Origin of the sequence: Pseudomonas sp. UMAB-40, assembly GCF_900095275.1 — a bacterium.
Taxonomy (GTDB): Bacteria; Pseudomonadota; Gammaproteobacteria; order Pseudomonadales; family Pseudomonadaceae; genus Aquipseudomonas; species Aquipseudomonas mandelii_B.
The window spans coordinates 81117-135791 of sequence record NZ_LT607560.1 but is presented as its reverse complement, the minus strand read 5'-3'; the positions used below and the strand labels follow the sequence as shown (position 1 = coordinate 135791).

Below are 54675 nucleotides of genomic sequence, written 5' to 3'. Positions count from 1 at the left end.
CTTGAACAAGTGCAGCACCGAATGCGCAGTACCTAACGAAGACGGTAATAAGCATGAATCTTCACGAGTATCAGGGTAAGCAGCTGTTCGCTGAATACGGCCTGCCAGTATCCCAGGGTTTCGCCGTAGACACCCCGGAAGCAGCAGCAGAAGCGTGCGACAAAATCGGCGGGACCGAATGGGTTGTCAAAGCCCAGGTCCACGCTGGTGGTCGCGGTAAAGCGGGCGGCGTAAAGCTGGTTCGCAGCAAAGAAGACGCCAAGGCCTTCGCACAGCAGTGGCTGGGCAAGCGTCTGGTGACTTACCAGACTGACGCCAATGGCCAGCCAGTCACCAAGATCCTGGTTGAATCGTGCACTGATATCGCTAAAGAGCTGTACCTGGGCGCTGTCGTTGACCGTTCGAGCCGTCGCATCGTGTTCATGGCTTCCACCGAAGGTGGCGTGGACATCGAGAAAATCGCTCACGACACCCCTGAGAAAATCCTCAAGGCCACTATCGATCCACTGGTTGGCGCTCAGCCATTCCAGGGTCGCGAGCTGGCATTCCAGCTGGGTCTGGAAGGCAAGCAAGTTGCTCAGTTCGCCAAGATCTTCGTAGGTCTGGCCAAGCTGTTCAAGGATCACGACCTGGCTCTGCTGGAAGTGAACCCGCTGGTGATCAAGGCTGACGGCGATCTGCATTGCCTCGATGCCAAGATCAACATCGACGCTAACGCCATGTATCGTCAGCCTAAGCTGAAGACTTTCCACGATCCGTCGCAAGACGATCCGCGCGAAGCGCACGCTGCCAAGTTCGAACTGAACTACGTAGCACTGGAAGGCAACATCGGTTGCATGGTCAACGGTGCTGGCCTGGCCATGGGTACCATGGACATCGTCAACCTGCATGGCGGCAAACCAGCCAACTTCCTCGACGTGGGCGGCGGTGCTACCAAAGAACGCGTTACCGAAGCGTTCAAGATCATCCTGTCCGACACTAACGTCGCTGCAGTATTGGTCAACATCTTCGGCGGCATCGTTCGTTGTGACATGATTGCCGAAGGCATCATCGGCGCTGTGAAAGAAGTCGGCGTGAAAATCCCGGTTGTTGTTCGCCTTGAAGGCAACAACGCTGAGCTGGGCGCTAAAGTACTGGCAGAAAGCGGTTTGAACATCATCGCTGCTACCAGCCTGACCGACGCTGCTCAACAAGTCGTTAAAGCTGCGGAGGGCAAATAATGAGCGTCCTGATCAATAAAGACACCAAAGTTATCTGCCAGGGTATTACCGGTTCGCAAGGTAGTTTCCACACCCAGCAAGCCATCGAATACGGCACCAAGATGGTTGGCGGCGTAACTCCGGGCAAAGGCGGCACAGAGCACCTGGGTCTGCCAGTGTTCAACACCGTGAAAGACGCTGTAGCTGCCACTGGCGCTACCGCCAGCGTGATCTACGTTCCGGCTCCTTTCTGCAAAGATTCGATCCTGGAAGCTGCTTTCGGCGGCATCAAGCTCATCGTTTGCATCACCGAAGGCATTCCTACCCTGGACATGCTGGACGCTAAAGTTAAGTGCGACGAGCTGGGCGTAGTCCTGATCGGCCCTAACTGCCCAGGCGTGATCACTCCAGGCGAATGCAAGATCGGCATCATGCCAGGTCACATTCACTTGCCAGGCAAGGTCGGTATCGTTTCCCGTTCCGGCACCCTGACCTACGAAGCTGTGAAGCAGACCACTGACGCCGGTTTCGGTCAGTCGACTTGCGTCGGCATCGGCGGTGACCCGATCCCGGGTTCGAACTTCATCGACATCCTGAAGCTGTTCCAGGAAGACCCGAAGACCGAAGCGATCGTCATGATCGGCGAGATCGGCGGTTCGGCTGAAGAAGAAGCGGCTGCCTACATTAAGGCACACGTGACCAAGCCGGTTGTTTCCTACATCGCTGGTGTGACTGCCCCTGCGGGCAAGCGCATGGGCCATGCTGGCGCAATCATCTCTGGCGGCAAGGGCACTGCAGACGAGAAGTTTGCTGCCCTGGAAGACGCAGGTGTTAAAACCGTGCGTTCGCTGGCAGACATCGGCAAGGCTTTGTCCGAGCTGACCGGTTGGGCGATCAAGTAAGCCTCGCGCTTAGCTGACGCTTCACCAAACAAAGGCCACCTTCGGGTGGCCTTTGTCGTTTCCGGGGTTTGAGAAATTCGCAGGCTTCTGTGGTGAGGGAGCAAGCTCCCTCGCCACAGGGTTTAGTTGTGAACATTTTGATATGTAAACGCGACACGGAAATGTCGCGTATCGGATAGATCGCCCCTTAACAGTGCGTTTGTCGGGCAAATTCGTTAGGCTAGCGGCCATTTTTGCGTTTGCGTCCCACAAGGAAGCGTCGCGCTAAACGGGTCAGTCCTATACGGACCGACAGCATTTCCCTCACCCATCAGGGAAATCCCTCTCTAAATTCCGATTCAGTAGTGTGGTATTTCCTTAATGAAAGTTTTGAAAGGTCAGGACATCCTGGCACTTGGTTTTATGACGTTTGCCCTGTTCGTCGGGGCCGGCAACATCATCTTCCCGCCTATCGTCGGTTTGCAGTCCGGGCCTAATGTCTGGATGGCAGCGCTAGGCTTCTTGATCACCGCAGTCGGTTTGCCGGTGATCACCGTGGTTGCGTTGGCCAAGGTCGGTGGTGCGATGGATGCCTTGAGCAGCCCGATCGGCAAAATCGCCGGTGGCCTGCTGGCCGCTGCGTGCTACCTCGCGGTCGGCCCGCTGTTCGCCACGCCGCGCACCGCGACCGTATCGTTCGAAGTGGGTCTGGCGCCGCTGACCGGTGAAAGCCCGCTGGCGCTGTTCCTCTACAGCTCGGTGTACTTCCTGCTGGTGTTCTTCATTTCGCTCTATCCGGGCCGTTTGCTGGATACCGTAGGACGTTTCCTCGCCCCCCTGAAGATCATCGCCCTGGCCGCACTCGGCATCGCCGCATTCGCGCTGCCGGCCGGTGACATCGGCGTGGCGACGCCTGAGTATGTCGCGGCGCCGTTCTCCCAAGGGTTCATCAACGGTTACCTGACCATGGATACCCTTGGCGCGCTGGTGTTCGGCATCGTCATCGTCAACGCGATCCGCTCCCGTGGCGTCGAGTCACCAGCGCTGATCACCCGCTACGCGATCATTGCCGGGCTGATTGCCGGCGTGGGCCTGGCGCTGGTGTACGTCAGCCTGTTCCGTCTTGGTTCGGGCAGCCATGAAGTGGCAGCCGGTGCAGCCAACGGCGCGGCGGTGTTGCACGCCTATGTTCAACACACCTTCGGTTCGTTGGGCAGCGGTTTCCTGGCGGTGCTGATCTCTCTGGCCTGTCTGGTGACAGCAGTCGGCCTGACCTGCGCTTGCGCTGAATACTTCAGCCGTGTGCTGCCACTGTCCTACAAGACGCTGGTCATCATCCTGGCCGTGTTCTCCCTGTTTGTGTCCAACCTGGGCCTCACCAAGCTGATTGCGTTCTCGATCCCGGTGCTGACTGCGATCTACCCGCCGTGCATCGCCCTGGTAGCGCTGAGCTTCTGCAAAGACTTCTGGCATGAACAGGGCCGCATCGTCGGCCCGGTGATGTTGGTCTCGTTCATTTTCGGCATGATCGATGCGCTCAAGGGCGCAGGTCTGGCGGACTGGATGCCAACACAGCTGTCCCACTTGCCGCTGAGCGAGCAGGGCCTGGCCTGGCTGGTGCCGTCGGTGATGACCTTGGTGGTTGCGGTGGTGTGCGACCGTCTGCTGGGCAAGCGCGAAGAAGCACTGGCTTAACCTGCTTCATGGTCCGCCACAAGCGGGCCAATCAAGCAGAAAACAGAAATGCCCCGTATCAATCGATACGGGGCATTTTTTATGCACGAGAGGCGGTGTCTTTTTTTGTCAGCTAACGTCGAAGCACTGCAATTACCCTGTGGGAGCGAGCCTGCTCGCTCCCACAGGGTTTCGGTGTACCGATCTCACATCACAAGGACCTGCATGTCGTTCATCCACGCCAACATCATCCACATCCTCGCCGCCGTCTGGTTTGTCATCTGTTGGGGCGGCTACACCCGCTATGCCTCGTGGAAGGGCCGCGACACCGCGTGCCTGGCCAGTGTGCTGCACTTGTACCGTGAAGACTGGATGCGCCGCATGCTGCTGCGCGATAACCGCATCGCCGACGCCAGCGTGATTGGCAACCTGGAGCGCAACGCCTCGTTCTTCGCTTCCAGCACACTGATTATCCTGGCCGGTATTCTTACGGTGCTCGGCGCGTCCGAGCGGGCCGTGTCGCTGCTGGCGGATATTCCAATGGTGCAACAGGCCTCGCAGGGTATGTCCGAGATCAAGTTACTGTGTCTGGCGCTGGTGTTTGTCTATGCGTTCTTCACCTTCAGCTGGTGCATGCGCCAGTACAACTTTGCCGCCATTTTGATCGGATCGGCGCCAATGATTGGTGAGCGCCACGTGTCCGAACAAGAGCGAAAAGCCTTCGCCGCCCGAGCCGCCCGGGTGATTTCCATGGCGGCCAACCAGTTCAACTTTGGCCTGCGCTCTTACTACTTCGGCATGACCATGCTGGCCTGGTTCGTCAGCCCATGGCTGTTCATGTTGATGAGTGCCGGCGTGGTGCTGGTGCTGTATCGCCGGGAGTTTCATTCCGACGTTCTCGATGTGATGGTCTATACCCCTACAGAGGCGCCATTGCCCGAAGCCAATAAAGAGGCCGCTTGATGAGTATTCCGTTCTGGTGCGTGTTTATCAGCGCCTTGCTGATCTACGTGGCCCGCATGCCCGTGGGCAAGGCCATGAAAGAGCAGGGCGGTTACAACAATCACCTGCCGCGTCAGCAACAAGCGCAACTCACAGGCTTCGGTGCCCGTGCGGTGGCAGCGCATCAAAACTGTTTCGAGGCCTTCATATTATTTGCGGTGGGAGTGTTGATGGCGCACACCACGCAAACGGCGGGATGGCTGATCGATACACTGGCAATCATCTTTGTGATTACCCGAATCATTTATCTACTGTGTTATTGGGCTGATCTTGCCTGGCAGCGCAGCCTGGTATGGATCATCGGACTAGTGTGTTCGTTGCTGCTGATGATTAGTCCGACTTTTAGAACTATTTTGCTCTAACGGGCCGAATGACAGACAAAAGAAAACCCGCACTTGGCGGGTTTTCTTTATCACGCTAAAAACTGTTTTAGTTTTTAGGTGCTTCTTTTGCGGCGGCTTCGTTCGATTCAGCCTGAGCTTTGGCAGCTTCGGCGTTTTCTTTCGCAGCGTCGTTCACTTTATCCTGAGCTTTGTTCATGTCTTGCTGAGCTTGCTCAGCATGTTGGTTAGCATCTTGAGCTTTGTCCTCGGATTTTTTATCGCAAGCAGCGAGACCGAGGGAAGCGGTCAACATCAAGGCAATAGCTAAAGTCTTACGCATGGGGTGTATCTCCTTATGGAAAATATCTACTGGCCTTTCGAGCACAGCCCCTAGGGTTAAGTTCCTCAATTCGTTCAGATATATAAGATTATTCCCACGGGAACTTTTACGAATACGTCGAACACATTCTCCGAATACTAAGAAGAGTATTTCTCACATGACCGAAAACCCCGTTTTTGAGCGCGCGACGCGATTTCTATCGGCGCTCAGGCATTGCCAGGTACTGGGTTTGCGCGTTCACAGCGCCAGCAGCGAAGGGCTGACGGTCATCCTGCCGTACAGCCCTCAAATCGTCGGCAACCCGCAGACCGGAGTGATCCATGGCGGGGCTTTGACCTCGCTGATGGATACCGCATGCGGCATGTCGACCCTCTGCGTCCTGCCCGAATTTGAAGTCTGCCCGACCCTCGATTTGCGCATTGACTACATGCACGCCGCCGAGCCTCACAAGGATGTCTACGGTTTCGCCCAATGCTACCGGGTGACCACCGACGTGATCTTCGCCCGAGGCTTTGCCTACCAGGACGATCCAGAACAGCCCATCGCCCATGTCGTCGGCACATTCATGCGCATGGGAAAAGCAGTCAAAGGCGCCAAGGGTTTTGGTGGTGCGATCGCCGGAGGTGTGAAATGACTGACACCTTCAAAGAACAACTTCAGCAGGCCCATGAGCAGGGAGACTACGCCTCGCTGCTGCACCTGCTGCCTTACGCCAAACTGATCGGCATCGAGTGTTCCCGTGTCGGAGATGAGTTGCTGTTCCGCCTGCCGGCCAACAAGGACAACATTGGTAACCCTTTACTGCCGGCGATACATGGTGGAGTGATCGCCGGGTTCATGGAGCTGTCCGCAGCGCTGCACTTGCTGATTTTCACCGGTTCGCCCGGTGTGCCGAAGATCATCGACTTCTCCCTCGACTACCTGCGAGCCGGGCAATTTCGCGATACGTGGGCCAAATGTCAGGTTTGCCGCCAGGGCCGACGCGTGGCAAACGTGGCGATTACCGCCTGGCAGACCACCGAAGCCGAGCCGATTGCCACGGCCCGCGGTCATTTCAAAATTGAAGAGCCCTTGAAATCCTGAACTCAGCCCCAAACTCTGATGACAACCCGCCGCCGACCCTTTAGGTCGCGGCCACTGCCATCTGATTGGAGTTTGATGACCATGAGTGTGGAAACTCAAAAGGAAACCCTGGGCTTCCAGACCGAGGTGAAGCAACTGCTGCACCTCATGATCCATTCGCTGTATTCCAACAAGGAAATTTTCCTTCGCGAATTGATCTCGAACGCCTCTGACGCTGTCGACAAATTACGTTTCGAAGCCCTGTCCAAGCCTGAACTGCTGGAAGGTGGCGCCGAACTGAAAATCCGTGTGAGCTTCGACAAGGACGCCAAGACCGTCACCCTCGAAGACAACGGCATCGGCATGAGCCGTGAAGACGCGATTACCCACCTGGGTACCATCGCCAAATCCGGCACTGCCGACTTCATGAAGCATCTGTCTGGCGATCAGAAAAAAGACTCGCACCTGATCGGTCAGTTTGGTGTCGGTTTCTACTCGGCCTTCATCGTCGCCGACAAAGTTGACGTATTCAGCCGTCGTGCCGGTGCTGCTGCTTCCGAAGGCGTGCATTGGTCGTCCAAAGGCGAAGGTGACTTCGAAGTTGCCACCGTTGAGAAAGCCGAGCGCGGCACCCGTATCGTCCTGCACCTGAAATCCGGTGAAGACGAATTCGCCGATGGCTGGCGTCTGCGCAACATCATCAAGAAGTATTCCGACCACATCGCTTTGCCGATCGAGTTGCCGAAAGAAGTGGCAGCCGCTGAAGGCGAAGAGCAACCGGCCGTTGAATGGGAAACCGTCAACCGCGCCAGCGCCCTGTGGACCCGTCCTCGCACCGAGATCAAGGACGAGGAATACCAGGAGTTCTACAAACACATTGCTCATGACTTCGAAAATCCGCTGAGCTGGAGCCACAACAAGGTCGAAGGCAAGCTCGAATACAGCTCGCTGCTGTACGTGCCGACCCGTGCTCCGTTCGATCTGTACCAGCGTGAAGCGCCGAAGGGCCTGAAGCTTTACGTACAGCGCGTATTTGTCATGGATCAGGCCGAGTCGTTCCTGCCGCTGTACCTGCGCTTCATCAAAGGTGTGGTCGATTCCAACGACTTGTCGCTGAACGTGTCGCGGGAAATCCTGCAGAAAGACCCGATTATCGATTCCATGAAGTCGGCGCTGACCAAGCGCGTTCTGGACATGCTGGAAAAACTGGCGAAAAACGAGCCTGAGCAGTACAAAGGCTTCTGGAAGAACTTCGGTCAGGTCATGAAAGAAGGCCCGGCAGAAGACTTCGCCAACAAAGAGAAAATCGCTGGGCTGCTGCGTTTCGCATCGACCAACGGTGATGAAGGCGAGCAAGTGGTGGGTCTGGCCGACTACCTGGCTCGCGCCAAGGAAGGTCAGGACAAGATCTACTACCTGACCGGCGAAACCTACGCGCAAGTCAAAAACAGTCCGCACCTGGAAGTCTTCCGCAAGAAAGGCATCGAAGTGCTGCTGCTGACCGACCGCATCGACGAGTGGCTGATGAGCTACCTCAGCGACTTCGACGGCAAGAGCTTCGTCGACGTGGCGCGCGGTGACCTGGACCTGGGCAACCTGGATTCGGAAGAAGACAAGAAAGCGGCGGAAGAAGTCGCCAAGTCCAAAGAGGGCCTGGTTGAGCGTCTGAAAACTGCGCTGGGCGATTCCGTCGCTGAAGTACGGGTTTCCCACCGTCTGACCGATTCCCCGGCGATTCTGGCCATCGGCGAGCAGGACCTGGGCATGCAGATGCGTCAGATCCTCGAGGCCAGCGGTCAGAAGGTTCCGGATTCAAAGCCGATCTTCGAATTCAACCCGGCTCACCCGCTGATCGAGAAACTCGACAACGAGCAGAGCGACGAGCGCTTCGGCGACCTGTCGCACATTCTCTTCGATCAGGCGGCCCTGGCGGCCGGCGACAGCTTGAAAGACCCGGCCGCGTATGTGCGCCGCCTCAACAAGCTGTTGGTTGAACTGTCGGTTTAACTGAAGTTGTACAAAAACCCGCTTCGGCGGGTTTTTTCATTCTGGTGTCTTTTACTGGGAGTTAGTCATGAGCCAAATCACTGTTCGTTCCGTCGCTTATCAGATTGATGGCCAGGCGTATGAAGGCCGTCTGGCGTTCGATGCCGATCACAAAAGCCCGCGTCCCGGTCTGTTGATGGCGCCGAACTGGATGGGTGTCAGTGCCGGTGCCGAAGAGATCGCCAAGTCGGTGGCGGCCAAAGGTTATGTGGTGCTGATCGCCGACCTGTACGGCCAGGCGGTGCGTCCGCAGAACGCCGACGAGGCGGGTGCTGCGATGATGCCGCTGAAGAACGACCGCGGGTTGCTGCGTCAGCGCATGCAAGCGGCGTTCGAACAGTTGCAAGGGCAGGGCGAGGCGGCGGTTGATACCTCGAAACTCGCGACCTTCGGTTTCTGCTTCGGCGGTTGTTGCGCACTGGAACTGGCCCGCACGGGCGCGCCGGTAAAAGCGGCGGTTTCGTTCCATGGCACCTTGGATACGCCGAACGTCAGCGATGCGAAAACCATTAAGGGCTCGGTGCTGGTGCTGCACGGCGCATCCGACCCGTTGGTGCCGAAAGAGCAATTGCCGGCGTTTGAAGAGGAAATGAATGCGGCGGGCGTGGATTGGCAACTGCTGAGCTACGGTGGCGCGGTGCATTCGTTTACTGACCCGCATGCGAACGTGCCGGGCAAGATGATGTATGACGCGAAGACGGCAAGGCGGGCGTTTACATTGATGCACAATCTGCTGGATGAAGTGTTTAGCGGCTGATAGCTGTTTCAGCCTTGGCACCGTCGTTGGCAGGGCTGGCCTCATCGCGGGCAAGCCTGCTCCCACAGTGAATTGTGTCGTATGCAACTTTTGAATACGACTCGGCAAACTGTGGGGGCGGGCTTGCCCGCGATGGCGGAATGACTGACGCAGAAGAACTTAAGGCAGTTCAATCCGCTCAACTTCCCCCGGCACCGTCGGCCAGTCCCCGGCCGCCCAGCGTCGCCGCGCTTCATCGATCGCCGCCGGATCGCTCGCCACGAAATTCCAGTTGATTCGCCGCGGCCCGTCCAGCGGTGCGCCGCCAAACAGCACGGCATGACAATCGCTCTCGGCGAACAATGTCATTTCCTCTCCGGCAGGCAGCACCACCAACGCATGCGGCTCCAGCAGTTCGCCATCAAGCTGTGCTTCGCCACTCAGCACATACAGCGCCCGCTCTTCATGCTCGGTCGGGATCAGCAAGGTGGTTGCGGTTTGCAGGTTCAACTCCGCATACAACGTAGGAGAAAGCACCGGCACCGGCGAATCCAGGCAAAAGCCTGACCCGGCAATCATACGGATCTTCACGCCAAGGTTATCGCTGACCGGCAACGTCGCCGCCGGATGATGGCTGTAGTGGCCAGGCCCCTGTTCCTGTTCCTTGGGAGAGGCGAGCCAAACCTGCAAGCCGTGCATCGTGAAGCCGCTTTCCTTCAAGGCTTCAGGCGTGCGTTCAACGTGAGCAATCGCGCTGCCCGCCGTCATCCAGCTGACATCGCCGGCGTCGACCACCTGATCGGAGCCGAGGCTGTCCTTGTGCTGGATTTTTCCTTCAAACAAATAGGTGAGGGTGGACAGGCCAATGTGCGGGTGCTGACGGATGTTCATGCCTTTTCCCGCTGCATAACGGGTTTCGAGCATGTGGTCAAAAAATACGAAAGGCCCGACGCTGCGGCATTTGGCCGACGGCAGCGGGCGCAAAATCGGTTGGCCCTCCACATCTTCGGCGCGGGGGCGGATCACGAGTGGCGTGTTCATGGTGCATTCCAGGCTGAGCGGGCGACGCGTGGAGCATAACCCGCTTGTGCAGCCCTTGCCGCTATTGGCTGAAGGCACCTTCGGACAGATGGGTTTCGATGCTCACCTCGGTGCTGGTCATCAGCTTGTGGACCGGGCAGCGGTCGGCCACGCGGTGCAACTCGTCGCGCTGGGCGTCGGTGAGCACACCCTTGAGGGTCAGTTTGACGTGCAGGGCATATTTGCCTTTCTGCTCTTCGCTGTTGTCACGTTTGACTTCGACCGTGACGCCGGTCAGCGGGATGTCTTTTTTCTTTGCGTACATCTTCAATGTCAGGGCCTTGCAGGCACCCAGGGCAGCGTCGAAGTAGTCGTGTGGCTCAGGGGCCGTGCCTTCGCCGCCGGACGTGGTCGGTACATCGGCAAAGAGTTCATGGTCATCGATCTGTACGCTGTGGCGAAAACCTTCGGCGGAAACGGTATTGACGGTAACGGTCATGGGGAGCCTCCCAGGCTAAAAAGTCATTCGATCAAAATGGACCTCGAAGTTATAGAGCATTCCTGATGATGCGCGTTCCACTTTCTTACCGGCTGAACCGTCTCGAGTGTGCGGAGGTCTACGTTTCTCCTGCCCCCGGAGAATGCCCGTGCCCTTGTTTCGTTTGAGCCTTGCCTGTTTGTTGGCGCTATCCAGTGCTCACGCCACTGCACGTGAATACGCTTACAGCGACGCGCACCTGCATTACGTGGACTTTTTCCAGGAAACCGCCGGCATGCCGGCATTGCTCAAGGCCATGGACGACAATGCCATTGATCATGTGATGATTTCCGGGATCCCGGTGGCGAAGAAATGGCACGAAGACGAACCGAAGCGCCCGCGCTATTACGCCGGTGATGATGCCGATGCCTATTGGTACAGCGCGACGGATGTGATCGTCGCGGCAGCGGTAAACAAATTGACGCCCGAGCAGCGCCAGCGTTTTCACCCGTTCCTGTCCGGCTTCAACCCCAACGACAAAAACTCCGCAGCGCATATCCAGCGCATGCTCGATCTCAATCCGGGGCTGTGGCAGGGGATCGGCGAAGTGTTTACCCGCCATGACGACCTGACCGCGCTGACCTCCGGCGATACGCCACGGGCCAACAACGAGGCGATGACACGGATCTATCACCTCGCGGCCGAGAACGATTTGCCGGTGATGCTGCACTCCAACATCACCTCCAAGCGTGAGAAGAATCCGTTGTACCTATCGGAAGTCGAGGAGCCGCTGCGTAATCATCCGCATACGCGATTCATTTGGGCCCACGCAGGCACCAGCGCCGAGGTCCATCGGCATCAAACCCAACTGGATTTTCTGTTGCCGACTCTGACCCGAATGCTCGAAGCCTACCCCAATCTGTACATCGACCTGTCCTGGAGCATGCTGACGCCTTACCTGCTGGATGAGCGGGGCACGCCTTCAGAAGCCTGGCTGAAACTGGTGGAGCGCTTCCCGGATCGCTTCATGCTCGGCTCTGATGTGGTGGGACGTTTCAACAAGCTGGGTAAGGAAATGCGCAGCTTCGATCCGTTTCTCGACGCCTTGCCCAAGCAGGTTGCGAGAAAAGTCGCGCGGGATAATTTTCTGTCGATTCTGCCGCGCAACCGTTAAGGCGGCGACGCTACCGGTTGGCTGCGCACGGTTGCGGATAGCGCATTCCCTGCCTATGTTCCTTGCGAGGCATTACTGGTGACTGGCGCGCAATAAAGCCGCAGGTTGCTGTCCATCCAGTGCGGATTCTCGCAGCGAGGTAACGACATGCCAAACGACTCCCGCCCTGCCGTGCTTGAACTGATCGGCAATACGCCACTGGTGCGCGTCAGCCGCTTCGATACCGGCCCGTGTACGCTGTTTCTCAAACTCGAATCACAGAACCCCGGCGGATCGATCAAGGACCGCATCGGTCTGGCAATGATCGACGCCGCCGAACGCGATGGCCGTCTGCAACCCGGCGGCACCATCGTCGAAGCCACCGCCGGCAACACTGGCCTTGGCCTGGCCCTGGTCGGCCGTGCCAAAGGTTATCGAGTGGTGCTGGTGGTGCCAGACAAAATGTCCACTGAGAAGGTCTTGCACCTCAAGGCCATGGGCGCCGAGGTGCACATCACCCGCTCCGACGTCGGCAAGGGCCATCCCGATTACTATCAGGACGTGGCGGCGCGGCTGGCGCAGGAGATTCCCGATGCCTTCTTCGCCGACCAGTTCAACAACCCGGCCAACCCGCTGGCCCACGAGTGCAGCACCGCGCCGGAGATCTGGGCACAGACCCAGCACGATCTGGACGCCATCGTCGTCGGCGTCGGTTCGGCTGGCACGCTGACCGGGCTGACGCGCTTCTTTCAACGTGTGCAACCGAACCTCGAAATGGTGCTCGCCGATCCGGTCGGTTCGGTGATGGCCGAGTACAGCCGCAGCGGCATCCTCGGCAAGGCGGGTTCATGGGCAGTGGAGGGCATCGGTGAGGATTTCATTCCGTCGATTGCCGACCTTTCCAGTGTGCGCCACGCCTATTCGATCAGCGACGAGGAAAGCTTCGATCATGCCCGCCAACTGCTGCGCGCCGAAGGCATTCTCGGCGGTTCCTCGACCGGCACTTTGCTGGCGGCGGCGCTGCGTTACTGTCGCGAGCAGACCGAGCCGAAACGAGTGGTCAGCTTCGTCTGCGACACCGGCACCCGCTACCTGTCGAAGGTCTACAACGACCAGTGGATGAATGATCAGGGCCTGCTGCAATACAAGCGCTACGGCGACCTGCGCGATCTGATCGCGCGGCGGTTCGAGGATGGCCGGGTGATCAGCGTCGGCCCCGACGACACGCTGCTCACTGCCTTCCAGCGCATGCGCCTGGCCGATGTCTCGCAACTGCCGGTGCTGGCGGACGGAAAGCGGCTGGTCGGCGTGATCGACGAGTCCGATATTCTGCTGGGCGTGCACGAAGACGCTTCGCACTTGCGCATGCCCGTGGCCAGCGCCATGACTGACAAGTTGCAAACCCTGCCGGCAAACGCCAGTCTGGCCGAACTGCAGGCGGAGCTCGATCGTGGGCTGGTGGCGATCATCGCCGACGCTTCGGGCTTCCATGGCCTGATTACGCGAGTCGACCTGCTCAATCACTTACGGAGATCGCTTACATGAGTCAGCACGATGAATCCGGCGCGCCCCGCGCCTTCGGCACCCGTGTGATCCATGCCGGACAGACACCGGATCCTTCCACCGGGGCGCTGATGCCGCCGATCTACGCCAACTCCACGTATTTGCAGCAGAGCCCCGGCGTACACAAGGGTTTCGACTATGGGCGCTCGCACAACCCGACGCGCTTTGCGCTGGAGCGTTGCGTGGCGGACCTTGAGGGCGGAACCCGGGCGTTCGCCTTCGCCTCCGGGCTGGCGGCGATTTCCACGGTGCTCGAATTACTCGATGCCAACGCGCACATTGTCTCCGGCAACGACCTGTACGGCGGGACATTCCGGCTGTTCGACAAAGTCCGTCAGCGCAGTGCCGGGCATCGCTTCAGCTACGTCGACCTGACCGACCTGTCCGCCTTCGAAGCGGCGTTGCAGGACGACACGCGGATGGTCTGTGTCGAGACGCCGAGCAATCCTCTGCTGCGCCTTTCTGATCTTGCCGCCATTGCACGCATCTGCCGCGAGCGCGGCATCCTCTGTGTCGCCGACAACACCTTCGCCAGCCCGTGGATTCAACGCCCGCTGGAGCTGGGTTTCGATATCGTGGTGCACTCGACGACCAAGTACCTGAACGGCCACTCCGACGTGATCGGCGGCATCGCGGTGGTCGGGCAGAACGCCGAACTGGCCGAGCGCCTGGGCTTTTTGCAGAACGCGGTGGGCGCCATCGCCGGGCCGTTTGACGCGTTCCTCACCCTGCGCGGCGTGAAGACCCTGGCGCTGCGCATGGAGCGCCATTGCAGTAACGCGCTGGAGCTTGCGCAATGGCTGGAGCGTCAGCCGCAGGTGGCACGCGTTTACTATCCGGGCTTGCCGTCGCACCCGCAGCACGAATTGGCACGACAGCAGATGCGTGGATTCGGCGGGATGATTTCCCTCGACCTGAACAGCGACCTGGCCGGCGCCAGACGCTTCCTCGAGAATGTTCAGATATTTGCCCTGGCCGAGAGCCTGGGCGGGGTGGAAAGTCTGATCGAGCACCCGGCAATCATGACGCATGCCACCATCCCCGCAGACACCCGCGCGCAACTCGGGATCGGCGATGCACTGGTGCGTTTGTCCGTGGGGGTCGAGGACGTCGAGGACCTGCGCGCCGACCTGGCCCAGGCGCTGTCGCGGATTTGACGTTCAGCAGGCATAAAAAATCCGGAATCCTTGTCGGATTCCGGATTTTTGTGTCGAGCGGGATCAGCTGCCTTTGACAGCCTTGCCGTTGACCTTACCGTCGAGGAGCATGATGTTGTACTCCTTGCCGTCGGTTTCGACCTGTTGCAGGCGAACAAGCAGGTAATCCCAGTCCTTGGCGAACCACAGGACGGTGATGCGCTTGCTTTGCGTCGGGTCGCGCACGCGCTCGACCTTGATCGCATCGATCTGACCGGCCTTGGTGTCGACTTTTTCCGAGCCCAGCACGCGGAAGTCATACGTATCGACTTCGCCATCATCGACGACCTGATAGCTCATGCTTTTCTTGCCAGCGGCTACGTCATGCTGCAAGGCCAGTTGATAGGTGGATTTGTCGACCATGCCGCGATTGAGCGGGATCTTGACCGCCTCACCGCGATCGGTGCCGGTGACCATCTTGTTGGTCCAGTCGAAGTCCAGGTCGGCTTTCTTGGCTTTACCCAGACCACCGCGTTCGAAGTGGTAGGACTGGGGCAGTAACGTGTCCTTGTCCAGGGTCAGGGTGCTTTCTTCAGTCAGGCTGGCGATCATCATCGAGGCCTTGAAACTGAGCTTCCAGACGCCGTTGGCACCCTGGGTCAGGCTGCGTTCAGCCGTGCCACTCATGGGCAGCTGCTTCCAGTCGGCGGTGTAGCTGGCGGAGAAAGGTTGAAGTTCTGAAGCCTGCGCAAAAGGCAGGGCAAACAGAGCGCAAGCGAAGAGCAAGGCGCGACGCATAAAATCTCCTAGTTTCGAATCAAGTGGCCGCTGGCCGCGAGTAACTTTCCATCCAGTAAAGCACCTTGTTCACCGAGCGATAAACGGCCTTCGGCAAACCAGCGTACAGCCATCGGGTAGATCAGGTGCTCCTGAGCATGGACCCGCTGCGCCAGACTCTGCGGCGAATCGTGCAACTCTACCGGTATTACTGCCTGTACGACCAGTGGTCCGCCATCAAGTTCCTCGGTGACGAAGTGTACGGAGCAGCCATGTTCCGTGTCGCCGGCTTCCAGCGCGCGCTGATGAGTGTGTAACCCTTTGTATTTGGGTAGCAGCGAGGGGTGGATGTTGAGCAGGCGACCCGCGTAGTGGCGCACGAAGTCAGCGCTGAGGATGCGCATGAAACCGGCCAGTACCACGAGTTTGGGGTTGAAGGCGTCGATCAGTTCGATCAGCGCGGCATCGAAGGCTTCGCGACCTTCGAAAGCTTTGTGATCCAGGGAGCGGGTGTCGATACCCGCGTCCCTGGCGCGTTGCAGGCCGTAAGCGTCGGCGCGGTTGGAAATCACCGCGGCGATGCGGACCGGGCTGTCGCCGGTCCGCGTGCTGTCGATCAAGGCCTGCAAGTTACTGCCGGTGCCGGACAACAGCACCACCACATCACAGGTCTGGGACATCAATGAGCCTTGAGGTTCTTCAGTTCTACCTGGGCCGCGCCTTCGGCAGCGGTGGCGATCTGACCGATAACCCAAGGCTGCTCGCCGGCTTCACGCAGGACGTTCAGCGCCGTCTCGACGTGTTCCTGGGCAACGCAGATGACCATGCCGACGCCGCAGTTCAGCACGCGATGCATTTCGTTTTCGTCGACGTTGCCTTTCTCTTGCAGCCAGTCGAATACGGCAGGACGGGTCCAGCTCGCGACGTCAACCACGGCTTGGGCGCCTTTTGGCAGTACGCGCGGGATGTTGTCGAGCAGGCCGCCACCGGTGATGTGGGCCATGGCTTTGACCGCGCCGGTGTCCTTGATCAGCTTGAGCAGCGGCTTCACGTAGATGCGGGTCGGGGCCATCAGCAGGTCGGTCAGCGGTTTGCCGTCGAGCTGGATGTTTTCGATGTCGGCACCGGACACCTCGATGATCTTGCGGATCAGCGAGTAGCCGTTGGAGTGCGGGCCGGAAGACGGCAGGGCGAGCAGGGCATCGCCGGCAGCGACTTTCGAACCGTCGATGATTTCGGATTTTTCCACGACGCCGACGCAGAAGCCGGCCAGGTCGTAGTCTTCGCCTTCGTACATGCCAGGCATTTCAGCGGTTTCGCCGCCGACCAGGGAGCAGCCGGACAGTTCACAGCCAGCGCCGATGCCCGTCACGACCTGGGTCGCAGTTTCGACGTTCAGCTTGCCGGTGGCGTAGTAATCGAGGAAGAACAGCGGCTCGGCGCCGCAGACCACCAGGTCGTTCACGCACATGGCCACCAGGTCGATGCCGATGCTGTCGTGCTTGTTCAGGTTCAAGGCCAAGCGCAGCTTGGTGCCCACGCCGTCGGTGCCGGAAACCAGCACGGGCTGCTTGTAGCCGGCCGGGATTTCGCAGAGGGCGCCGAAACCGCCCAGGCCGCCCATGACTTCCGGGCGCGCAGTGCGCTTGGCGACGCTCTTGATGCGTTCGACCAATGCTTCACCGGCGTCGATGTCTACACCGGCGTCCTTGTAGCTCAGGGAGGGTTGCTTGCTCATGATCCAGGCCTTTAGGGGGGATTCAGGGGTAACGACCGAGTCCAGTGGGACCGCCGAAATAAACGAAGGCGAGCGCCTTGCACGAATTTCAGGGTGCCCGGCTGTTGCCGGTCTGCGAAGGCGCGCGATTTTATCAGGCTTGAAGGGCAGCGGCCATCCTCACGCCGACGGCAGGGGCATATCGGCTGAAAAAAACCGGTATTGTCCGTGTTGGTCGCCGCCTCGATGGCTGTATAAGGTATCGCGATTAACCGTCTATCGTTAGGACAGTGCGAAAACTTAGTCAGATCGTGGTGAATGTTTTGCGCAGGGATGTGGTCACAGCCTTGCTCGATCATCTTCATGCGGTCTGTTCCAGCCGCTCTCGTCGTCAGGAATCTTCCATGCGTTTTTTTTCCAGATTTTTATTTGCAGGCTGTTTGTCACTGGTCAGCCTGGCGAGTCATGCCGAAACCGTTAAAGGCCTGTATCAAGTGCGCGAGCCTGTTAGCAGTCAATCGACTGAGGAGCGCGATCAGGCGACCCAGCGCGCGCTGGACACCTTGGTGCTGCGCCTGACCGGCGATCCCAAGGCTGTGCAAAGTCCGGGGTTGGCGGCGCTGCGCAAAGATCCGCAACAAATCATCAGTCAATACGGTTTCGACGCTGGCCCGCCGGAAGTGCTGAAAGTCGATTTCGACCCGGCCAGTACCGAACAAGCCTTGCGCCGCGCCGGGTTGTCTTTGTGGGGGGCGAATCGGCCGTCGATCTTGAGTTGGTGGTTGAACGACTCCGCCGAGGGATCGAGCCTGGTGGGCGATGGTCAGGCCAGCGCCGCGCCGTTGCGTCGCGCGGCACAACACCGTGGTCTGCCGTTGCGTCTGCCATTGGCGGACCTGAGTGAGCAACTGGTCGCTACGGCGCCGAACCTTGAAGGCACGGATGCCACGCCGCTGCGCGCAGCATCGGACCGTTACAACGCTGACGCCTTGCTCGCGGTGCATGCCCGTGAAGAGGGCGGCCAGTGGCAGGCCAAGTGGAATTTCTGGTTGGGCGACAAGAAAGAGGCGGGCAGCGTACAAGGGGCGGATCAGGCTGCTGTGGCCGATGCGGTGATGCTGGCTGTCAGTGAGCGTCTGGCACCGCGGTTTGTCGTCAAGCCGGGGGCGTCGGGCGAACAATTGCTGGAAGTGCAGGGCATGAACCTGGAGCGCTACGCCGCCCTTGGGCGCTTGCTGGAGCCTTTTGGTGCGCGCCTGCAAACGGTCGACGGCGAGCGCATTCTTTATCGGGTCAATGGCAGCGCCGAGCAGTTACGCTCGCAACTGTCCCTGGCGAAGTTGCAGGAGGTTCCGGCCGGTGAGGCGCCTGCACCGGCAGCGCCTGCGCAGCCAGCCGAGGGTGCGGCGCCGGTCGTTGCGCCAACACCGGCGCCGGTGCCGCAGCTGAGATTCCGTTGGTAACGTTTTCTTTCTTTATATAGATGCATATGGAGTGGTACATGGCCGATACGCGGCGTTGGTTCTGGTTGGGTGGGGTGGTTCTGCTCTGCGTGTTTGTCTGGTTGTTGCATCCGATCCTGACGCCCTTTCTGGTCGCGTTGCTGCTGGCGTATCTGTTCGATCCGCTGGTGGATCGGCTGGAAAAGGCCGGCTTGTCACGTACCTGGGGCGTGGTGGCGGTGTTTGCGTTGTTCACCTTGATCTTCACCACATTGCTGTTGGTTCTGGTGCCGATGCTCGCCAAGCAGTTGTTTCGCTTGTATGAACTGGCGCCGCAGATGCTCGACTGGCTGCAGCACACCGCACTGCCGTGGGCGCAATCAAAATTCGGACTGTCGGATAACTTCTGGAAGTTCGACAAGCTCAAGGCCGCGATCAGCGAACACATGGGCCAGACCACCGACATCGTCGGGGTGGTGCTGAGTCAGGCGACGGCGTCCGGGCTGGCGCTGATTGGCTGGCTGGCAAATCTGGTGCTGATCCCTGTCGTGAGTTTCTACCTGCTGCGGGACTGGGACCTGATGATGGCCAAGATCCGCAGCCTGCTGCCCCGTGATCGTGAAGAACGCGTCGTGACACTCGCGGGCGAATGCCATGAAGTGCTCGGTGCATTCGTTCGCGGGCAGTTGCTGGTGATGCTGGCGCTGGGCGTGATCTATGCCGCGGGCTTGATGCTGGTGGGGCTGGAACTGGGGCTATTGATCGGTCTGATCGCAGGTCTGGCGGCCATTGTGCCGTACATGGGGTTTGTCATCGGGATCGGCGCGGCGTTGATCGCCGGCCTGTTCCAGTTCGGTGGCGATTTGTATCCCATGATTGGCATCGTCGCGGTGTTCATGGTCGGGCAGGCACTGGAAGGCATGGTGCTGACGCCGCTGCTGGTGGGCGATCGTATCGGCCTGCACCCGGTGGCGGTGATCTTCGCCATTCTGGCGGGGGGCGAACTGTTCGGCTTTACCGGCGTGTTACTGGCGTTGCCGGTGGCGGCGGTGATCATGGTGCTGGTGCGCCATGTGCAAGATTTGTATAAGGACTCTGATATCTACAGCGGTGTCGACGAACCGCAGCTATAAGAGTCGTTGAAGTCCTGTGGCGGGCGGCCTGGTTGCATGCCAGGTCGGCCCGTATCCCCCGCACTGCTGTCACATGCGCCGCCAAAGAAACTGTCATCAAACCAGGGCGTTAACGCAAACCTTTGATTTTGCTTGTGGTCTGTCGCATTGTGCGACCCGCCTCACGGGTATAAACTTCGCAAACTTTACACAGAGGCCACTAACGGTTCCTTTGGAACTGTTCAGTCAGCATGAAACCGATTCAGCTGCCCCTAGGTGTGCGTCTGCGTGATGACGCTACCTTTATCAACTACTACCCAGGCGCCAATGCCGCTGCACTCGGCTATGTCGAGCGGCTATGCGAAGCCGACGCCGGCTGGACCGAAAGCCTGATTTATCTCTGGGGCAAGGACGGGGTAGGGCGCACGCACTTGTTGCAGGCAGCCTGCCTGCGCTTCGAACAACTGGGGGAGCCGGCGGTGTATCTGCCGCTGGCCGAGCTGCTGGACCGCGGCATCTCGATCCTCGACAACCTCGAACAATACGAACTGGTCTGCCTTGATGATTTGCAGGCGGTGGCCGGCCGGGCGGATTGGGAAGAGGCGCTGTTCCATCTGTTCAATCGTCTGCGCGACAGCGGTCGGCGTCTGCTGATTGCTGCATCAACCTCGCCACGGGAATTGCCGGTGAAACTGGCTGACCTGAAATCGCGCCTGACCCTGGCACTGATCTTCCAGATGCGTCCGCTCTCCGACGAAGACAAATTGCGCGCCTTGCAACTGCGCGCCTCCCGTCGCGGCCTGCACCTGACCGATGAAGTCGGGCATTTTATCTTGACTCGCGGTACCCGCAGTATGAGCGCGCTTTTCGAGCTGCTTGAACGTCTCGATCAGGCCTCCCTTCAAGCTCAGCGCAAGCTGACGATCCCGTTCCTCAAAGAAACTCTAGGCTGGTAAAACCTAAGCCTGGCGGGGGTTTTGACATGTTTCAGGCGCCAGAAAATCCGCTTTCCTACAGGGTTGCAGGCTGCGCGAGTGTCTAAATGGGGCTTAAGCGCTTAGATGTAATCGCGAAACCGGGAAGTCACATAAAGTTCGATTGAATTTGCAAATGAGGATGATAGCGGGCATAGTCTCGGCTTCTTTACAACTATCAGCCACGGTCGTGCCCATGCTAAAGCGCTTCGCACCCCTCGTGCCTCTCGCACTCGTCACCCTGTTGTTCGGTTGCGCTGCCCACTCCCCAGTGACTCAGCAAGAGCAACAACAGCAGGTCAAGAATTCAGTTACAGCGCAGTCTTCTTCCGTTCTTTTCCAGGAAGAGCTGGCCACCGATAAGGAACTGGCAGACTTCGCCGATGGCAAGTCGTACCAGCTTCCAGTTCTGGCCGACAGCATCCTCGAGCGTGGCATGTCCCTGATCGGTACCCGTTACCGTTTCGGCGGTACCTCCGAGGCTGGCTTCGATTGCAGCGGTTTCATCGGTTATCTGTTTCGTGAAGAAGCCGGCATGAACCTGCCGCGCTCCACTCGCGAAATGATCAACGTCGACGCTCCGCTGGTTGCTCGCAGCGCGCTGAAGCCGGGTGATCTGCTGTTCTTCGCCACCAATGGTCGTCGCGGTCGTGTCAGTCACGCCGGGATCTACCTGGGTGACAATCAGTTCATCCACTCCAGCAGCCGAAAAAGCGGTGGTGTCCGGGTCGATAGCCTGGGCGACAGCTACTGGAGCAAGACCTTCATCGAAGCCAAGCGCGCTCTCGCGATGGCCCCGACCGTGGTCACTGCACGCAAATAAGGCTTAATCTGTCGCCACGTTGGTGGTGACAACTGCCTCTTCGCAATGAAGTAGGCGGACAGTTTGTAAGGCGAACTTAAAGTCTTACTTGAAGTTTGGCGTATAGCCGCTAGAATCCAGATCTATTATTGATGGCAAACCGCCTGCGTCCTGCGCAGGCGGTTTTCTTTTCTGTCTTCCCGGCAGAAAAAGCCGCAGCCAGATCAGGATGTTCTGCTTATGACGATGTCGGCCCGCCTCGCAATCATGTTCTTCGCAGCGCTGCTCAGCGCCTGCGCCAGTCGCACACCGCCACCTGCGCCGGTGGTTCGCGCGCCCATTGTTTTCGGTAACCCGCAACCCTTTTCCCCCGAGGCAGAAGACGTGCTGTTCCGTGCGCTGGGTCTGGTGGGCACGCCGTATCGTTGGGGTGGCAACACGCCGGATTCGGGCTTCGATTGCAGCGGCCTGATCGGTTACGTCTACCGTGACGTCACCGGTATTTCCCTGCCGCGAACCACCCGCGAAATGATCAGCATGCAGGCGGCCAGCGTCGGCAAGGAAGGCTTGCAAACCGGTGACTTGATCTTCTTTGCCACCAATGGCGGCTCCCAGGTCAGCCATGCCGGTATCTACGTCGGCGAAGGCCGCTTCGTTCATGCGCCGGCCACTGGCGGCACGGTGAAGCTGGACAGCCTGTCCAAGGCTTACTGGCAGAAGGCTTATCTGAGCGCCAAGCGCGTTCTGCAGCCTGAACACCTGGCGCGTAACCCGTAGCGTCCTGTCCGAAGAGGTTGTCATGACCGCTCGCACTCTCAATCTCGACGATGCCCTGTATCAATACCTGCTCGACGTTTCCCTGAGGGAAACGCCGCTGCTCAAGCGCTTGCGCGATGAAACCCAGGCGATGCCCATGGCGCGCTGGCAGGTAGCGCCGGAGCAGGGGCAGTTCCTCGCGTTACTGGTCAAACTCATTGGCGCCAAGCGCTTGCTGGAAGTCGGCACTTTTACTGGTTACAGCGCTTTGTGCATGGCCGCTGCGTTGCCAGAGGGCGGTTCGCTGATCTGCTGTGATATCCCTGGCGACTACAACGCTATCGCACGCCGTTATTGGCAGGAAGCGGGGCTGGCCGAGCGCATTGACCTGCGTCTGGCGCCCGCGCAGGAAACGCTCGCCATGCTGGATCAGCCGGGGCAATTCGACCTGATCTTCATTGATGCCGACAAGTCCAACTATCCGCACTATCTGGAGCATGCCCTGCGTCTGCTGCGGGTCGGCGGGCTGGCGGTGTTCGATAACACGCTGTGGAGTGGGCGAGTGCTTGAGGAGAATCCCGAGAGCGCAGACACCCGAGCCATCCAGGCGCTCAATCGCGCCTTGAAGGATGACGCGCGTGTGGATCTGTCGTTGTTGCCGTTGGGTGATGGGCTCACGCTTTGTCGTAAACGCTAAACGCGAAGCCCTTGTGGGAGCGAGCCTGCTCGCGATAGCGGTGCGTCAGGCAACATCATTGCTAGCTATGCTGACGCAATCGCGAGCAGGCTCACTCCCACAAGGGATATGTGTTGCAGTTACTTCGTGGCCGACACCCGCCACACCTTGTTCCCCACATCATCGGCCACCAGCAAATCGCCCTGCTGATCAATCACCACTCCCACGGGCCGGCCCATGGCTTTCTCATCGTCATTGAGGAACCCTGTCAGTACATCAACCGGCTGCCCGGTCGGCTTGCCTCCCGCGAACGGGACGAAAATAACTTTATAACCACTGTGCGGCTTGCGGTTCCATGAGCCGTGCTGGCCGATGAAGGCGCCTTCCTTGAATTGCGCGGGAAGTGTGTTGCCCTCGGCAAACGACAGGCCCAGCGATGCGGTATGCGGGCCGACCGCATAATCCGGCGCAATGGCCTTGGCCACCAGATCAGGGTTTTGCGGCTCGACGCGAATATCGACATGCTGGCCGTAGTAGCTGAAGGGCCAGCCGTAGAACCCGCCGTCCTTCACCGACGTGATGTAGTCCGGCACCAGGTCGCTGCCGATTTCGTCTCGCTCATTGACCGCCGTCCACAGGGCGCCGGTCTGAGGTTCCCAGGCCAGGCCGTTTGGATTACGAATCCCCGAAGCGAAGATCCGGTGATTGCCGGTGGCGCGATCCACTTCCCAGATCGCCGCGCGACCTTCTTCCTGATCCAGACCGTTTTCGCCGACGTTGCTGTTGGAGCCGACCGTGACGTACAGCTTGCTCCCGTCCTTGCTGGCGATAACGTTTTTGGTCCAGTGGTGATTCAGCGTGCCACCCGGCAGGTCGACCACCTTGATCGGCTGCGACTTGATCGCGGTGTCGCCATTTTCATAGTGAAAGCGCAGCAAGCGGTCGGTGTCGGCGACGTACAGGTCGTTGCCGACCAGGGTCATGCCGAAGGGCGAATTGAGGTTTTCCAGGAACACCGTGCGGGTTTCGGCGATGCCGTCGTGGTCCTTGTCCCGCAGCAACGTGATGCGGTTGGGGCTGGGGACGCCGGCACCGGCACGGCCCATGACTTTGCCCATCACCCAGCCGCGAATGCCTTTGCCATCATCAGGTTTCGGTGGCGCGTTGGTTTCGGCCGCCAGCACATCGCCGTTGGGCAGCACGTAGAGCCAGCGCGGGTGATCGAGCCCTTCGGCAAATGCCGCCACTTGAGTGCCCGCCGCAGCGGTGGGTTTCGCGCCATCCGGCCAGCCGATCGCCGGGGCGATGTTCACCGTCGGGATCAGGGTCTTGTTCGGTTCGGGCAGCTTGGGTGACGGGCCGGTGCCGTCGGAGACTTGCAGGCTGGAGGTTTCGCCACAGGCGGCGAGCCCTCCGGCGAGCACGATGACGAGAACGAGCTGGGGCTTGCGCATGCTGGTCTTCCCTATGAGTGCATTGTCTTAATCATAGAGAAGCTTAAGCACGCGATGGTTCAACCGGTCAGCCGCGGGCTTCCTTGAGCAGCACAGCGATGCCGGGGTGATAGTTGCCGGCTTCGTTGCGCAACTTGCGGTAGGCGTATGGGAAATACCAGGCCACGGCGCAGCTGTGTTCCTTTTGCAGGTCGTCGACCATGTCCTGGAGTTCTTCCGGCGTCGCGCTCTGCTGGGCCTTTTGAGGCGCAACGAACAGGCAGCCGAGTTTCAGGTCGCTGGAATAGCTGATGCGTTTGGCGTCGCTGGTGATGTCCTGCAGCGCCTGGGTCAGGTTCAGGTTATTAACCCGCGGCCAGCGTTGCGTGGTCTGGAGGTAGGCGCGCTCTTCAGTGGAGGCGATAAACAGGTCGGCGCGGCTGTTGCGTTCGCCTTCTTCGTTCTGTTTACGGGTCGGCGTTTGTTGCAGCGTGACCATTTCCGCCATCCACGCTGCGGCGGAGAGCAGGCCAAGGTTGGCTTTCTCGTCGTACCAATATGGCGTGTCGTTATCGCCGCGCACGGCGTTGTAGCGGTCGATACAGTCAAACCAGCGTTCCAGCACCGGTCGCAGGAATTCCAGCCTCGGATTGCTGATGATCATGCCTTGCATGTTGCTCACCCTTGTAATTGTGTTGTTGGGTTTGTGGCGCTTTGATATCACTGCTGACAGTGTGGTGCAAGATGGGCGTCAGGTAATTGATGGGCGGCAGTATATCGAGCGCTCGCGCTTTGTCTTCAATTGACGCTCCACCCCCAACCCTCTAACCTTCGCGGCTTGTTTCAGGTGCTCTGTGGCGATGGCCGACAGAGTGAAACAGGGAAGCCGGTGAGTGACTATCGCCAAGCGACGAAACGTCACGATCCCGGCCCTGCCCCCGCAACGGTAAATGAGTGAACACTGCGTCTTGAGCCACTGTGTCGACTGACATGGGAAGGCGCGCAGTCCGGCGCGAGCCGCTCATGAGCCCGGAGACCGGCCTGATTCATCCAACGGCATCACGGTGGGCGATGCCAGGCTTCTTGCCGTCTATTCTTGTGCCTGCCCGCCGTTATCCAGCCTCAACGGAGAGCTCCCCCATGACTGATTCCCCTGATCGTGACGAACGCCACCTGGCGCGCATGCAGCGCAAAAAAGCCGTCATCGACGAACGCATCGCCAACTCGCCGAATGAGTGCGGCCTGCTGCTGGTGCTGACTGGCAACGGCAAAGGCAAGAGCAGCTCGGCCTTTGGCATGCTCGCCCGGTCCATGGGCCACGGCATGCAGTGCGGCGTGGTGCAGTTCATCAAGGGCCGTAACAGCACTGGCGAAGAGCTGTTCTTCCGGCGCTTTCCGGAGCAGGTGCGTTTTCATGTGATGGGCGAGGGCTTCACCTGGGAAACCCAGGACCGTCAGCGTGACATCGCCGCCGCCGAGGCCGCGTGGGCGGTGTCCCAGGAGCTGTTGCGTGACCCGTCGATCGGTCTGGTGGTGCTGGATGAGTTGAACATCGCCCTCAAGCACGGCTACCTCGACCTCGATCAGGTACTCAGTGATTTGCAGGCGCGTCCGCCGATGCAACACGTGGTGGTCACCGGTCGCGGCGCCAAACCAGAGATGATCGAACTGGCCGACACGGTCACCGAAATGGGCGTGATCAAGCACGCGTTCCAGGCCGGGATCAAAGCGCAAAAAGGCGTCGAGTTGTGAGCTGCACTTTATGAACAGCCATCGTCAATGCCCAGCGGTATTGATTGCCGCGCCGGCCTCCGGTCAGGGCAAGACCACCGTCACCGCCGCGCTGGCCCGTTTGCACCGCAATCAGGGGCGCAAGGTCCGCGTGTTCAAATGCGGCCCGGACTTTCTCGACCCGATGATTCTCGAGCGCGCCAGCGGTGCGCCGGTGTATCAACTGGACATGTGGATGGTCGGCGAGCAGGAAAGTCGTCGTCTGTTGTGGGAAGCGGCCGGGGAGGCCGACCTGATCCTCATCGAAGGCGTCATGGGCCTGTTCGACGGTACGCCGTCCAGCGCTGACCTGGCGCGGCACTTCGGTGTGCCGGTGCTCGGGGTGATCGACGGCACGGCCATGGCGCAGACCTTTGGTGCGCTGGCGTTGGGGCTGGCGAAGTATCAGCCGGACCTGCCGTTTGCCGGTGTATTGGCCAATCGCGTGGGCACGCTGCGTCATGCGCAATTGCTCGAAGGCAGCCTGACTGAAGGCTTGCGCTGGTATGGCGCCTTGTCGCGGGAAACCGGGATCGAATTGCCGAGTCGGCATCTCGGTCTGGTCCAGGCCAGCGAGTTGAACGATCTCGACCTGCGCCTCGATGCGGCGGCCGAATCGCTGGCCAGCAGTTGCGATGTGGCGCTGCCGCCCGCCGTGGAATTCGCCGGACCCGACGTGATCGCCGCCGAGCCTTTGCTTAAAGGCATCCGAATTGCCGTGGCCCGTGATGAAGCGTTCGCCTTCACCTACGGCGCGAGCCTGGATTTGCTGCGGGCCATGGGCGCCGAATTGCTGTTCTTCTCGCCGATCCGCGATGTTGATTTGCCGGAAGCTGACAGCCTTTATCTGCCGGGCGGTTATCCGGAACTGCACCATGTGGCGCTGTCGCAGAACACCCCGATGCTCGACGCGATCCGCGCCCATCATGCTGCCGGCAAGCCGTTGCTGGCCGAGTGTGGCGGGATGTTGTACCTGCTCGATTCATTGACCGATGTCGAAGGCACTCGCGCTGAACTGGTGGGCTTGCTCAAAGGTGATGCGGTGATGCAAAAGCGTCTGGCCGCGTTGGCGTTGCAAGCGGTTGAGTTGCCGGAAGGTTCGCTGCGTGGGCACACCTATCACCATTCGTTGACCAGCACCGAACTTGAGCCGATTGCTCGTGGGCTGAGTCCGAATGGCGGGCGTGGGGCGGAGGCGGTTTATCGTGAGGGGCGGATGACGGCTTCTTACGTGCATTTTTATTTCCCGTCGAATCCTTCGGCGGTTGCCGCACTGTTTGCGCCCAACTGTGAGGACGCCTTCGCGAGCAAGCCCGCTCCCACAGTTGAAGATGTGTTGTCTGAAAAAACGCGGTCCACTGTGGGAGCGGGCTTGCTCGCGAAGAGGCCATGACCGACAACGCATTCAGCAAGGCCGAACGCGAAGCGGTGTACCGGGCCATTGCCGAACGTCGCGACATGCGCCACTTCAGCGGCGGCACGGTCGAGCCGTCGTTGTTACGACGCCTGCTCGAAGCCGCCCATCAGGCCCCCAGCGTCGGCCTGATGCAGCCCTGGCGCTTCATCCGCATCAGCGACCGGGCCCTGCGCGGCAAGATCCAGCAGCTGGTGGAAGAAGAACGCATCCGCACCGCCGAAGCCCTCGGCGAGCGCACCGACGAATTCATGAAGCTCAAGGTCGAAGGCATCAATGACTGCGCCGAGGTGTTGGTCGCCGCGCTGATGGACGATCGCGAGCGCCACATCTTCGGTCGACGCACCTTGCCGGAAATGGACATGGCCTCGTTGTCCTGCGCGATCCAGAACCTCTGGCTGGCCTCCCGAGCCGAAGGTCTGGGCATGGGCTGGGTGTCGCTGTTCGAGCCGCAAGCGCTGGCGGACCTGTTGGGTTTGCCGCCCGGGGCCAAGCCGTTGGCGGTTCTTTGCCTCGGCCCGGTCAAGGAATTCTATCCGGCGCCGATGCTGGTACTCGAAGGGTGGGCGCAGGCGCGTCCGCTCAGTGAGTTGCTGTATGAAAATTATTGGGGAGTGAGTCAATGAGTGTGGCGTTATTGAGTGTCGCCGCGGTTGCGCTGGACGCGCTGCTGGGTGAACCCAAACGCTGGCATCCGCTGGTGGCGTTCGGCCGTTTTGCCGACCGCATCGAGCAACGTTTCAACGGTGAGGGACGTGGCTGGCGCAGCCATGGCGTCACCGCGTGGGTGATCGCGGTCGTGCCGCTGACCTTGCTCGCCACGGCGTTTTCCTGGGCGCCTTATGTCGGCTGGATTGTCGAAATTCTCGCGCTCTATTGCGCCCTCGGCATGCGTAGCCTCGGTGAGCACGTCGAGCCGGTGGCCAAGGCTTTGCGCAGTGATGATCTGGACGAAGCCCGCAAGCGCGTGGGTTATTTGGTCAGCCGTCAGACCGCCGAACTGGATAAAACCGAAGTGGCCCGCGCCGCCACTGAATCAGTCCTGGAGAACGGCAGCGACGCGGTATTCGCTGCGCTGTTCTGGTTTGCCGTGGCCGGCGCGCCCGGCGTGGTGCTCTATCGCTTGAGCAACACCCTGGATGCCATGTGGGGTTATCGCAACGAACGCTTCGAACGTTTCGGTTGGGCGGCGGCGAAGATCGACGACGTCCTCAACTACATTCCTGCGCGCCTGGTGGCGTTGACCTACGCGCTGCTGGGCAAAACCCGACTGGCGTTGAAATGCTGGCGCACCCAGGGCCCAACCTGGGACAGCCCCAACGCCGGGCCCGTCATGGCGGCCGGCGCCGGTGCGCTCGGCGTCGAGTTGGGCGGGGCGGCGATCTATCACGGTGAACTGCATCAGCGTCCGCAACTGGGCGAAGGCGTGCCGGCGGATGCCGATTCCATCGACCGTGGCTGGCAATTGGTTCAGCGCGGGGTATGGTTATGGCTGCTGATTCTCTGCGTGGGAGCTGAATTCTATGCTTGAGCACGGTGGTCGCTTGCGCAAGGCAGCGCTCGAATACGGCATTGCTGAAGCTGACTGGCTGGACCTGTCCAGCGGCCTCGCGCCGTGGCCATTCCCGATCCCGGACATTCCGTCGCGCGCCTGGGCTCGCTTGCCGGAAACCGATGACGGTCTGGAGCAGGCCGCTTGCGATTTTTACGGCACCGGACAGGTGCTGCCGGTGGCCGGTTCGCAAATGGCCATCCAGTTGCTGCCGCGTTTGCGTCGGGCCGGTAAGGTCGGCGTGCTGTCGCCGTGTTACGCCGAACACGCGCACGCATGGCGCAGCAATGGTTACATCGTGCGCGAAGTGCTGGAGCAGGAAGTCGACTTCTATATCGACAGCCTCGACGTGCTGGTGGTGGTCAACCCGAACAACCCGACAGGCTTGAGCCTGAGCCCGAGTCGCCTGCTCGACTGGCACGCCCGACTGGCCTCGCGCGGCGGCTGGCTGGTGGTGGACGAAGCGTTCATGGACAACACGCCGGCGTTGAGCCTCGCACCGTTTGCCCATCAGGTCGGCCTGATCGTGCTGCGTTCCTTCGGCAAGTTTTTTGGCCTGGCCGGTGTGCGATTGGGCTTTGTGCTGGCCGAGCGCAAGTTGCTCAAGTTGCTCGCCGAGCAGGTGGGCCCGTGGGCGGTCAGCGGGCCGACACGCGTGTTGGGCCAAGCCTGTCTGCTGGACACCGAAGGCCACGCAAGGCAGCGCGCGCGCAGCGAAGAGGCCAGCAAACGCCTGGCGCTTTTGCTTGGGCAGTATGGTTTGCAGCCGCAGGGTGGTTGCGCCTTTTTTCAATGGCTGATGACCGAGCATGCCGAAGCGCTTCATGAATTCATGGCTCGGCGCGGCATCTTGCTGCGGTTGTTCAGCCACAACAGCAGCGTGCGTTTCGGCTTGCCGGCGGATGAAGCCGATTGGCGGCGTCTTGAGCAAGCGCTTCAAGCCTTCGTAAAGGACAACCAATGACAACGTTGATGGTGCAGGGCACCACTTCCGACGCCGGTAAAAGCACGCTGGTGACGGCGTTGTGTCGCTGGGTCACGCGTCAGGGTGTGCGCGTCGTGCCGTTCAAACCGCAGAACATGGCCCTTAACAGTGCCGTGACCGCCGACGGTGGCGAGATCGGCCGCGCCCAGGCGGTGCAGGCCCAGGCGGCCAACCTTGAACCGCACACCGACATGAATCCGGTGCTGCTCAAACCCAACAGCGACACCGGCGCCCAGGTCATCATTCATGGTCGCGCGGTCACGACCATGAACGCGGTCGCCTATCACGACTACAAAGCCATCGCCATGCAAGCCGTGCTGGCTTCCCATGAACGATTGAGCGCGGCGTATCCGGTGGTCATGGTCGAAGGCGCAGGCTCGCCGGCCGAGATCAATCTGCGTGCCGGCGACATTGCCAACATGGGCTTTGCCGAAGCGGTGGATTGCCCGGTGGTGTTGATCGCCGACATCAATCGCGGTGGGGTCTTTGCGCATCTGGTGGGCACGCTGGAACTGCTGTCGCCGACCGAGCAGGCGCGGGTCAAAGGCTTCATCATCAACCGATTTCGCGGCGACATCGCCTTGCTGCAACCCGGTCTCGATTGGCTGGAAGCGCGCACTGGTAAACCGGTGATCGGCGTGCTGCCGTATGTGATGGATTTGCACCTGGAGGCCGAGGACGGCATCGATCAGCGCCAGACCGACAAGGCTGAGCGCGTGCTCAAAGTGCTGGTGCCGGTGCTGCCGCGCATCAGCAACCACACCGATTTCGATCCGCTGCGCCTGCATCCGCAAGTCGACCTGCAATTCATCGGCCCCGGCCAGGCGATACCTGCGGCCGACCTGATCATTCTTCCCGGCTCCAAAAGCGTGCGCAGCGACCTCGTGTACCTGCGGGCCAATGGCTGGGACGCGGCCATCAATCGTCATCTGCGCTATGGCGGCAAAGTGCTGGGGATTTGCGGCGGCCTGCAAATGCTCGGTGAGCAAGTGCACGATCCGCTGGGCCTCGAAGGCGCGCCGGGTTCCAGTGCCGGCCTGGGTTTGCTGGCGTTCAAAACACAGCTCGAAGAAGAGAAGCAATTGCGCAATGTGCGCGGTCGCCTGGCGCTGGAGGATGCGCAGGTCAGTGGCTATGAAATCCATGCCGGGGTGACCACCGGGCCAGCGCTGGAAAACGCCGCGGTGCAGCTGGACGATGGTCGCTGCGATGGCGCGCAAAGTGTTGACGGGCAGATTTTCGGCACTTACCTGCATGGCCTGTTTGAATCCCCGGCGGCGTGCAGTGCGCTGCTACGCTGGGCGGGTTTGCAGGAGGTGCAGGAAGTGGATTACCACGGGTTGCGCGAGCGGGATATCGAGCGGTTGGCGGATTTGGTGGAGAAGCATTTGGATACCTCGCTGCTGCGTGGGCTCTGTGGGATTTGAGGTGGCTGTACTGGCCTCATCGCGAGCAAGCTCGCTCCCACAGGTTCCGTAGGTGGACCAAAAATCTGTGAACAGCCTCGATACCTGTGGGAGCGAGCTTGCTCGCGATGAGGCCTGTTGCCACACCGCCAATTAGAAGGTTATGACCATGCTGCAACTGATCCTCGGCGGCGCCCGCTCCGGCAAAAGCCGACTGGCTGAAAAACTTGCGTTAGACAGTCAACTCCAAGTGACTTACATCGCCACCAGCCAACCGCTGGACGGTGAAATGAACGAACGGGTCGCCCATCATCGGGCCCGTCGTCCGGTCGAATGGGCGTTGATCGAAGAGCCCATCGAACTCGCCCGCGTAGTGCGCGAAAGCGCCCACGCCGAGCGTTGTCTGCTGGTGGATTGCCTGACCCTGTGGATGACCAATCTGCTAATGCTCGACGATGCCGAACGTCTGAACGCAGAACGCGAAGCCTTGCTGGACTGCCTGGCGTCATTGCCGGGTGAAATCATTTTTGTCAGCAACGAGACCGGAATGGGTGTCGTGCCGCTGGGCGAATTGACTCGCCGCTATGTCGATGAAGCCGGTTGGCTGCATCAAGCCCTGGCCGAGCGCTGTCAACGTGTCGTCCTGACCGTCGCCGGTCTGCCCCTGACTTTGAAAGGAACTGCGTTATGACTCAATCCTGGTGGCTGAACCCGTGCAAGCCGATCGACGCGCAAGCCGTCGAGCAGGCGCAGGCACGTCAACAGCAGCTGACCAAGCCCGCCGGCTCACTCGGCCGACTGGAATCGGTGGCCGTGCAATTGGCGGGGCTGCAAGGGCAGGTCAAACCGAGTCTCGATCAGCTGTGGATTGCCATTTTTGCCGGCGATCATGGTGTGGTTGCAGAAGGCGTATCGGCGTTCCCTCAGGAAGTCACCGGGCAGATGCTGCACAACTTCGTCAGCGGTGGTGCGGCGATCAGTGTGTTGGCGCGCCAGCTTGGGGCCTCCCTCGAAGTGGTCGACCTTGGCACGGTAACGCCGTCGTTGAACCTGCCGGGCGTGCGTCATCTCAACATCGGCGCGGGCACCGCCAATTTCGTCGAAGGCCCGGCCATGACGGCTGCCCAGGGCGAACTCGCCTTGCAGGCCGGTCGCGACAGTGTGCAACGTGCGGTCGCCAATGGTGCGCAGTTGTTTATCGGTGGCGAGATGGGTATCGGCAACACCACGGCGGCCAGCGCCTTGGCCTGTGCCTTGCTCGATTGCCCGGTGGTGCATCTGGCCGGGCCGGGCACCGGTTTGAACGCGGCGGGGGTCAGCCACAAAGCCCTGGTCATCGAACGTGCCCTGGCATTACACGGCGCTCAGCGCGGTGATGCGATGCAAACCCTGTTCAACCTTGGCGGTTTTGAGATCGCGGCGCTGGTCGGTGCGTATTTGGCCTGCGCCCAGGAAGGTGTTGCGGTGCTGGTGGACGGCTTTATCTGCAGCGTCGCCGCGTTGGTGGCGGTGCGCTTGAACCCTGACTGCCGTGAGTGGCTGCTGTTCGGCCATCGCGGTGCCGAGCCGGGTCATCGTCATGTGCTGGAAACCCTCAATGCCGAGCCGCTGTTGGATCTGGAGCTGCGTCTGGGCGAGGGCAGTGGCGCTGCGTTGGCCGTGCCGTTGCTGCGTCTGGCCTGCGATCTTCACGGGCAGATGGCAACCTTCGCCGAAGCGGCGGTGGCGGATCGCCCGGCATGACGTTGCGACTGGATCTTCTGCGCCACGGGGAAACTGAACTCGGCGGCGGTTTGCGCGGCAGCCTCGACGATGCGCTGACCGACAAGGGCTGGGAGCAGATGCGCGCGGCGGTGGTCGAGCAAGGGCCGTGGGATCGGCTGATCAGTTCGCCGCTGCAACGTTGCGCGCGGTTTGCGGATGAACTCGGCGAACAGTTGGGGCTGCCCGTACACCTCGACAAGGATTTGCAAGAACTGCACTTCGGCGCCTGGGAAGGGCAGAGCGCGGCGGCGCTGATGGAGACTGACGCCGAGGGGTTGGGCCTGTTCTGGGCCGATCCGTATACCTTTACGCCGCCGGAAGGTGAGCCGGTCGAGGATTTCTCAACGCGGGTGCTGGCGGCGGTAGCGCGTCTGCACGCGGCGTATGCGGGTGAACGGATCTTGCTGATCAGCCATGGCGGCGTCATGCGTTTGTTGCTGGCTCAGGCACGTGGCTTGCCTCGTGAGCAGTTGTTGAATGTCGAGGTCGGCCATGGCTCGCTGTTTTCGTTGAGCGTCGAGTCAGGCGTCCTCCTTAAGGAAGCGATCTGACCATGTTGCCCTTCTGGATCGCCCTGCAATTTCTCAGCAGTTTGCCGATTCGTCTGCCAGGCATGCCCGCACCTCAGGAACTGGGTCGGTCGCTGTTGTTTTATCCGCTGGTCGGGCTGCTGTTCGGCGCGCTGTTATGGGCACTGAACTGGCTGCTACTGGGCACGCCTTCGTTGCTTCACGCCGCGTTGCTGCTGACCGCTTGGGTATTGCTCAGCGGCGCGTTGCACCTGGACGGTCTGGCCGATAGCGCCGATGCATGGCTCGGTGGTTTTGGTGACCGCGAGCGTACGCTGACCATCATGAAAGACCCGCGCAGCGGACCGATCGCGGTGGTGACGCTGGTGTTGGTGTTGCTGCTCAAATTTGCCGCGTTGCTGGCGCTGATCGAGCAGCAGCACAGCGTTGTGCTGATCATTGTTCCGCTGATTGGCCGCAGCGCGATGCTGGGATTGTTCCTGACCACGCCATATGTGCGTGCCGGCGGGTTGGGGCAGGCGCTGGCGGATCATTTGCCGCGTTCGGCGGGTCAGCAGGTGTTGGCGGTCAGTGCGTTGGTTTGCGTGTTGATCGCTGGAGTCGGCGGTCTCTGGGCGCTGGTGCTGGCGGGAGGGATGTTCATTTGGTTGCGGCAAGTGATGCTGCGGCGATTGGGTGGGACAACGGGGGATACGGCCGGGGCGTTGCTGGAGTTGCTGGAGATGGTGGTGTTGGTGGGGTTGGCGTTGGTCTGATGGTTTGTGGGCAGGATGTGCCGGCCTCATCGCGAGCAAGCTCGCTCCCACATTGATGGCGTCGAACATAAATTCAACATCCACTGAAGATCCACTGTGGGAGCGAGCTTGCTCGCGATTGCGGTTGGCCAAACACCTCGAAATTCATGAATGAACCCTTCTGTAACTTGATTTAACACACTCGCGGGTATATACACGCACCATGCTCGACTCTCAATGTTTATGCATCAACCTGCGTCGCGCCGCCCGTGGCGTCAGCAGGCATTACGACGGCGCTCTCGACGGCTTCGGGATCAACGTTGCCCAGTATTCTTTGCTGTGCAATCTGCAGCGTCTGAATGAACCGAGTATTTCCACCCTGGCCGAAGCCATGGGCCTGGACCGCAGCACCCTGGGGCGCAATCTTCGGGTGCTGGAAGGTGAGGGCCTGGTGGCGCTGGTCGAGGGCGAGGACATGCGTAACCGCATTGTCCGCCTGACCGAGGCGGGTGCCGATCGCCTCGCAGCGGCCTTGCCCGCCTGGGAAGCGGCGCAGCAGCGGTTGATTGATCGTCTGGGCGCCGAAAAACGCGAAACCTTGTTGCGACTGCTGGACGAACTGGCGTGATGCCGGTTTTTCCGATCTTAAGCGGGTATATACCCGCTACCGGAGAATAAGAATGACCTCGATGTGGCGTACGTGCGGTTGGGTGTTGGTGGGGAGTGCGCTGATCCTGGCATTGTCTTTGGGCGTGCGACACGGCTTCGGGCTGTTCCTGGCACCGATGAGTACCGAATTCGGCTGGGGGCGTGAGACGTTCGCTTTTGCCATCGCCCTGCAAAACCTGATCTGGGGCCTGGCGCAGCCGTTCACCGGCGCGCTGGCCGACCGCTTTGGCGCGGCGAAAGTGGTGTTGGTCGGCGGTGTTCTGTACGCCTTGGGCCTGGTGTGCATGGGCTTGTCCGACTCGGCGGTGACCTTGTCCCTGAGTGCGGGCCTGTTGATCGGCATCGGCCTGTCGGGCACTTCGTTCTCGGTGATCCTTGGCGTGGTCGGTCGCGCCGTGCCGCCGGAGAAACGCAGCATGGGCATGGGCATCGCCAGTGCCGCCGGTTCTTTCGGTCAGTTCGCCATGTTGCCCGGTACGCTGGGGCTGATCGGCTGGCTCGGCTGGTCCGCGGCATTGCTGGTCCTGGGCCTTCTGGTGGCGCTGATTATCCCGCTGGTGAGCATGCTCAAGGACAAGCCGCTGCCAGTGCTCGGCCATGAACAAACCCTCTCTGAAGCGCTGCATGAAGCTTGCTCTCATTCGGGGTTCTGGCTGTTGGCGTTCGGCTTTTTTGTCTGCGGTTTTCAGGTGGTGTTCATCGGCGTGCATTTGCCGGCGTATCTGGTGGATCAGCACCTTCCGGCCACAGTGGGCACTACGGTGCTGGCGCTGATCGGGCTGTTCAATATTTTCGGCACGTACACCGCAGGATGGCTCGGCGGTCGCATGTCCAAACCGCGTTTGCTCACCGGTTTGTACCTGCTGCGGGCGGTGGTGATTACGCTGTTCCTGTGGGCGCCGGTCACCACGACCACTGCGTACCTGTTCGGCATGGCCATGGGCTTCCTGTGGTTGTCGACCGTGCCGTTGACCAACGGCACAGTGGCGACCTTGTTTGGTGTGCGAAACCTGTCCATGCTCGGTGGGATTGTTTTCCTCTTTCACCAGCTCGGTTCGTTCCTCGGCGGCTGGTTGGGCGGGGTGGTGTATGACAAAACCGGGAGCTATGACTTGATCTGGCAAGTGGCAATCCTCTTGAGCCTGTTGGCCGCCGCCCTGAACTGGCCGGTGCGTGAGCAGCCGGTGGCGCGCCTGCAAACCCGGTTGAGTGCGATATGAACCGTCTGTGGCCGCGGATAGCGGTGGTCGCTGTCGGCGCCTTGCTGCTGGCCCTGGCCTGGTGGGGCTGGCATCAGGGCGGATTGGCGCTGATGCAGTTGGGTATGGGCGCTTGCTAGGAACAGGCGAGGGCGAGTAACTTCGTTTGTGACCATTAATCAAGGATGCACCGACATGCTGATGCGCTGGATTGCAGTCCCCGCGTTGCTGATGGCGTTTACCGGATTGGCACAAGCGGCCGAGTGCCCGGAGCTGTTGCAGGGCTCGTTGCCCAAGCTGCGCGCCAAGGAAACCATCGACCTGTGCCAGCGGTTTGAGGGTAAACCGCTGGTGGTGGTCAATACGGCAAGCTTCTGTGGCTTTGCCCCACAGTTCAAAAGCCTTGAGGCGCTGAATCAGCGTTACAAGGATCAGGGGCTGGAGGTGATCGGCGTTCCGTCCAATGACTTCAAGCAGGAGTCAAAGGACGGCGCTGAGACCGCCAAGGTCTGCTACGTGAACTATGGCGTGACGTTCACCATGACTGAGCCGCAGAAAGTCCGTGGCGATGACGCGACTCACCTGTTCAAAATCCTCGCCAAACAGACCAGCGCGCCGAAGTGGAATTTCTATAAGTACGTGGTCGATCGCAAGGGTATGGTGATTGCCAATTTCTCCAGCCTGACCAAGCCCGACGATCCCGAGTTCATCGCTGCGGTGGAAAAAGCCCTGGCCTCGCAACCCTGATTGACGCCCATGAAAAAGCCCCGCCTCTGTGCAAGAGAGCGGGGCTTTTGTGATTCAGCTGGCGAGCGTTTCAGGCGCGCCGTGAATCATCAGAAGCGGTAGGTTGCACCAACACCGAAACCGTTCGCATAGTTTTCATACTTGGCGCTGTAGTTCTGGCCACGGTCGTTGCTGTTGTTGACCTTGACCGACTCTTCGCGCAGGTACGAGTACGCTACGTCGATGGTCAGGTCGTCGGTCGGGCTCCAGCCAGCGCCCACGCTGAAAATCTTGCGATCGCCAGTCGGGATGCGTGGGGAGCGGTCGGCGTTGTTGGTCGGTGCCTGGTCAATGGACAGGCCGGTACGCAGCACCCATTGCTTGTTCAGCTGGTAGGACGCGCCGATGGCGTGAGCCCAGGTGTCGTGCCAGTTCTGTTCTTCGGTGATGGTGCCGAACTGACCGTTCAGGATGGCCGGAACCCCCTTGTTATCGACGGTGATTTCTTTCAGGCGGCTCCAGCGAGTCCAGGTGCTGCCTGCGTACAGCGTCCACTGGTCGTCCAGCTGGTGAGTGACCGAGAAATCCACCGATTCAGGCGTGGTCAGGTCCAGCGAGGCGTCGTACTTCTGGCTTGGATTCTGGCCCACAGCGGCGAGCACGTTGTAGTTGACCTTGGTGTCACCCTCGAGCTTGTACTTCACTTTCGAGTGGTAGGTCAGGCCGACACGAGTGCTGTCGGTGGCTTGCACCAGGACGCCGATGTTGTAGCCCAGTGCGGTGTCATCACCCTTGATCTTGACCTTGCCGTCCGGTGCGGCCTGGGTAATCGACAGGTTCGATTCCAGGGTGCCGTCGATACGGTTGATGGTCGGGCCGAAACCGATGGAGACCTTGTCGTTGAAGGCGTAGCTGACAGTCGGTTGCAGGGTGACGATCTTGACTTCGCTCTTGCTGCCGAAGTAACGGCCGGCGAAGCCGTTCTCGTAATCGGTCACCAGGCCGAACGGAGCGTACACACCGATACCGAATGCCCAGTGGTCGTCGATTGGCTTGACGTAGTAGCCCATCGGTACGCCCATGAAAGGGACCATGTCACCTTTGTTGGTACCGCCATTTGGACGAGAGCTGGCGTCACTGATGTCAGTGTGCGCGTCGATGAATGCAACACCGCCGGTCACTTGTTCGCGCTTGATGCGAGACATGCCGGCAGGGTTGCCAGCAATGGTGGATGCGTCGTCGGCAGCAGAAGATCGCCCGGCAAAACCTGTCCCCATCCCGCTGATGCTTTGTTCGTTGAGGGCAAAGCCACTTGCGAAGATCTGGGTGGATGCCATGGCAACGGCGAGGCTAATGGTGGTTTTGAGCATTACTTTTTTCATTATTAGAACTCCTGGTGATCACCGGGGCGAAAATTACCAACATTTTCGTCCCAGCGCTATAGGCTGTATGGCTTGAGTTAGAGCGGTTTTGTAGGACAATCCGACCAGATTCGCGACCCGTTGCAGGATCTTTGGAAACCGGCGGGTCAGCAAGCGACCTGATTCAGGGGTGAAACACAGGTTTGCCAAGCGTAGGTGAAATCGCGCAGACGTCCTTGAGGCTGAAAAGTCTGGCGCCAGATTCGGGCCATTCCCAACAAGTCATCCGCGGCGGGGAGGGGAGTGTTCTGTTCTTCTACCAGCAGCCAGGCGATGGCAGTGGCGTAACGCAGGTTGACGGTCAATTCCAGGTGAGGACCACTGAGAAAGGCATGCTGGCTGGCGAGGCCGCGCACGAGGCTCGCGCGCTCCGGGTCCAATGCCAGGTAGTGATCCCAGAGCGCCTGGTGGCGCGGTTCGGCAATTCGGTACAGGCCGTGTCCACGGCGGTCATGCAGGGCGGAACCAAGGGCTGACTGGCTGGCGGCGATGCCCAGCAGCAGGGATTCGGCGGTTGCGCTATGGCGCCCGAGGTAAATCAATGTCGGACGGATCACATAACGGCACAGTTCGCTGGCAGCGATACCCATAAAGCCCTCGAAACATGAAATGGGCGGCGAAACCTGAAGGGAGCGTTGGCAGCAGGTGAATCGACTCAGGCTCGCCGGAAGCGGATCAAGCCGCTTGAGTTGAAGTGTAGTGTCATATTCGCGCTGTAAAGGCCTGTTTTTAAAATATTTCTGGCTGCGAGTTATAACCGTTATATCGGTTAGTAATTAGTGGAAGGCTGCGCAATGAGAAATATCGGGCAATAAAAAGCCCCGCTTTTTGAGCAGGGCTTTTGAGGTTTTCAGTCTTTCTGGCGTATCAGGCAACCAGTGCCTGACGGGTACGCTCGATCACTGCCTGCAGCGGTTCTGCGCTGGAGTATTGATCGGGGTACAGGCGTTCGCTGTGACGAGCGATGCCGTGTTCGTTGACCAGGGTGAAGCTGAAGCAGCCTTTGCGAGCAGCCATGATCAGGCAGTTCATTGGTGCAAAAGCGTTGGTTAGGGTGCGGATTGCATCCTGAGTGTGGATTTGAGTAGTCATTAAATGGTGTTCCTACAAGCGACACGGATAAGAGCCGTGCAAAATTTAAACGTTCCAGTGACGACGACCACCATTGGTCGAACGAAGAACCCGACTGGAACAAAGCAGCCAGTTTGAAGCGCTGATAATTGGCGCGCTTGGGCTGGCAGGTAGGTACTTAGGAGGGCAGGCAACACATCAAGGGCAAAGGTTCTGGGCCCGGGGTGAAGATCCTGATCAATTTGCAGGCTGGTTCGGTCAGAGTAAGTGAGCTTCGCAACACCCTTTGCTTTCGTTTCAAAGGCTGTGTTGGCGCAAGGTTTACCTGGAAACCATCGAGGTGGTCGATCCCGCTTGTTCGGTGGAGGCTTCCGTTGGGAAGGCTGACCGGGAGGATTTGTTCGACCAGAATTGACTTTCAGCTTGGTACTAACGCCGCGGATACTAACGGATTGAGTAGGCGAAGGGAAGCGTGAAGGCAAAATAATTTCCGTGCCCCGCCAACATGCTGCGTCAGGGGACAATTTCCGACCGTTGGTCGCCGCTCCGGCATAAGCCTGGGACAAGGCTTTACCAAGGTTATCCCCAGAAACCCTCCACAAAACGCTCCGAAAAAGAGTATCGATATAACTGCCGCGAAGGTACTTGTGCACATAAGTTGCGCAGACTGTAACCGGACTGTCATCCGCGCCCCGACCACAGTGGGTGCCTGTACTGAAAATTTAAGTCAATGAAAAACATCGCTTTTTTTTACTGGTGAAAAAATCGTCAGTTTGACTGCGAGCCCCATTCCACAGGGCTTTGCGCGAGTTCAAGGGCGGTTGTCCACTGAGTTATCCACAGCTTCTGTGGATTGTCCCGAGCGCTTGCTCTAGGACGGGCGTGCCGGGTTTTTTTAGGCTTTACCTGTAAGAAAAAAAGAGTAGAGTGGCGCGCCTTCCGATCTGCCCCACAGTGCTTTATGAAGTTTCGCTCCGTATCAGTTTCTGCCACCTCTACACCTCCCAGTGTTACCCCTCCCAAACGCTTTTCGATGCGAGTAGCGGAGTGGTTGCTCGATAGCCCGCGCCTGGGTGAAAACACCAACGTCAAACATTTCGCCGGACGCTTGCTCAAACAGCCAGCCCGCGAAGGTGTGGTGGCCGCGCAAAGTCGTCTCGGCCAGTTGATGTGCCGCGAATGCGGCAATGCCCGCGATCGCCGCATTGGCCAGGACCTGTTGCGCCAGGCCGCGCGAGCAGGGGACCGGCGCGCTCAACGGGAACTGGGACTGGTCGAAGACTGAGCTGTCCAAGTCCTGACGCCTTGGTTACCCTTCAAGCTTTATCTCATCGGCAGGAGTCGCTATGGCTATGGACTTGACCAGCATTTTGCTGGGTCTGGCGGGCGCCGCACTGCCCTTGCTGGTATTGGCCTGGCAAATCCAGCGCCGGGCGAGCGCGGCCCAAGCCGAGGTGGCGTTGCTGGAAGAGCGTCTGGCCATGTCGCTACTGGCGCAGGACGGCTTGAACGCTCAGCTCGAAGCCTGCCGCGATGAAATCGGTGATCTGGGCCAGGCCAACGCCGCCAAGCAGGCAGAGCTGGCCGCCATGCGCCGTGAAATCGAACTGCTACAGATAGAGCGCGACGATGCCCGCGACGCGTCTCACGCCTGGAACATCGAGCGCGCCGGCAAAGATGCCGAGCTGCGGCGCCTGGACGCCCGGGCGGCCTCGCTCACCGCCGAACTGCGTGAGCAGCAGGACAGCCATCAAAAACGCCTCGACGACCTGCAAGGCTCACGAGACGAGCTGCGAGCGCAATTCGCCGAACTGGCGGGCAAGATCTTCGACGAGCGCGAGCAGCGTTTCGCCGAAACCAGTCAGCAGCGCCTGGGCCAGTTGCTCGATCCTTTGAAAGAGCGCATTCAGTCTTTCGAAAAGCGTGTTGAGGAAAGCTATCAGGCCGAAGCCCGCGAACGGTTTTCCCTGGCCAAGGAGTTGGAACGCCTGCAACAGCTGAACCTGCGCCTGAGCGACGAAGCCACCAACCTCACCCGTGCGTTGAAAGGGCAGAAAACCCAAGGCAACTGGGGCGAGTTGATTCTTGAGCGCGTGCTTGAACACGCCGGGCTGGAGAAGGGCCGCGAGTACCAGACCCAGGTCAATCTCAAGGGGCCGGACGGTGAGCGTTTCCAGCCGGACGTGATCATTTATCTGCCGGGCGACAAGCAGGTGGTGGTCGACTCCAAGGTCAGCCTCACGGCCTATCAGCAATATGTGTCGGCCGAAGACGATGCCATCGGCCAGATCGCCATCAAGCAGCACGTGCTGTCGCTGCGCAATCACGTCAAAGGCCTGTCGGGCAAGGATTACAAACGACTCGACGGCTTGCACAGCCTGGATTTTGTCTTGCTCTTCGTGCCGATCGAAGCGGCGTTTTCCGCTGCCTTGCAAGCTGAGCCGACACTGTTTCAGGAAGCCTTCGACCGCAACATCGTCATCGTCAGCCCGACCACGTTGCTGGCGACGCTGCGTGTCATCGACAGCCTGTGGAAGCAAGAGCGCCAGAGCCAGAACGCCCGGGAAATCGCCGAGCGCGCCGGGTGGCTGTACGACAAGTTCGTGTTGTTTATCCAGGACCTGGATGAAGTCGGCAATCGCTTGCAGCAACTGGACAAGGCTTACAGCTCTGCGCGCAACAAGCTGACAGAAGGACGCGGCAATCTGGTCAGTCGCAGTGAGCAGTTGAAATTGCTGGGTGCGCGAGCGAGCAAGAGCTTGCCGGCTGATCTGCTGGAGCGGGCGATGACCGATGTTGATGGATTGGCTGAGTTGCCTGAATAAGTCAAAAGCTTCGCGAGCAAGCCCGCTCCCACAAGGTTTTTGTGTTGTTCAATCGATGTGTGCAACAACTCCGATCCCCTGTGGGAGCGGGCTTGCTCGCGAAGGCGTCAGCACTGCCGCCAAAGAACTCAAGCCTGCCATCACAACGGCAAATGCCGACTCAACAACGCCCGCAACGCCGCCGGTTTCACCGGTTTGGCCAGGTACTCAAGGCCCGCCGCATGGACCTGGGCCACCGTCTCCGGCCGGCCATCGGCACTGATCACCACCCCCGGCACCGGCTCACCCAGTTGGGTGCGCAACCACGCCATCAATTCGGTCCCGGTCTCGCCATGGTCCAGGTGGTAATCCACCAGCGCCAGTTGCGGGCGTACACCGTCCTTCAGCAGCGCCGCGCATTCGTCACGGTTGCGTGCGGTCCAGACCTGGCAACCCCAGCGTGTCAGCAGGCTGTTCATGCCAATCAGGATGCTGTCTTCATTATCGATACACAGCACCTGCGCGCCGCTCATCACATGACCATTAAGCTCGCTGACCTGGGTCGGCGCGACCACTTGAGCCCGCGCCAGCGGCACGCTGACGCTGAATACACTGCCGCGCCCCGGCCAGGACCTAACGCGCAAGGTGTGTCCCAGCACGCGACATAGACCATCGGCAATCGCCAGCCCCAGTCCCAGGCCTTTCTCGGCGCGCGTCTGATGGCTGTCGAGGCGTTTGAATTCTTCGAAAATCACTTGCTGCTTGTCTTCAGGGATTCCCGGTCCTCGGTCCCACACCTCCAGGCACAACTCGCCCTTGCGCCGCCGGACGCCGAGCAGCACGGGTCCTTGGGCGTAGCGGAACGCATTGGTCAGGAAATTCTGCAGGATCCGCCGCAACAGTTTGATGTCGCTGTCGATCCGCAGCGTGCTGCCCCGAACACGGAATTTCAGCCCTTGTTCCTGAGCCAGTGCCTTGAACTCGGCACCGAGCGCATCGAACAATTCGTTGAGCACGAAGGGCTTGGGGTCCGGGTTGATCTTGCCGTTCTCCAGGCGGGAAATGTCCAGCAGATCGCTGATCAGGTCCTCGGCCGAGCGCAACGAGCTGTCGAGGTGATGCACCAGTTTCTGCGCTTCGCTGGACAGGCCATCGTCTTGATGGGAGAGGGCGGCGGAGAACAGGCGTGCGGCATTCAGCGGTTGCATCAAGTCATGGCTGACCGCTGCCAGAAAGCGGGTTTTCGACTGATTGGCCGATTCCGCGGTGCCCTTGGCTTCGGTCAGGGCCACGTTGAGTTGTGACAGCTCGTGGGTCCGTGCGGTGACGCGCTGCTCCAGGCCTTCGTTGGCTTCAGTCAGCGCCTGCTCGGCCTCGCGGAACGCGGTGATGTCAGTGAAACTCATGACGAAACCGCCGCCGGGCATCGGATTACCGATCAGCTCGATCACACGCCCGTTGGGGAACAGTCGTTCAGAGGTGTGGGCACGGCCCTGACGCATCCAGTGCAAGCGGCGGGCGACGTGCACTTCGGCTTCACCGGGGCCGCACAGTCCGCGCTCGGCGTTGTAGCGAATGATGTCGGCAATCGGTCGGCCAAGTCTGATGAGCCCGTCCGGGTAATTGAACAGTTCCAGATAACGCCGGTTCCAGGCCACCAGTTTCAGCGACTGGTCGACCACGCTGATGCCTTGGGTGATGTTTTCGATAGCGCCTTGCAGCAGGGCGCGGTTGAACTGCAGCACTTCCGAGGCTTCGTCGGCGATCCGCACGACATCCTCCAGTTGCATTTCCCGACCTTCGATGGCGGCCTTGACCACCGCGCGCGTCGATGACGCACCGAGTACGCCGGCCAGCAAACGTTCGGTATGGGCGATCCACTCACCGTCGGCGTTCTGGTTCGGGTTGAAGCCTTTGCCTTGGCGGTAGGCAAAACGGATGAAGCTCTGCCGCGCCCGTTCTTCACCGACGAAGCGTGCGGCCAGTTTCAGCAAGTCGTCGATCTGCACCGCGAGCATCGAGCGGGCGCTGGGGCGCGCGCTGATTTCCTGACCGATGAATCGGCCCGCCTGCCAGTGCTCCGACACCCTCGTGCGTGACAGCACCGACACCCAGGCGAACAGCGTGAAGTTAGCTGCCAGCGACAGCACCACGCCTTGGGTCAGCGGGGTGAGCGGCAGGTTCAGCGGGTTGCTGTGCAGCCAGGCCAGCCCCGGGAAACTGCTCAAGGACAAACCGAGGCTGTGGGCCGCGATCGGCAGAATGAGGGTGTAGAACCAGAGGAATGTCCCGGCGGCGAGACCGGCGAACACGCCTCGGCGGTTGGCCTGTTTCCAGTACAGCGCGCCGAGCATGGCCGGGGCCAGTTGGGTCACGGCGGCGAAGGCGATCTGGCCGATGGTTGCCAGGCTCGCGGTCGAGCCGAGCAGGCGGTAACTGACGTAAGCCAGCAACAGAATCACCACGATGCTGACCCGGCGCACCGACAGCATCCACTGGCGGAACACTTCGAACGGTCGCTCGGCATTGTTCCGGCGCAGCAGCCACGGCAGCAACATGTCGTTGGAGACCATGGTCGACAGCGCAACGCTGGCGACGATCACCATGCCGGTCGCCGCCGAGGCGCCACCGATAAAGGCCAGCAGTGCCAGGGCCGGGTGGGCTTGGGCCAGTGGCAGGCTGATGACGAAAGAGTCCGGCAGTACCGAACTGGGCAGCAACATCTGACCGGCGAGGGCGATGGGTACGACGAACAGCGCTGCCAGCGCCAGGTAGGCAGGGAATACCCATTTCGCCAGGCGCAAGTCCTGAGGGTCGATGTTTTCCACCACCGTCACGTGGAACTGCCGGGGCAGGCAGATGATTGCCATCATGGCCACGCCGGTCTGCACCACCATCGACGGCCAGTTGATGGTTTCCTTCCAGTATTCCTCCAGGCGCGGGGCGAGCATGGCCTGGTCAAACAGGTCGTCGAATCCGTCGTACAGGCCGTAAGTAACGAACGCCCCGACCGCGAGAAACGCGAACAGCTTGACCAGCGATTCAAAGGCAATCGCCAGCACCATGCCACGGTGGTGTTCCGTGGCGTCGAGGTTGCGGGTACCGAAGACAATGGTGAACAGCGCCAGCACCAGCGACACGATCAGCGCCGTGTCCTGGGCGCGGGTGCCCATGGCGTCGGCACCGGCGCCGATCAGCAGGTTTACCCCGAGCACGATGCCCTTGAGTTGCAGCGCGATGTAGGGCAACACGCCCACCAGGCAGATCAGCGCCACCACCACCGCCAGCGATTGGGATTTGCCATAGCGGGCGGCGATGAAGTCGGCGATGGAGGTGATGTTCTCCTGTTTGCTGATCATCACCATTTTTTGCAGGACCCACGGCGCGCAGACCAGCAGCAGGATCGGCCCGAGGTAGATCGGCAGGAATGACCAGAGTTGCTCGGCGGCCTGGCCGACGGCGCCAAAGAAGGTCCAGCTGGTGCAATAGACCGCCAGCGACAGGCTGTACACCCACGCGCGCACTCGCGGCGGCAACGGTGTGCTGCGACGGTCGCCGTAAAAGGCGATGGCGAACATGATGGCCATATAGGCCAGGGCGACGGCGGCGATCAGCCCGCTGGACAGCGACATGGGAACTCCCGGCAAAAGACACCCGGGACTCCCGCCCGGTCAGACAGTCTCGCACGATGGCCGGGGTTAGTCAGTGTCGACCAAGGTCGTGGCGTGGTGGGGTGTCGCAGGGTGTTTGTCTGCTGGATTTTTGGCGTTAGTGCTGGCCTCTTCGCGGGCAAGTCGGGCGACCCGACTTGCCCGCGAAGGCGGCCTCACTGACTCAACGCAATCTCGATCAGCTGATGCAGCTCCTCAAGCTCCAACGGCGTCGCCGAAAACAGGATGCGAAACACCGTCGGTGCCGCCACCAGGTTGATCAATCGATCAACACTCGGCTTCGGCTGATCGGGGTAACGGTCCAGAATCGTCTGCAACTGCCCGCCAATGATCGTCGTGCAGTAGACCGGTGTGGTGCTGCATTGCACGTCGCGAAGCATGTTGCGGCCAGGCTCGGAACTCATCTCGTCCAGGTATTGCTCGGCCCAGGCTCGCACGTCACCGCGCAGGCTGCCCGTATTGGTCGGCTCGCTGTCGGGTTGCATGCGCGCCAGCGCGACGTCTGCCAGCAACACCGACAAATCGCCCCAGCGTCGATAAATGGTCGACGGCGTCACCCCCGCGCGCGCAGCGATTTGCGGGACGGTCACGGTCGAGCGGTCCTGCTCTTCAAGCAGATCGCGGACAGCCGAATGAATCGACTCTTGTACCCGTGCGCTTCGACCGCCCGGGCGTAAACCTTCTTTAATAGCCATACGGCGGACCTTAACACAAAGAATTTGCTTTAAGCGCGGGCCAGTAGCACACTCCGCAAAAGCAATAAATTAGCTTTTGCGGAGAGTGCGCATGTCCAGCTCGATATCAAACCGTTCCAGCCTGTGGTTCCTGGCGATCACTTTACTGAGTTTTCTCGCCGCTTCCACTGCGCCGACACCCCTGTACCACTTGTATCAGGAACACCTGCAGTTTTCGGCAGCGACCCTGACCCTGATCTTCGGTGTGTACGCCATCAGCTTGCTCGCCGCGCTGCTCACAGTGGGTTCGCTCTCGGATTACCTGGGACGCAAACCGGTGATTTTCACCGCTGTGGTGCTGAACATGCTGGCGATGCTGCTGTTCATCAATGCCGACAGCGTCGCCTGGTTGATCAGTGCCCGGGTGCTTCAGGGTTTTGCTACCGGGATGGCCACAGCTGCGTTGGGCGCCGCGCTGCTCGACACGGATCGCCAGCAAGGTCCGCTGGTCAATAGCGTCGCACCGCTGCTCGGCATGGCGGCCGGCGCCATGGGGTGCGGCTTGCTGGCCGAGTTTGCGCCACTGCCGCTGCAATTGACCTTTTGGGTGCTGCTCGCGCTGTTCGGGTGGCAGGCGCTGTACGTCTGGCGTCTGCCGGAAAGCGTCAGTGCGCAACCTGGCGCGTTGGCGTCGCTGCGCCCGACCCTGCATGTGCCCATCCAGGCACGGCGTGCGTTGTGGCTGGTGCTGCCGATCAACACCGCCGCTTGGGCGCTCGGTGGTTTTTACGCGTCCCTCGCTCCATCCCTTGTGCGGACGGCCACCGGATCGACTTCCAATCTGATTGGCGGTGCGACAGTCGCCGTGCTGACTGTCACCGGTGCACTGATGATCTACACCTTGCGCAGTCGCCCGGCCGACAAAGTCTTGCGGGTCGGCGCGAGCATTCTGCCCGTCGGTGTGGCGCTGATTTTACTGGCGGTACACGGCGCCAGCCTGCCGTTGTTTTTCATCGGGACGCTGGTCGCCGGATGCGGTTTCGGCGCCAGTTTTCTCGGGTCGTTGCGCAGCGTCGTGCCGCTTGCCTTGCCCCACGAACGGGCCGGATTGATGTCGGCGTTTTATGTGCTCAGCTATCTGGCCTTCTGTCTGCCGTCGTTGCTGGCGGGGAATCTGACACGGGCCTTCGGTCTGGTGGCCACGACCGATGGTTATGGCATGGTGCTGATTGTCCTTTCGCTCGGCGCTCTGCTCGCGTTGATGCGTCGACAGCCAGTCAAAGTCTGTGGCGCCGATGTTCGATGATCGCTAGCCTTGGCAACGCCACTTCTTTCGACGGAACGACCGATGAAGATCATCCGCAGCAAATCCTTCACCGCTGACCGAGCCTGGGGCGCCTTGGATATCGCCAACATGAACGGCATCACCACCCGTTTGCACTGGACCGATCAGCCGTATAAATGGCACGTCAACGATGGGCAGGAAGTGTTCGTCGTGCTCGATGGCCAGGTGCAGATGCGCTATCGCGAAGACGGTGTTGAAAAGGACACGCTGCTCGACATCGGCGACATTTTCTACGCCTCGGTGGGCACCGAACACGTTGCTCATCCACAAGGTGCGGCGAGGATCCTGGTGATCGAGACGGAAGGCAGCGTCTGACGGTATATCTACAAAACAGATAACAGTTAGAGATATTACCCGTTATATAGATATTCGATTCGGATCTACCATGAATTCCACCTCACAAGAGGAGAGGAATTCGCCATGACATGCCCCAACACCACCACACCCGGTTTCAAACCGTTCAGCCATTTGCAGCACCCGCTCGAGGCCATTCGCCAATTCACGCCCAACTGGTTCGCCGCGACCATGGGCACGGGCGTACTGGCATTGGCGCTGGCACAACTGCCCGTCGCCATACCCGGTCTGAACGCGGTGGCCGAAGGTCTCTGGCTGCTCAATATCTGCTTGTTCGTATTATTCACCGCCGCCTACACGGCACGCTGGGTGCTGTTCTTCGATGAGGCTCGACGGATTTTCGGCCACTCCACGGTCTCGATGTTTTTCGGCACCATCCCCATGGGGTTGGCAACCATCATCAATGGCTTCCTGGTGTTCGGTTTGCCGCGCTGGGGCGACGGAGTGATTCATGTCGCCGAGGTGCTGTGGTGGATCGATGTGGTCATGTCGCTGGCCTGCGGCGTGCTGATCCCCTACATGATGTTCACCCGTCAGGAGCACAGCATCGACCAGATGACAGCGGTCTGGCTGTTGCCGGTGGTCGCGGCGGAAGTGGCGGCCGCCAGCGGGGGGTTGTTGGCACCGCACCTGGCCGATGCCCATTCGCAACTGGTGGTACTGACGACCAGCTACGTGCTGTGGGCCTTTTCCCTGCCGGTGGCGTTCAGCATTCTGACGATTCTGTTGCTGCGCATGGCGCTGCATAAACTGCCTCACGAAAACATGGCCGCCTCCAGCTGGCTGGCGCTGGGGCCGATCGGCACCGGGGCGTTGGGCATGTTGCTGCTGGGGGCCGATGCTCCGGCGATCTTCGCGGCCAACGGCTTGCCGGGCATCGGTGAAATTGCGGCTGGGCTGGGCCTGGTGGCCGGGATCACGCTGTGGGGCTTCGGCTTCTGGTGGATGCTGATGGCGGTGCTGATCACCGTGCGTTACCTGCGCGACGGTATCCCGTTCAACCTGGGTTGGTGGGGCTTCACCTTCCCGCTGGGCGTCTATTCTCTGACGACGTTGAAACTGGGCAGCACCTTGAATCTGGCGTTTTTCAGTATCTTTGGCTGCGTGCTGGTGGCGATGCTGGTGGTGATGTGGCTGATCGTCTCCAAACGCACCGTGCAGGGCGCGTGGCGGGGCGAGTTGTTTGTCTCGCCGTGCATTGCAGGATTAAAGAAATAACCGGCAAAGATTAGGTAATGTGTGGCCTGGATCGACGTTCGACATTCCAATAACAAATCCCCAAGCCACTCTTTACCCAATCTCAGGGACACATGGAAGATGAGCCACCCCTCACAGTTCACCTTGCTTCGCACCCGGCGCTTCCTGCCGTTCTTTGTCACGCAGTCCCTCGGGGCGTTCAACGACAACGTCTTCAAGCAGTCGTTGATCCTCGCCATTCTGTACAAACTGACCCTCTCGGGTGACCGTTCGATCTGGGTAAACCTGTGTGCGCTGCTGTTTATCCTGCCGTTCTTTCTGTTCTCGGCGCTGGCCGGGCAGTTTGGGGAAAAGTTCGCCAAGGACGCGCTGATTCGTCTGATCAAGCTTGGCGAAATCGCCATCATGGCGATCGGCGCGGTGGGTTTCCTGTTCGATCACCTGTGGCTGATGCTGGTGGCGTTGTTCGCCATGGGCACGCACTCGGCGCTGTTCGGGCCGGTGAAGTACTCGATCCTGCCCCAGGCCCTGCGTGAAGAAGAGTTGGTGGGTGGCAACGGGCTGGTGGAAATGGGCACGTTTCTGGCGATCCTCGCCGGCACCATCGGCGCCGGGATCATGATGTCGTCCAGTCATTACGCGCCCATCGTGTCCACCGCGATCATCGCTGTCGCGGTGCTCGGCTACCTGGCCAGTCGCAGCATTCCCCGGGCGGCGGCCTCATCGCCGCAAATGCGCCTGAACTGGAACATCTTCAGCCAATCCTGGGCCACATTGAAACTGGGCCTGGGGCAAACGCCTGCGGTGTCGCGTTCCATCGTCGGCAACTCATGGTTCTGGTTTGTCGGGGCGATTTATCTGACGCAGATCCCGGCCTATGCCAAGGAATGGATGCACGGCGACGAGACCGTGGTGACGCTGATTCTGACGGTGTTTTCCGTGGGTATCGCGCTCGGTTCGATGCTCTGCGAGAAACTCTCCGGACGCAAAGTCGAGATCGGACTTGTGCCGTTCGGCTCGTTTGGCCTGACGGTGTTTGGCTTGCTGCTGTGGTGGCATTCCGGCGGTATTCCAGACAGCGTTGACGGCCACGGCTGGATCGAAATCCTTGGGTTTGGCCACACCTGGCTGGTGTTGATCGACATTCTGGGCCTGGGGATTTTTGGCGGTTTCTACATTGTGCCGCTGTATGCGCTGATTCAATCGCGCACCCCCGAGAACGAGCGGGCGCGGGTGATTGCCGCCAACAACATTCTCAACGCACTGTTCATGGTGGTGTCGGCGATTGTCTCGATCGTGCTGCTGAGCATGGTCGAGCTGTCGATCCCGCAGCTGTTTCTGGTGGTGTCGCTGCTGAACATCGGCGTTAACGCCTACATCTTCAGCATCGTGCCTGAGTTCACCATGCGTTTCATGATCTGGCTGCTCAGCCATTCCATGTACCGCGTGGAGCATCGCAATCTGGACCTGATTCCCGAAGAAGGTGCGGCATTACTGGTCTGCAACCATGTTTCGTTTGTGGATGCGTTGCTGATTGGCGGTGCGGTGCGTCGGCCGATTCGCTTTGTCATGTACTACAAGATCTACAACCTGCCGGTGCTGAACTTTATCTTCCGCACGGCGGGGACGATTCCGATTGCGGGGCGCCAGGAAGACATTCAAATCTACGAAAAAGCCTTCACGCGTATCGCTCAATACCTGAAGGACGGTGAGCTGGTGTGCATCTTCCCGGAAGGCAAGTTGACCGCTGACGGGGAGATGAGTGAGTTCAAGGGCGGGCTGGTGCGCATTCTCGAAGAGACGCCGGTGCCGGTGATTCCGCTGGCGTTGCAAGGGTTGTGGGGGAGCTTCTTCAGCCGCGATCCGGGCAAGGGCTTGTTTCGTCGGTTGTGGTCGCGGGTGACGTTGGTGGCAGGGCCGGCGGTGGCAGTTGAGGCGGCGGAACCGGCGAAGTTGCAGGCGATGGTCGGGGATTTGCGTGGGACCGTTAGATAGTTGGCGAGTGTGGGGGCCTCATCGCGGGCAAGCCCGCTCCCACAGGTTTTTTGGCGTGCCACAGATGGCAGGCATAAAACTGAACCCTGTGAGAGCGGGCTTGCCCGCGATAGCGGTAGTGGCCTAGGCGCTGACCTTCAGGCCAATCAACCCGGCAATAATCAACGCCACGCTGGCCAGCCTGAACAGCGCCATGGATTCACCAAACAGAATGATCCCGGCGATCACCGTGCCCACGGCACCCACACCGGTCCAGATCGCATAGGCCGTGCCCAGCGGCAATTCCTTCATGGCAAGGCCGAGCAAGCCAAGGCTGATCGCCATGGCTGCAACGGTCAATGCGGTCGGGATAGGGCGGCTGAACCCGTCGGTGTATTTCAGGCCGACGGCCCAGCCAACTTCGAACAGGCCGGCGAAAAACAGAATGATCCAGGACATGAAAGACCTCCATCGATTGACGGGGTCGTCCCCAGATTAATGACTCGATCGAGCCGCGAGGTCGTCCTCGCGTTGCGCCATAGAGTGCCCATCATTAACCCGGGGATCAAGTTTGCGGATTACTCGGCCGCTTGCTGAGCCGCGGTTTCCCGGTCTTGTTTTTCGCTCATGCGGCGGAAATACGTCGAGAGCAACGCCCCTGAAATGTTGTGCCAGACGCTGAATAACGCGCTAGGCACCGCCGCCAGTGGCGAGAAGTGCGCACTGGCCAGCGCGGCGCCCAAACCGGAGTTCTGCATACCGACTTCCAGCGCCAGGGATTTGCGCTGGGCCAGCGGCAACTTGAACAGGCGCCCGGTGAAGTAACCCAACAGATAACCGAAGCTGTTGTGCAGCATCACCACGGCCATGATCAGCAGGCCCGACTCGGCAATCTTCGCCTGGCTGGCGGCCACTACCGCGGTGACGATGATCACAATGCTCACCACCGAAATCAGCGGCAACACTTCCACCGCATGGCGCACCCGATCGCCCAACAGGCGCTGGGCAACCACACCGAGCACGATCGGCAACAGCACCACTTGCAGGATCGACCAGAACAGCTCCATGAAGGACACCGGCAGCCACGCCGAGGCCAGCAGCCAGATCAGCGCCGGCGTCAGCAGCGGAGCGAGGAGGGTGGTGACGGCGGCGATGGCCACCGACAGCGCCAGGTCACCGCGTGCCAGCCAGGTCATCACGTTCGACGAGGTGCCGCTTGGGCAGCAGCCGACCAGAATCACGCCGACGGCGATTTCCGGCGGCAGGTGAAACGCCTGGCAGAGCAACCACGCCACGCCGGGCATGATCACGAAATGTGCAACCACGCCCAGTGCCACGCGCCACGGATGGCGAGCGACTTCGGCGAAGTCTTCGAGTTTGAGGGTCAGGCCCATGCCGAACATCACCAGGCCCAGCAGCGGCACGATCGCACCTTTGAGGCCGATGAACCACGTCGGCTGCAGAAACGCCACGACGGCGAAAATCAGAACCCAGTAAGCGAAGGTGTTGCCGACAAAACGACTCAATGCAGCGAGGGCGCGCATGGCCTGATCCTTATTTTAAGTACCATCACAAACCAAATGTGGGAGTGAGCCTGCTCGCGATGGCGGGGTGTCAGTCAACTCAATGTTGAATGTCACGCCCTCATCGCGAGCAGGCTCGCTCCCACATTAGTATCACCAGCCTTTAGATCCCTTGCGGAAGCTCTTCACCGCCCAACGCTTCAATCAGCGCCGGCAGGAAGTCGCCGAAGGTCAGCATCATCAAGGTGAAGCTGGCGTCCAGCTGGCCGAGGGCTTCTTCGCCACCGTCCTGTTCCGCCTGGTCTTGCAGCAGGTCTTCGAACTTCAGGCGCTTGACCACCATCTTGTCGTCGAGGACGAAAGACAGCTTGTCTTGCCAGGCCAGTGACAGCTGAGTCACCACTTTGCCGGTGCTCAAGTGCAGCTGGATTTCTTCGCTGGTCAGGTCCTGACGCTTGCAACGCACGATGCCGCCGTCTTCGTGGGTGTCGCGCAGCTCGCACTCGTCCAGCACAAAGAAGTCGTCCGCAGCTTTCTGGGTGGTGACCCATTCGGTCATGGTCGCGGTCGGCGACATTTTCACGGTCAGTGGGCGAACCGGCAGCGTGCCGATCACTTCACGCAGCGTGGACAGCAGGTCTTCAGCGCGTTTCGGGCTGGCCGAGTTGACCAGGATCAGGCCCTGTTTCGGCGCGATGGCGGCGAAGGTCGACGAACGACGGATAAAGGCACGCGGCAGGAACGCCTGGATGATTTCATCCTTGATCTGGTCGCGTTCCTTTTTGTAGACCTTGCGCATTTGTTCGGCTTCGATCTCTTCGACCTTTTCCTTGACGGCGTCACGCACGACGCTGCCCGGCAAGATGCGTTCTTCTTTACGGGCGGAGATCAGCAGGAAGTCGCCGCTGACATGCACCAGGGGTGCATCTTCGCCTTTGCCGAAGGGCGCGACGAAACCGTAAGTGGTCAACTCCTGGCTTGCACATGAACGCGCCAGTTTGGTGGCCAGTGCAGTTTCCAACGCCTCGGCATCAAAAGGCAGATCTTGGGTCAGGCGATAGATAAGCAGGTTTTTGAACCACATGGGGCGAGTCTCTCCTTTATACAAAGGGGGGCATTATTCTCTTAGCGAAGCCATAGGCCAACCCTTCTCTAAGCCTTTGGAAGGCCTGCAAAAATTATTGTAAAAAGTGCTTGCCAGAGGTTGGGTCGCTCCGTAGAATGCGCGCCACACCGAAAGTGAAGGGTGATTAGCTCAGCTGGGAGAGCGTCTGCCTTACAAGCAGAATGTCGGCGGTTCGATCCCGTCATCACCCACCATTCGCTTTAGTGTTACGCGCAGCGGTAGTTCAGTCGGTTAGAATACCGGCCTGTCACGCCGGGGGTCGCGGGTTCGAGTCCCGTCCGCTGCGCCATATTCGGTAACCTGGAACGCTGAACGCCAGGTCACCACGGAAAAGCCCGCTAACGCGGGTTTTTTTCTGTCTGTTGTTCCTGCGGTATGTGTTGTTTCACCGGTTTTCAGATTTTTTTGAAAAAATATCAATTAAATCAACACTTTAAGAAAATCTGTGGCACAATGCGCCCCGC

The 54675-nt window shown here is 60.1% G+C and carries 55 protein-coding genes, 2 tRNA genes and 1 riboswitch; of the genes, 41 read left to right on the top strand and 16 right to left on the bottom strand.

Annotation, left to right across the window (positions count from 1 at the left end):
* Positions 1 to 53: 53 nt before the first annotated feature.
* The 5 genes from sucC (at position 54) to K0F88_RS15625 (ending at position 5118) form a co-directional block, all read left to right on the top strand.
* Entirely contained in the window at positions 54 to 1220 is a 1167-nt protein-coding gene (gene sucC / locus K0F88_RS15645; RefSeq protein WP_008148602.1) for an ADP-forming succinate--CoA ligase subunit beta, read from the top strand.
* Entirely contained in the window at positions 1220 to 2101 is an 882-nt protein-coding gene (sucD, locus tag K0F88_RS15640) for a succinate--CoA ligase subunit alpha (RefSeq protein WP_008148605.1), read from the top strand. The genes sucC and sucD overlap by 1 nt, the downstream gene beginning before the upstream one ends.
* Before the next feature lie 360 nt (positions 2102 to 2461).
* Positions 2462 to 3775, top strand: a complete 1314-nt coding sequence (brnQ, locus tag K0F88_RS15635; RefSeq protein WP_219095625.1) for a branched-chain amino acid transport system II carrier protein — start codon at positions 2462 to 2464, stop codon at positions 3773 to 3775.
* 204 nt (positions 3776 to 3979) lie between these two features.
* Positions 3980 to 4717: a DUF599 domain-containing protein gene (locus tag K0F88_RS15630; protein ID WP_219095624.1), complete on the top strand. Its 738-nt coding sequence runs from the start codon at positions 3980 to 3982 to the stop codon at positions 4715 to 4717.
* Complete coding sequence (locus K0F88_RS15625) at positions 4717 to 5118, top strand: MAPEG family protein (protein ID WP_094471307.1); 402 nt, start codon at positions 4717 to 4719, stop codon at positions 5116 to 5118. The genes K0F88_RS15630 and K0F88_RS15625 overlap by 1 nt, the downstream gene beginning before the upstream one ends.
* A 67-nt stretch (positions 5119 to 5185) precedes the next feature.
* Here K0F88_RS15625 and K0F88_RS15620 read toward each other — a convergent pair whose 3' ends face one another.
* Positions 5186 to 5419 (bottom strand): hypothetical protein, encoded by a 234-nt coding sequence (locus K0F88_RS15620; protein ID WP_064679026.1) that lies wholly within the window; start codon positions 5417 to 5419, stop codon positions 5186 to 5188.
* 157 nt (positions 5420 to 5576) lie between these two features.
* Between K0F88_RS15620 and K0F88_RS15615 the strand changes: the two genes are divergently transcribed.
* The 4 genes from K0F88_RS15615 (at position 5577) to K0F88_RS15600 (ending at position 9284) form a co-directional block, all read left to right on the top strand.
* The gene (locus K0F88_RS15615; RefSeq protein ID WP_219095623.1) at positions 5577 to 6053 is read left to right on the top strand and encodes a PaaI family thioesterase; all 477 of its coding nucleotides are present in this window, start codon (positions 5577 to 5579) and stop codon (positions 6051 to 6053) included.
* Positions 6050 to 6502, top strand: coding sequence for a PaaI family thioesterase (locus K0F88_RS15610; protein ID WP_109628641.1), 453 nt, complete (start codon positions 6050 to 6052; stop codon positions 6500 to 6502). The genes K0F88_RS15615 and K0F88_RS15610 overlap by 4 nt, the downstream gene beginning before the upstream one ends.
* 81 nt (positions 6503 to 6583) lie before the next feature.
* Positions 6584 to 8488 (top strand): molecular chaperone HtpG, encoded by a 1905-nt coding sequence (gene htpG / locus K0F88_RS15605; protein WP_219095622.1) that lies wholly within the window; start codon positions 6584 to 6586, stop codon positions 8486 to 8488.
* 67 nt (positions 8489 to 8555) lie between these two features.
* Positions 8556 to 9284: a dienelactone hydrolase family protein gene (locus tag K0F88_RS15600; protein WP_219095621.1), complete on the top strand. Its 729-nt coding sequence runs from the start codon at positions 8556 to 8558 to the stop codon at positions 9282 to 9284.
* A gap of 159 nt (positions 9285 to 9443) precedes the next feature.
* Here the strand turns inward: K0F88_RS15600 and K0F88_RS15595 are convergent, their stop codons facing one another.
* Positions 9444 to 10304 (bottom strand): pirin family protein, encoded by an 861-nt coding sequence (locus K0F88_RS15595; RefSeq protein ID WP_219095620.1) that lies wholly within the window; start codon positions 10302 to 10304, stop codon positions 9444 to 9446.
* Positions 10305 to 10365: 61 nt separating this feature from the next.
* On the bottom strand, positions 10366 to 10782 hold the full coding sequence (locus K0F88_RS15590) for an OsmC family protein (RefSeq protein WP_219095619.1): 417 nt from the start codon (positions 10780 to 10782) through the stop codon (positions 10366 to 10368).
* Between the two features lie 142 nt (positions 10783 to 10924).
* Between K0F88_RS15590 and K0F88_RS15585 the strand changes: the two genes are divergently transcribed.
* The 3 genes from K0F88_RS15585 (at position 10925) to K0F88_RS15575 (ending at position 14634) form a co-directional block, all read left to right on the top strand.
* Positions 10925 to 11935, top strand: coding sequence for an amidohydrolase family protein (locus K0F88_RS15585; RefSeq protein WP_219095618.1), 1011 nt, complete (start codon positions 10925 to 10927; stop codon positions 11933 to 11935).
* 147 nt (positions 11936 to 12082) lie between these two features.
* Positions 12083 to 13459, top strand: a complete 1377-nt coding sequence (locus K0F88_RS15580) for a pyridoxal-phosphate dependent enzyme (RefSeq protein WP_219095617.1) — start codon at positions 12083 to 12085, stop codon at positions 13457 to 13459.
* Positions 13456 to 14634 (top strand): PLP-dependent aspartate aminotransferase family protein, encoded by a 1179-nt coding sequence (locus K0F88_RS15575; protein WP_219095616.1) that lies wholly within the window; start codon positions 13456 to 13458, stop codon positions 14632 to 14634. Before K0F88_RS15580 ends, K0F88_RS15575 begins: the two co-directional genes overlap by 4 nt.
* A 63-nt stretch (positions 14635 to 14697) precedes the next feature.
* Here K0F88_RS15575 and K0F88_RS15570 read toward each other — a convergent pair whose 3' ends face one another.
* From K0F88_RS15570 to purM, 3 genes are read right to left on the bottom strand one after another with little or no spacing between them, the layout of a single operon-like run.
* Entirely contained in the window at positions 14698 to 15411 is a 714-nt protein-coding gene (locus K0F88_RS15570; protein WP_219095615.1) for a DUF3108 domain-containing protein, read from the bottom strand.
* 8 nt (positions 15412 to 15419) lie between these two features.
* Positions 15420 to 16070 carry a phosphoribosylglycinamide formyltransferase gene (gene purN, locus K0F88_RS15565; protein ID WP_219095614.1) on the bottom strand — a complete coding sequence of 217 codons (651 nt, stop codon included), beginning with the start codon at positions 16068 to 16070 and terminating at the stop codon, positions 15420 to 15422.
* A complete protein-coding gene (gene purM / locus K0F88_RS15560; RefSeq protein WP_010456810.1) occupies positions 16070 to 17128 on the bottom strand; it encodes a phosphoribosylformylglycinamidine cyclo-ligase in 1059 nt (352 codons plus the stop codon). Before purM ends, purN begins: the two co-directional genes overlap by 1 nt.
* 383 nt (positions 17129 to 17511) lie before the next feature.
* On the opposite strand from purM, the gene K0F88_RS15555 reads away from it, so the two are divergent.
* The 6 genes from K0F88_RS15555 (at position 17512) to K0F88_RS15530 (ending at position 22890) form a co-directional block, all read left to right on the top strand.
* Positions 17512 to 18570: a DUF2066 domain-containing protein gene (locus K0F88_RS15555; RefSeq protein WP_219095613.1), complete on the top strand. Its 1059-nt coding sequence runs from the start codon at positions 17512 to 17514 to the stop codon at positions 18568 to 18570.
* 38 nt (positions 18571 to 18608) lie between these two features.
* Positions 18609 to 19682 (top strand): AI-2E family transporter, encoded by a 1074-nt coding sequence (locus K0F88_RS15550; RefSeq protein ID WP_219095612.1) that lies wholly within the window; start codon positions 18609 to 18611, stop codon positions 19680 to 19682.
* 230 nt (positions 19683 to 19912) lie between these two features.
* A complete protein-coding gene (hda, locus tag K0F88_RS15545) occupies positions 19913 to 20617 on the top strand; it encodes a DnaA regulatory inactivator Hda (RefSeq protein WP_010456804.1) in 705 nt (234 codons plus the stop codon).
* A gap of 214 nt (positions 20618 to 20831) precedes the next feature.
* Entirely contained in the window at positions 20832 to 21458 is a 627-nt protein-coding gene (locus tag K0F88_RS15540) for a C40 family peptidase (protein ID WP_219095611.1), read from the top strand.
* 219 nt (positions 21459 to 21677) lie between these two features.
* Positions 21678 to 22214 carry a C40 family peptidase gene (locus K0F88_RS15535; protein WP_094471323.1) on the top strand — a complete coding sequence of 179 codons (537 nt, stop codon included), beginning with the start codon at positions 21678 to 21680 and terminating at the stop codon, positions 22212 to 22214.
* A 22-nt stretch (positions 22215 to 22236) separates the two neighbouring features.
* Positions 22237 to 22890: an O-methyltransferase gene (locus tag K0F88_RS15530; RefSeq protein ID WP_094471324.1), complete on the top strand. Its 654-nt coding sequence runs from the start codon at positions 22237 to 22239 to the stop codon at positions 22888 to 22890.
* 119 nt (positions 22891 to 23009) lie between these two features.
* Here the strand turns inward: K0F88_RS15530 and K0F88_RS15525 are convergent, their stop codons facing one another.
* Complete coding sequence (locus K0F88_RS15525; RefSeq protein ID WP_219095610.1) at positions 23010 to 24323, bottom strand: sorbosone dehydrogenase family protein; 1314 nt, start codon at positions 24321 to 24323, stop codon at positions 23010 to 23012.
* Positions 24324 to 24390: 67 nt separating this feature from the next.
* A complete protein-coding gene (locus tag K0F88_RS15520) occupies positions 24391 to 24975 on the bottom strand; it encodes a hypothetical protein (protein WP_094471326.1) in 585 nt (194 codons plus the stop codon).
* Here K0F88_RS15520 and K0F88_RS32435 point away from each other — a divergent pair.
* From K0F88_RS32435 to K0F88_RS15455, 15 genes are all read left to right on the top strand, one after another.
* Entirely contained in the window at positions 24974 to 25108 is a 135-nt protein-coding gene (locus tag K0F88_RS32435) for a hypothetical protein (RefSeq protein ID WP_257605258.1), read from the top strand. The genes K0F88_RS15520 and K0F88_RS32435 overlap by 2 nt on opposite strands.
* Positions 25109 to 25130: 22 nt before the next feature.
* A riboswitch (cobalamin riboswitch) is annotated at positions 25131 to 25362 on the top strand.
* 80 nt (positions 25363 to 25442) lie between these two features.
* The gene (cobO, locus tag K0F88_RS15515; RefSeq protein ID WP_010456792.1) at positions 25443 to 26054 is read left to right on the top strand and encodes a cob(I)yrinic acid a,c-diamide adenosyltransferase; all 612 of its coding nucleotides are present in this window, start codon (positions 25443 to 25445) and stop codon (positions 26052 to 26054) included.
* A 10-nt stretch (positions 26055 to 26064) separates the two neighbouring features.
* Positions 26065 to 27465: a cobyrinate a,c-diamide synthase gene (locus K0F88_RS15510; RefSeq protein WP_219095609.1), complete on the top strand. Its 1401-nt coding sequence runs from the start codon at positions 26065 to 26067 to the stop codon at positions 27463 to 27465.
* Complete coding sequence (gene bluB / locus K0F88_RS15505) at positions 27462 to 28112, top strand: 5,6-dimethylbenzimidazole synthase (protein WP_219095608.1); 651 nt, start codon at positions 27462 to 27464, stop codon at positions 28110 to 28112. The genes K0F88_RS15510 and bluB overlap by 4 nt, the downstream gene beginning before the upstream one ends.
* Positions 28109 to 29017 (top strand): adenosylcobinamide-phosphate synthase CbiB, encoded by a 909-nt coding sequence (cbiB, locus tag K0F88_RS15500; RefSeq protein ID WP_219095607.1) that lies wholly within the window; start codon positions 28109 to 28111, stop codon positions 29015 to 29017. Before bluB ends, cbiB begins: the two co-directional genes overlap by 4 nt.
* Positions 29010 to 30002 carry a threonine-phosphate decarboxylase CobD gene (gene cobD, locus K0F88_RS15495; RefSeq protein WP_219095606.1) on the top strand — a complete coding sequence of 331 codons (993 nt, stop codon included), beginning with the start codon at positions 29010 to 29012 and terminating at the stop codon, positions 30000 to 30002. The genes cbiB and cobD overlap by 8 nt, the downstream gene beginning before the upstream one ends.
* Positions 29999 to 31450, top strand: a complete 1452-nt coding sequence (locus K0F88_RS15490; protein ID WP_219095605.1) for a cobyric acid synthase — start codon at positions 29999 to 30001, stop codon at positions 31448 to 31450. Before cobD ends, K0F88_RS15490 begins: the two co-directional genes overlap by 4 nt.
* 148 nt (positions 31451 to 31598) lie before the next feature.
* Entirely contained in the window at positions 31599 to 32120 is a 522-nt protein-coding gene (gene cobU, locus K0F88_RS15485; RefSeq protein WP_219095604.1) for a bifunctional adenosylcobinamide kinase/adenosylcobinamide-phosphate guanylyltransferase, read from the top strand.
* Entirely contained in the window at positions 32117 to 33172 is a 1056-nt protein-coding gene (cobT, locus tag K0F88_RS15480; protein ID WP_219095603.1) for a nicotinate-nucleotide--dimethylbenzimidazole phosphoribosyltransferase, read from the top strand. Before cobU ends, cobT begins: the two co-directional genes overlap by 4 nt.
* A complete protein-coding gene (gene cobC, locus K0F88_RS15475; protein ID WP_219095602.1) occupies positions 33169 to 33744 on the top strand; it encodes an alpha-ribazole phosphatase family protein in 576 nt (191 codons plus the stop codon). The genes cobT and cobC overlap by 4 nt, the downstream gene beginning before the upstream one ends.
* 2 nt (positions 33745 to 33746) lie before the next feature.
* The gene (locus K0F88_RS15470) at positions 33747 to 34478 is read left to right on the top strand and encodes an adenosylcobinamide-GDP ribazoletransferase (RefSeq protein ID WP_094471335.1); all 732 of its coding nucleotides are present in this window, start codon (positions 33747 to 33749) and stop codon (positions 34476 to 34478) included.
* 202 nt (positions 34479 to 34680) lie between these two features.
* The gene (locus K0F88_RS15465) at positions 34681 to 35085 is read left to right on the top strand and encodes a MarR family winged helix-turn-helix transcriptional regulator (protein WP_219095601.1); all 405 of its coding nucleotides are present in this window, start codon (positions 34681 to 34683) and stop codon (positions 35083 to 35085) included.
* A 52-nt stretch (positions 35086 to 35137) separates the two neighbouring features.
* Positions 35138 to 36346 carry an MFS transporter gene (locus K0F88_RS15460; RefSeq protein ID WP_219095600.1) on the top strand — a complete coding sequence of 403 codons (1209 nt, stop codon included), beginning with the start codon at positions 35138 to 35140 and terminating at the stop codon, positions 36344 to 36346.
* A complete protein-coding gene (locus K0F88_RS32430; protein WP_255142658.1) occupies positions 36343 to 36465 on the top strand; it encodes a hypothetical protein in 123 nt (40 codons plus the stop codon). The genes K0F88_RS15460 and K0F88_RS32430 overlap by 4 nt, the downstream gene beginning before the upstream one ends.
* 55 nt (positions 36466 to 36520) lie before the next feature.
* The gene (locus K0F88_RS15455) at positions 36521 to 37072 is read left to right on the top strand and encodes a glutathione peroxidase (RefSeq protein WP_094471338.1); all 552 of its coding nucleotides are present in this window, start codon (positions 36521 to 36523) and stop codon (positions 37070 to 37072) included.
* Positions 37073 to 37161: 89 nt separating this feature from the next.
* Here the strand turns inward: K0F88_RS15455 and K0F88_RS15450 are convergent, their stop codons facing one another.
* From K0F88_RS15450 to K0F88_RS15440, 3 genes are all read right to left on the bottom strand, one after another.
* Positions 37162 to 38433 (bottom strand): OmpP1/FadL family transporter, encoded by a 1272-nt coding sequence (locus K0F88_RS15450; protein WP_094471339.1) that lies wholly within the window; start codon positions 38431 to 38433, stop codon positions 37162 to 37164.
* Positions 38434 to 38579: 146 nt separating this feature from the next.
* Positions 38580 to 39062, bottom strand: coding sequence for a hypothetical protein (locus K0F88_RS15445; RefSeq protein ID WP_140670565.1), 483 nt, complete (start codon positions 39060 to 39062; stop codon positions 38580 to 38582).
* A 277-nt stretch (positions 39063 to 39339) separates the two neighbouring features.
* Positions 39340 to 39564: a hypothetical protein gene (locus tag K0F88_RS15440; RefSeq protein ID WP_008031832.1), complete on the bottom strand. Its 225-nt coding sequence runs from the start codon at positions 39562 to 39564 to the stop codon at positions 39340 to 39342.
* Between the two features lie 940 nt (positions 39565 to 40504).
* Between K0F88_RS15440 and K0F88_RS15435 the strand changes: the two genes are divergently transcribed.
* Both K0F88_RS15435 and rmuC read left to right on the top strand, forming a co-directional pair.
* Complete coding sequence (locus tag K0F88_RS15435; protein ID WP_219095599.1) at positions 40505 to 40828, top strand: sel1 repeat family protein; 324 nt, start codon at positions 40505 to 40507, stop codon at positions 40826 to 40828.
* Positions 40829 to 41003: 175 nt separating this feature from the next.
* Positions 41004 to 42368 carry a DNA recombination protein RmuC gene (gene rmuC / locus K0F88_RS15430; RefSeq protein ID WP_219095694.1) on the top strand — a complete coding sequence of 455 codons (1365 nt, stop codon included), beginning with the start codon at positions 41004 to 41006 and terminating at the stop codon, positions 42366 to 42368.
* Positions 42369 to 42508: 140 nt separating this feature from the next.
* Here the strand turns inward: rmuC and K0F88_RS15425 are convergent, their stop codons facing one another.
* Positions 42509 to 45979: a hybrid sensor histidine kinase/response regulator gene (locus K0F88_RS15425; RefSeq protein WP_219095598.1), complete on the bottom strand. Its 3471-nt coding sequence runs from the start codon at positions 45977 to 45979 to the stop codon at positions 42509 to 42511.
* 194 nt (positions 45980 to 46173) lie between these two features.
* A complete protein-coding gene (locus tag K0F88_RS15420; protein WP_219095597.1) occupies positions 46174 to 46713 on the bottom strand; it encodes a TetR/AcrR family transcriptional regulator in 540 nt (179 codons plus the stop codon).
* Between the two features lie 91 nt (positions 46714 to 46804).
* Between K0F88_RS15420 and K0F88_RS15415 the strand changes: the two genes are divergently transcribed.
* The 4 genes from K0F88_RS15415 (at position 46805) to K0F88_RS15400 (ending at position 51583) form a co-directional block, all read left to right on the top strand.
* A complete protein-coding gene (locus K0F88_RS15415; protein WP_094471347.1) occupies positions 46805 to 47998 on the top strand; it encodes an MFS transporter in 1194 nt (397 codons plus the stop codon).
* Positions 47999 to 48040: 42 nt separating this feature from the next.
* Entirely contained in the window at positions 48041 to 48352 is a 312-nt protein-coding gene (locus K0F88_RS15410; RefSeq protein WP_010456760.1) for a cupin, read from the top strand.
* Between the two features lie 105 nt (positions 48353 to 48457).
* Positions 48458 to 49609 (top strand): TDT family transporter, encoded by a 1152-nt coding sequence (locus tag K0F88_RS15405; RefSeq protein WP_219095596.1) that lies wholly within the window; start codon positions 48458 to 48460, stop codon positions 49607 to 49609.
* Positions 49610 to 49708: 99 nt separating this feature from the next.
* Positions 49709 to 51583 carry an MFS transporter gene (locus K0F88_RS15400; protein WP_219095595.1) on the top strand — a complete coding sequence of 625 codons (1875 nt, stop codon included), beginning with the start codon at positions 49709 to 49711 and terminating at the stop codon, positions 51581 to 51583.
* 123 nt (positions 51584 to 51706) lie between these two features.
* Here K0F88_RS15400 and sugE read toward each other — a convergent pair whose 3' ends face one another.
* From sugE to rdgC, 3 genes are all read right to left on the bottom strand, one after another.
* Positions 51707 to 52021 carry a quaternary ammonium compound efflux SMR transporter SugE gene (gene sugE, locus K0F88_RS15395; RefSeq protein WP_094471350.1) on the bottom strand — a complete coding sequence of 105 codons (315 nt, stop codon included), beginning with the start codon at positions 52019 to 52021 and terminating at the stop codon, positions 51707 to 51709.
* Between the two features lie 119 nt (positions 52022 to 52140).
* On the bottom strand, positions 52141 to 53106 hold the full coding sequence (locus tag K0F88_RS15390; RefSeq protein WP_219095594.1) for a bile acid:sodium symporter family protein: 966 nt from the start codon (positions 53104 to 53106) through the stop codon (positions 52141 to 52143).
* A gap of 142 nt (positions 53107 to 53248) precedes the next feature.
* Positions 53249 to 54169, bottom strand: a complete 921-nt coding sequence (gene rdgC, locus K0F88_RS15385; RefSeq protein ID WP_219095593.1) for a recombination-associated protein RdgC — start codon at positions 54167 to 54169, stop codon at positions 53249 to 53251.
* A gap of 160 nt (positions 54170 to 54329) precedes the next feature.
* Between rdgC and K0F88_RS15380 the strand changes: the two genes are divergently transcribed.
* Both K0F88_RS15380 and K0F88_RS15375 read left to right on the top strand, forming a co-directional pair.
* Positions 54330 to 54405 (top strand) — tRNA-Val (locus K0F88_RS15380).
* 18 nt (positions 54406 to 54423) lie between these two features.
* Positions 54424 to 54500: transfer RNA gene (locus K0F88_RS15375), tRNA-Asp, on the top strand.
* The last annotated feature ends 175 nt before the right edge of the window (positions 54501 to 54675 follow it).

Excerpts from the sequence above, each read along its gene's own strand:
- sucC (WP_008148602.1), top strand. The coding sequence starts at position 54 with ATGAATCTTCACGAGTATCAGGGTAAGCAGCTGTTCGCTGAATACGGC.
- sucD (WP_008148605.1), top strand. The coding sequence starts at position 1,220 with ATGAGCGTCCTGATCAATAAAGACACCAAAGTTATCTGCCAGGGTATT.
- brnQ (WP_219095625.1), top strand. The coding sequence starts at position 2,462 with ATGAAAGTTTTGAAAGGTCAGGACATCCTGGCACTTGGTTTTATGACG.
- K0F88_RS15630 (WP_219095624.1), top strand. The coding sequence starts at position 3,980 with ATGTCGTTCATCCACGCCAACATCATCCACATCCTCGCCGCCGTCTGG.
- K0F88_RS15625 (WP_094471307.1), top strand. The coding sequence starts at position 4,717 with ATGAGTATTCCGTTCTGGTGCGTGTTTATCAGCGCCTTGCTGATCTAC.
- K0F88_RS15620 (WP_064679026.1), bottom strand. The coding sequence starts at position 5,419 with ATGCGTAAGACTTTAGCTATTGCCTTGATGTTGACCGCTTCCCTCGGT.
- K0F88_RS15615 (WP_219095623.1), top strand. The coding sequence starts at position 5,577 with ATGACCGAAAACCCCGTTTTTGAGCGCGCGACGCGATTTCTATCGGCG.
- K0F88_RS15610 (WP_109628641.1), top strand. The coding sequence starts at position 6,050 with ATGACTGACACCTTCAAAGAACAACTTCAGCAGGCCCATGAGCAGGGA.
- htpG (WP_219095622.1), top strand. The coding sequence starts at position 6,584 with ATGAGTGTGGAAACTCAAAAGGAAACCCTGGGCTTCCAGACCGAGGTG.
- K0F88_RS15600 (WP_219095621.1), top strand. The coding sequence starts at position 8,556 with ATGAGCCAAATCACTGTTCGTTCCGTCGCTTATCAGATTGATGGCCAG.
- K0F88_RS15595 (WP_219095620.1), bottom strand. The coding sequence starts at position 10,304 with ATGAACACGCCACTCGTGATCCGCCCCCGCGCCGAAGATGTGGAGGGC.
- K0F88_RS15590 (WP_219095619.1), bottom strand. The coding sequence starts at position 10,782 with ATGACCGTTACCGTCAATACCGTTTCCGCCGAAGGTTTTCGCCACAGC.
- K0F88_RS15585 (WP_219095618.1), top strand. The coding sequence starts at position 10,925 with ATGCCCGTGCCCTTGTTTCGTTTGAGCCTTGCCTGTTTGTTGGCGCTA.
- K0F88_RS15580 (WP_219095617.1), top strand. The coding sequence starts at position 12,083 with ATGCCAAACGACTCCCGCCCTGCCGTGCTTGAACTGATCGGCAATACG.
- K0F88_RS15575 (WP_219095616.1), top strand. The coding sequence starts at position 13,456 with ATGAGTCAGCACGATGAATCCGGCGCGCCCCGCGCCTTCGGCACCCGT.
- K0F88_RS15570 (WP_219095615.1), bottom strand. The coding sequence starts at position 15,411 with ATGCGTCGCGCCTTGCTCTTCGCTTGCGCTCTGTTTGCCCTGCCTTTT.
- purN (WP_219095614.1), bottom strand. The coding sequence starts at position 16,070 with ATGTCCCAGACCTGTGATGTGGTGGTGCTGTTGTCCGGCACCGGCAGT.
- purM (WP_010456810.1), bottom strand. The coding sequence starts at position 17,128 with ATGAGCAAGCAACCCTCCCTGAGCTACAAGGACGCCGGTGTAGACATC.
- K0F88_RS15555 (WP_219095613.1), top strand. The coding sequence starts at position 17,512 with ATGCGTTTTTTTTCCAGATTTTTATTTGCAGGCTGTTTGTCACTGGTC.
- K0F88_RS15550 (WP_219095612.1), top strand. The coding sequence starts at position 18,609 with ATGGCCGATACGCGGCGTTGGTTCTGGTTGGGTGGGGTGGTTCTGCTC.
- hda (WP_010456804.1), top strand. The coding sequence starts at position 19,913 with ATGAAACCGATTCAGCTGCCCCTAGGTGTGCGTCTGCGTGATGACGCT.
- K0F88_RS15540 (WP_219095611.1), top strand. The coding sequence starts at position 20,832 with ATGCTAAAGCGCTTCGCACCCCTCGTGCCTCTCGCACTCGTCACCCTG.
- K0F88_RS15535 (WP_094471323.1), top strand. The coding sequence starts at position 21,678 with ATGACGATGTCGGCCCGCCTCGCAATCATGTTCTTCGCAGCGCTGCTC.
- K0F88_RS15530 (WP_094471324.1), top strand. The coding sequence starts at position 22,237 with ATGACCGCTCGCACTCTCAATCTCGACGATGCCCTGTATCAATACCTG.
- K0F88_RS15525 (WP_219095610.1), bottom strand. The coding sequence starts at position 24,323 with ATGCGCAAGCCCCAGCTCGTTCTCGTCATCGTGCTCGCCGGAGGGCTC.
- K0F88_RS32435 (WP_257605258.1), top strand. The coding sequence starts at position 24,974 with ATGTTGCTCACCCTTGTAATTGTGTTGTTGGGTTTGTGGCGCTTTGAT.
- K0F88_RS15520 (WP_094471326.1), bottom strand. The coding sequence starts at position 24,975 with ATGCAAGGCATGATCATCAGCAATCCGAGGCTGGAATTCCTGCGACCG.
- cobO (WP_010456792.1), top strand. The coding sequence starts at position 25,443 with ATGACTGATTCCCCTGATCGTGACGAACGCCACCTGGCGCGCATGCAG.
- K0F88_RS15510 (WP_219095609.1), top strand. The coding sequence starts at position 26,065 with ATGAACAGCCATCGTCAATGCCCAGCGGTATTGATTGCCGCGCCGGCC.
- bluB (WP_219095608.1), top strand. The coding sequence starts at position 27,462 with ATGACCGACAACGCATTCAGCAAGGCCGAACGCGAAGCGGTGTACCGG.
- cbiB (WP_219095607.1), top strand. The coding sequence starts at position 28,109 with ATGAGTGTGGCGTTATTGAGTGTCGCCGCGGTTGCGCTGGACGCGCTG.
- cobD (WP_219095606.1), top strand. The coding sequence starts at position 29,010 with ATGCTTGAGCACGGTGGTCGCTTGCGCAAGGCAGCGCTCGAATACGGC.
- K0F88_RS15490 (WP_219095605.1), top strand. The coding sequence starts at position 29,999 with ATGACAACGTTGATGGTGCAGGGCACCACTTCCGACGCCGGTAAAAGC.
- cobU (WP_219095604.1), top strand. The coding sequence starts at position 31,599 with ATGCTGCAACTGATCCTCGGCGGCGCCCGCTCCGGCAAAAGCCGACTG.
- cobT (WP_219095603.1), top strand. The coding sequence starts at position 32,117 with ATGACTCAATCCTGGTGGCTGAACCCGTGCAAGCCGATCGACGCGCAA.
- cobC (WP_219095602.1), top strand. The coding sequence starts at position 33,169 with ATGACGTTGCGACTGGATCTTCTGCGCCACGGGGAAACTGAACTCGGC.
- K0F88_RS15470 (WP_094471335.1), top strand. The coding sequence starts at position 33,747 with ATGTTGCCCTTCTGGATCGCCCTGCAATTTCTCAGCAGTTTGCCGATT.
- K0F88_RS15465 (WP_219095601.1), top strand. The coding sequence starts at position 34,681 with ATGCTCGACTCTCAATGTTTATGCATCAACCTGCGTCGCGCCGCCCGT.
- K0F88_RS15460 (WP_219095600.1), top strand. The coding sequence starts at position 35,138 with ATGACCTCGATGTGGCGTACGTGCGGTTGGGTGTTGGTGGGGAGTGCG.
- K0F88_RS32430 (WP_255142658.1), top strand. The coding sequence starts at position 36,343 with ATGAACCGTCTGTGGCCGCGGATAGCGGTGGTCGCTGTCGGCGCCTTG.
- K0F88_RS15455 (WP_094471338.1), top strand. The coding sequence starts at position 36,521 with ATGCTGATGCGCTGGATTGCAGTCCCCGCGTTGCTGATGGCGTTTACC.
- K0F88_RS15450 (WP_094471339.1), bottom strand. The coding sequence starts at position 38,433 with ATGAAAAAAGTAATGCTCAAAACCACCATTAGCCTCGCCGTTGCCATG.
- K0F88_RS15445 (WP_140670565.1), bottom strand. The coding sequence starts at position 39,062 with ATGGGTATCGCTGCCAGCGAACTGTGCCGTTATGTGATCCGTCCGACA.
- K0F88_RS15440 (WP_008031832.1), bottom strand. The coding sequence starts at position 39,564 with ATGACTACTCAAATCCACACTCAGGATGCAATCCGCACCCTAACCAAC.
- K0F88_RS15435 (WP_219095599.1), top strand. The coding sequence starts at position 40,505 with ATGAAGTTTCGCTCCGTATCAGTTTCTGCCACCTCTACACCTCCCAGT.
- K0F88_RS15425 (WP_219095598.1), bottom strand. The coding sequence starts at position 45,979 with ATGTCGCTGTCCAGCGGGCTGATCGCCGCCGTCGCCCTGGCCTATATG.
- K0F88_RS15420 (WP_219095597.1), bottom strand. The coding sequence starts at position 46,713 with ATGGCTATTAAAGAAGGTTTACGCCCGGGCGGTCGAAGCGCACGGGTA.
- K0F88_RS15415 (WP_094471347.1), top strand. The coding sequence starts at position 46,805 with ATGTCCAGCTCGATATCAAACCGTTCCAGCCTGTGGTTCCTGGCGATC.
- K0F88_RS15410 (WP_010456760.1), top strand. The coding sequence starts at position 48,041 with ATGAAGATCATCCGCAGCAAATCCTTCACCGCTGACCGAGCCTGGGGC.
- K0F88_RS15405 (WP_219095596.1), top strand. The coding sequence starts at position 48,458 with ATGACATGCCCCAACACCACCACACCCGGTTTCAAACCGTTCAGCCAT.
- K0F88_RS15400 (WP_219095595.1), top strand. The coding sequence starts at position 49,709 with ATGAGCCACCCCTCACAGTTCACCTTGCTTCGCACCCGGCGCTTCCTG.
- sugE (WP_094471350.1), bottom strand. The coding sequence starts at position 52,021 with ATGTCCTGGATCATTCTGTTTTTCGCCGGCCTGTTCGAAGTTGGCTGG.
- K0F88_RS15390 (WP_219095594.1), bottom strand. The coding sequence starts at position 53,106 with ATGCGCGCCCTCGCTGCATTGAGTCGTTTTGTCGGCAACACCTTCGCT.
- rdgC (WP_219095593.1), bottom strand. The coding sequence starts at position 54,169 with ATGTGGTTCAAAAACCTGCTTATCTATCGCCTGACCCAAGATCTGCCT.